A 54,209-nucleotide genomic window follows, 5' to 3' on the forward strand; every position below is an offset into this window, starting at 1 on the left:
CGCGCGGCGCAAAGCAGATCACCGCCACGATGAACAGGCCCATCCACAGCTGCCAGTGCTTGCCGGTCTCGAAGCCGCCGATGGCCGGCAGGTCCTTGAACACGTCCAGCATGATCTCGAAGGCGAAGGCGCCGACGATGGCGCCGGCAAAGTTGCCCATGCCGCCCAGGATCACCATCATGATGACGTGCGCGCTCTGGTGAAAACCCATCAGCTCGGGGTTGACGAAGCCGCTTTGCGCACCCCACAGGTAGCCCGCCAGCCCGGCCAGCGCGCCGGCCAGGGTGAAGGCCGCCAGCTTGTAGCCAAAGCTGCCGTAGCCCACGGCGCGCATGCGGTGCTCGTTGACGCGGATGCCCGCCAGCGCGCGCCCGAAGGGGCTCCACAGCAGGCGGCGCAAAAAGACGAACACCCCCAGCATGCAGACCAGGGTAAAGTAGTAGAAGACGCGCTTGTTCTCCAGGTCGAAGACGCCGGCGTCGGGCCGAAAATTGATGTACAGGCCGTCCGAGCCGCCCAGCGCCTTGTTGTCGAACACCAGGTAAAACACCATCTGCGCGAAGGCCAGCGTGACCATGATGAAGTAGATGCCGCGCGTGCGGACCACGAAAAAGCCGATCACCAGCGCCGCTGCACCCGCCAGCCCCATGGCGGCCGGCAGTGTCCACCACAGGCTGACGGGCTCGCCCGGCGGCGTGACGAAGGCCAGCGCGTAGCCGGCAATGCCGAAGTAGGCCGCGTGGCCCAGCGACACCAGGCCGGTGACGCCCTGCAGCAAATCCAGGCTCATGGCGAAGATCGCCAGGATCATCATGCGCACGACCATCTGCTGGTAGAAGTCGCTGCCGACGAAGGGAAACAGCGACAGCGCGGCCAGGCCCACGGCCAGGGCGGCCTTCAGGCCGGTGGGCAGGGCTTCGAGGGGGCTTGCGTGGGCCGTCATGACTTGAACAGGCCCTCGGGCTTCCACAGCAGCACGGCCGCCATCAACATGTACACGCCCATGCTGGAGACCTGCGGCAGCAGCACCTTGCCGAAGGTGTCCACCAGGCCCACCAGCAGGGCGGCGATGAGCGCGCCGCGCACCGAGCCGATGCCGCCGATGGTGACCACCACGAAGCACATGATCAGCACCGACGAGCCCATGTTGGGATAGACGCTGGAGACCGGCGCGGCGATCATGCCCGCCACGGTGGCCAGCGCCACGCCGATGGCGAACACCAGGGCGTGGATCAGCTTGATGTTGATGCCCAGCGACTCGGTCATGTCGCGGTTGAAGGCGCCGGCGCGAATCTTCATGCCCAGCCGGGTCTTGCCGATCAGCAGGTACAGGCCGACGGCCAGCGCCACGCAGATCGCCATCATGAACAGGCGGTACACCGGGTAGGACAGCGTGTCGGTCAGCGGCAACGAGCCGGTCAGCAGCGGCGGCACCGGCACGCCGTGCACGTCGTCGCCCCACAGCAGCGAGCGCGACTCCTCGAAGATGTAGATCAGCCCGAAGGTCAGCAGCACCTGGTCGAGGTGCTCGCGCTGGTAGAAATGGCGAAACAGCAGGCGTTCGAGCACCAGGCCGAACACCACCGACAGCCCCGTGCCCACCACGATGGCGGCGGTGAAGCTGCCCAGCTGCGCCGACAGCGCATACGCCAGATAGGCCCCCAGCATGTAGAAGCTGCCGTGCGCCAGGTTGACCACGCCCATGATGCCGAAGATCAGCGTCAGGCCCGCGGCCAGCATGAACAGCAGCAGGCCGTACTGCACGCTGTTGAGCAGCTGGATCAGGAAGTTGGCAAGGTCCACGGCGTGAAATAGAAAGGGCTTGTGCAGGGCACAAGGCCCTGAAATCAACGAGGCAAGAGGCCGCGGAGCAGGCCATGCCAGCAAACGCCGTGGAGCGGGCTTGGCCCGGCCACTGGCGTTGTCCCCCTTTCCAAGGGGGAAGGCGCGTCAGCGCCTCAGGGGGTTACGTCAGCTTGCAGCCCGCGCCCGAATCGGCCAGCGCCTTGGCGGCCACGCCGACCACCACGTTGTCGCCCTTTTCGACCTTGCGCAGGTAGATGTCCTGGATCGGGTTGTGCGCCTTGCTCATCGTCCACTTGCCGCGCGGGCTGTCGACCACGGTGGATTCGATGGCCTTGTACAGCGCCGCCTTGCTGGCCAGGTCGCCCTTGACCGCGGCGGCGCCCGCCACCAGCAACTGGCCCGAGTCGTAGCCCTGCACGGCGTAGACGTCGGGCTGCATCTTGAACTGCTGCGCGTAGGCGCTGCGGAACTGCTTGTTGCGCGGCGTGTCCAGCGAGTCGGCGTAGTGCAGGGTGCTCATCACGCCCTCGGCCGCGGCGCCGGCGGCCTCCAGCGTACCTTCGGTCAAAAAGCCCGAGCCCCACAGCGGAATCTTGTCGTGCAGGCCCGCGGCGGCGTAGTCCTTCATGAACTTGGCGGCGCCGCCGCCGGCAAAGAAGCACGCCACCGCATCGGGCTTGAGCGCGGCGATCTCGGTCAGCAGCGCCTGGAACTCGACGTTGGGGAAGGGCACGGCCAGTTCCTTGACGATGGTGCCGCCGGCCTTGGTGTAGCTTTCCTTGAAGCCCTCCAGCGCGTCGTCGCCGGCGGCGTACTTCCAGGTGATCCATACCGCCTTCTTCAGGCCGCGCTCCATCATGGGCTTGCCCAGCGCCAGCGTGGGCTGGCTGTTGGTGAAGCTGGCGCGGAACACGTTGGGCGCGCACAGCGCGCGCGTGACGGGCAGCACGCCCGCGTTGGGAATGATGTTGAGCACGCCCGATTCGCGCGCCACCTTGTGGATGCCCATCTGCACGCCTGAGTGCACGGTGCCGATCAGCACGTCCACCTTGTCGCGCTGCACCAGCTTGCTGGCGTTCTCGACGCCCTTGGACGGCTCGGACTCGTCATCGACCTTGAACCACTCGATCTCGCGCCCGCCCAGCTTGCCACCCTTTTCGGCAATCGCCATGCGCACGCCGTTTTCAATGGCCACGCCCAGCTGCGCGTAGGTGCCGGTGTAGGGCAGCATGAAGCCCACACGCACCTTGCCCGATTGCGCGCGCGCGATCTGCGGCAGCAGCAGGCTGGCGGTGCCGGCGCCCACCAGGGCAGCGCTGCGCGAAAGCACCAAACGGCGGCTGGGGCTGCGGACAGAGGGGGTGGATTGCATCGGATGTCTCCTCGGTTGATGGGGGTCAAACAGCGCCGCATTGTGGTTCATCGACCCGGGTTTGTGGCCCTTGGCTTTCCCGCAATTGCTCGGGATCGAGGGAAAAACCGGGGTGAAAACATGAATTAAAGTGCGTATTGACGCGCAGTATAGTGCGTGTGTGACACCTGCCGGCTAGGGGTTTCCCAGCAAATGCGCAGACAGGAGCGTGGGCGCAGCGCCCGGCGATCCGCCTGACCGCCGGAGGGCATGCGCCGGACTACAACGCGAACAGTGCCGCCAGTTGCTTGCGGTCGCGTCGGTCTTTCCAGTGCCAGACCTCGCGGCCTTCGAGGCCGAGCGGGCCCCACACCGCGATGGCGTGTCCAAGGCCGGCGCCCACCACGTGCAGGCGCGCGGCGCCCAGCGGCGCCTTGCGGAAGGCGCCGCCATTCAGTGCGGTGCGCAGGTTGGCCTCCAGCACCGGGCCGACTTCGACCGGTGCGCCGGGCGGCACGACGAAGATCTGGCGGTGGCTGTCGCTTTGCAGACGCTCGTTGAGTTGCGGCACCCCGCCCTCGGTGGTTTGCAGGCCGGCCTGCGACAGCCAGGCCGGCGCGGCCGCGTGGTATGCCAGCAGGGGCGCGTCGCATTGCAGGCTGGCGCCGCTGGCCAGCAGCACGCTGCCTTCGTCGATGCCGACGCAGCGGTCTTGCAGCACGGTGACGTCGAGGGCCTTCAGGCGCGCCAGCAGGCGCCGCTGCAGGGCGGCGGGGTGATCGGCCAGCAGCGGCGCGTCACCGGCCACCAGCGTGACGCGGCTGCCGTGCGGGGCGGCCAGGGCGTGCGCGGCGGCCAGGGTCAGCTCGACGCCGGGCAGGTGGTCGGCCATCACCACCACGTGCAGGGGCCGCTGCTGTGCCAGCGCCTGCAGCTGCGGCCACAGTTGCACGAAGCCTTGCAGCGGCAGGGTGAACAGCGCGTTGCGGCGCGCGCCGGGCATCTGCGCTTCGATGGCGTCGCGGTCGGGCGCGGGCTCGACGTCGATGGACAGCACGTCGTAGGGCAGGGCGTCGCCGGTGGACAGCTGCACGCGCCGCGCGGCCGGGTCCAGCGACAGCACGTGCGCCGGGACGAACTGGGCGCCGCTGGCTTCGACCAGCGCGTCCAGCGGGATGCGGATGTCGTCCAGCGTGTAATGGCCGGCCACGTAGCCCGGCACCATCGCCGCGTCGATGTAGTAGGGATGGGGCGCCACCAGGGTCACGCTCGTGTCGCCGCCGGCCTGCCGGGCCAGGCCGCGCAGCACCTGCAGATGCGCGCGCCCAGCGCCCAGCAACACCAGGTGTTTGCGGGGTGGATTCATGGCCCGAGTTTATCGACTGCGTGTCAAGCCACCATGAACGGCGCCCGGCGTTGCAAACCGTTGCAGCCGGGGGCGGTCGCCCGGCGGCTCAACCGACCAGTGCCTGGGCAAACTCGCGCGCCTTGAAGGTCTGCAAGTCTTCCAGCTTTTCGCCCACGCCGATGAAGTACACCGGCAGTGGCTTGCCGCGCGCGGCGTATTCCCGCGCGATGGCGCACAGCACGCCGCCCTTGGCCGTGCCGTCCAGCTTGGTCACGATCAGGCCCGTCAGGCCCAGCACCTCGTCGAAGGCGCGCACCTGCGCCAGCGCGTTCTGGCCGGTGTTGCCGTCGATCACCAGCAGCACCTCGTGCGGGGCGGTCACGTCGGCCTTGGTCACCACGCGGCGGATCTTGGCCAGCTCTTCCATCAGGTGCTTTTGCGTGGGCAGGCGCCCGGCGGTGTCCACCAGCACCACGTCCAGGCCGCGCGCGCGCCCGGCGCCCACGGCGTCAAAGCTGACGGCCGAGGGGTCGGCCCCTTCCTGGCTGATGATCTCCACGCGGTTGCGGTCGGCCCACACCGCCAGCTGCTCGCGCGCGGCGGCGCGAAAGGTATCGGCCGCCGCCAGCAGCACGCTGGCGCCGGCGTCGGCCAGGTGCTTGGTCAGCTTGCCGATGCTGGTGGTCTTGCCGGCGCCGTTGACGCCGGCCACCATGATGACGGTGGGGTGGTACTCGCCCACCACCAGCGTTTTTTCGAGCGGGGCGAGCAGCTCGGCGATCGCGTCCTGCAGCAGCACCTTGACCTGGGCCGGTTCAGTGGCCTTGGTCTCCTTCACGCGGCGGCGCAGGTCGGCCAGCAACTGCTCGGTGGCGGGCACGCCGGTGTCGGCCAGCAGCAGGGCGGTTTCCAGTTCTTCATACAGCGCATCGTCGATCTGCGCGCCGGTGAACACCGTGGTGATGCTGCTGCCGGTTTTCTTCAGGCCGCTTTTCAGTCGGTCGAGCCAGCCAGTGCGGGAGGGGGAGGCGATGGGTTCGGCCTGTGGTGGCGCCTGTTCGAAAAAATTGGATTTGTCGCCCGTTGAGAAAGCGCTGGCAGCTATTGTTTCAATAGTATTGTCGGGCTCTGTCGGCGCCAAGGCTGCCGGCGTGTCGGCTTGTGCCCCAGGCCGGGGTACGGCAGGCCCAAGCGGCTCGGTGGGCAAGAACCCATCGGCATCGGGCGTGGGCGTCGGCGCCGTATCGGCGGTCTTTTTGCGGCGGAGAAAGCTGAACATGGAGCCCGATTTTAGGGAACCACTGAACAATGGCCGCCGAAAGCTCGGCCATCAGAATTTGCATCCTTCGTTTCATGATGCGGCTTGCGGTTTGCGACTCGGGCTGTTTTCAAGCCTTGTTTTTGCCTTTTCGGCCTCTTTGAAGCCCCGTTTGCGCTTTCAAGGCGCACCTGTGCCTTGCAACTGCAATAGCGGCATCTTGAGCAACACCAGGTTGGCCAACGCGAACATCACGTTCAGTTGGCTCGCGTTCTTGGCCAAGCCACGATAGCGCAGCTTCTTGTGGCCAAAGAGGTTCTTGACCACGTGAAACGGATGCTCGATGCGCGCGCGAATCTGCGCCTTCACCCGCTCCAGCGCCTGCTTCAACTGCTTGGTCAAGCCCTCGGGCATGGCCTTGATCTTGTGACGGCGCTCCGCGACGTGCCAGTTGACGTCCGCTTTGATGCGTCCCTCATCTTGCGCCGCTTTGACCTCCTCGCGCTTTTCAACGCCCGTGAAGCCTGCATCGGCGTGTACATCGCTTTCCTGACCGTGCAGCAGGTGGTGAGCGTTGGCCACGTCCGACTCGTTGGCTGCGGTGACATGGATGCTGTGCACTGCACCCGAGTCAGAGTCGGCCCCGATATGCGCCTTCAACCCGAAGTGCCACTGATTGCCCTTCTTGGTCTGGTGCATCTCGGGATCGCGCTGGCCATCCTTGTTCTTGGTGGAACTCGGTGCGGCGATGATGGTGGCGTCAATCATCGTTCCCTCACGCATGAGCAGGCCTTGCTCGCTCAGGTGCTGGTTGATCTGCTCGAAGATCGCCTTGCCCAGCTCGCGCTGCTCGAGCAGGCGGCGGAACTTGAGCAGCGTGGTGGCATCGGGTGCGCTCTCGCGCGCCAAGTCGATACCCACAAACTCGCGCATGGCGCAGCTGTCGTACAGCGCATCTTCCAGCGCCTCATCGCTGAGCGCGTACCACTGCTGCACGAAGTACATGCGCAGCATGCGCTCAAGGCCGATGGGCGGGCGGCCAACGCGGCCACTGCTGGGGTAGTGCGGCTCAATGAGGGCCAGCAGGCGCTGCCAGGGCACCACCTTCTGCATCTGGCCCAAGAACTTCTCGCGGCGCGTCACGCGCTTCTTGCCTGCATACTCCAAGCTGGCAAAGCTGACTTGTTTCATGCTCCGAGTTTAGTAGCAAACGCAGCAATCGACCATCGGGGTTGGCCCGAATAAATCAGCGTTTCCTTAGGGAAGCGCACGCCGCAGGCGGCAGAATCGGGTGGACGTGGACAAATGCGCCCTCGGCAAATCCGACACCTGCGACCGGTTTCTCAACCCGGCCGTCGAGTGCGCCGGTTGGAATCTGCACTTGGCCGCGAGTCCTTGTGCGCAGGGCCGTCTGGTGATGGCCAGGGTGACCCATAAACTCTGTACCTTCGAACTGAATGAGGATTTGAGCCATGCTGCTTAGCCATATCCGTCTGAAAAACTGGCGCAATTTCCAGGTTTTGGATGTGCCGTTGCGGCATGTCACCTATGTGCTAGGGCCGAATGCGTCTGGCAAGTCGAACCTGCTGGATGCCTTGCGGTTTTTGCGTGATGTGAGCAAGAGGCAGGGCGGTGGCTTGCAAGCAGCCATCGTGGATCGGGGTGGAATTTCCAAGGTGCGGTGCCTGCATGCGCGGCGCGATCCGGAAGTGGAAATCGACATTGAGCTCAGCCGTGAGTTGGATCAGGAGGTGCCTTCATGGCGCTATGTGTTGGCCTTCAGATCTGAAGGAAAAGGCGCTCAGCGGCTGCTGGTGTCGCGCGAGCAGGTGTGGTGCGATGGTGAACTGATTCTGGATCGGCCCAATGACACCGACAAGAAAGACACACTGCTTTTGACCCAGACCTATCTGGAGCAAATTCAAACCAATCAGGGTTTTCGCGAGTTGGCTGAGTTTTTGAGCGACATCACTTACTTGCACTTGGTACCGCAATTGCTGCGGTTTGGCGAAAGGATAGGAGGCAACCGCTTGACGGATGACCCGTTTGGTCAGGGGTTCCTGGAACGGCTCGCGCAAACCACCGAAAAGACTCGAAATGCGCGGCTGAGAAAAATCGGCACTGCGTTGACCCTGGCAGTTCCGCAGTTCGCCGAGCTGCGCTTTGAAAAAGACGACATGGGTCACCCACACCTTCAGGCACGCTACCAGCATCACCGTCCGCAAGCGGGTTGGCAGTCGGAGGAGCATTTTTCCGATGGCACGCTTCGTCTGTTTGGGCTGTTGTGGATGTTGCTGGAGGGCGGAAATTCCATGCTTTTGCTGGAAGAGCCGGAGATTTCTCTCAATGACGCCATCGTTGCTCAGATCCCGCTCATCATTGAGCGGCTGCAACGCGGACAAAAATACAAGCGTCAAGTGCTTCTGACGACGCACAGCGAGGCGCTGTTGAGCAACCCCGGTATTGATGAGCGCAGCGTCGTGCTGCTGGAGACAGGCAATCAAGGCACCACAGGCAGGGTGGTCAATGCGGATGAACGGCAGGCCTTGCGTGCGGGGTTGAGCGTGGCCGAAGTGGTTCTGCCCAAAACCCGACCCACTGCGGTGACGCAATTGGGGCTATGGGAATGACGCCGATTGCCATTGCCACAGAAGATCAATTGAGCGAAGCCCTTGCCTTGCGATTGATCGCAGAACTTCCGGGGCCACATGAGGTGACGCACGTCCTGCGTAAAGGCGGTTCTGGCTATTTGCGCTCGAAGATGGACAGTTGGAGCCAGATGGCACAGCACCGTGTCATGCTGGTGCTGACGGATTTGGATAAGGTTGAATGCGCTGCGGAGCTGCGACGACAGTGGTTTGCCGCGCGGGTCGTGCCTGACCGGCTGCTCCTGCGTGTGGCCGTCCGCGAAGTCGAGTCCTGGGTGCTCGCCGATGAGTTGGCCGTACGTGCATTGGTGGGTTCCAAAGGCACTGTGCCATCCGCGCCAGATGCTTTGCCAGACCCGAAGCAAGCACTTCTGCAACTGGCGAAGAGCGCGTCCAGGAGTGTCAGGGATGACTTGACCCGGATGGCGGGTGGGCAACTGGTGCAAGGGTTGGGGTACAACGCTCGCCTTGCATTGTGGGTGAGCTCCGAATGGGATCCTCGACGTGCTGCTGAGAGATCACCGAGTTTGGCGCGTGCTCGCAAACGGCTGCGGGAGGCTGTCGGCGCGTTTGGGTAGACAGTACCCCATCTCAGTTTGTGACATCCAGCGGCTCCTTGCCCCGCGCCTCGACACGCCCCACCGACGCCGCTCGCTCAAATCCATGGCGCTGGAAGGTCGCCAGCACCGCATCCACCGTATCCGGCGCGCAAGCCACCAAAAGTCCTCCACTGGTCTGCGGGTCGGTCAAAAGGGCGCGCTCGGTGTCGGCAAAGCCGGGGGGCAACTGCACTTCGTCGCCATACGCTGCCCAGTTGCGCCCGCTGGCGCCGGTGACGATGCCGCGCGCGGCCAGTTCGCGCACGCCGGGCAGCAGGGGCACGGCGGGCCAGTCGATCTGCACCGTGACGCCGGCGCCGCGCGCCAGCTCCAGCGCATGGCCGGCCAGGGCGAAGCCGGTGACGTCGGTGATGGCGTGCACGCCGGGCAGTTGCGCCAGATCGGGGCCGGCGGTGTTCAGGCGCGTGGTGCTGGCGATCATCTGCGCGTAGCCCTCGGCGTTCAGCTCGCCCTTTTTCAGCGCGGCCGAATACACGCCCACACCCAGCGGCTTGCCCAGCACCAGCACGTCACCCACCTGGGCAGCGCTGTTTTTCTTGACGCGATCCGGGTGCACCAGGCCGAGCGCGACCAGGCCGTAGATGGGCTCGACCGAGTCGATGGTGTGCCCGCCCGCGATCGGGATGCCCGCCTGGCGGCACACGTGGGCGCCGCCTTCCAGGATCTTGCCGATGGTGGCCAGCGACAGCACGTTGATGGGCATGCCCACCAGCGCCAGCGCCATGATGGGCGTGCCGCCCATGGCGTATACGTCGGACAGCGCATTGGCGGCGGCGATGCGGCCGAAGTCGAACGGGTCATCGACGATGGGCATGAAGAAGTCGGTGGTCGCCACCAGGGCTTGCTGGTCGTTCAGGCGGTAGACGGCGGCGTCGTCGGCGGTTTCGATGCCCACCAGCAGCTCGGGCGGCAGCGGCATGGCGGTGGTGCCGCGCAGGATGCTGGAGAGCACGCCGGGCGCGATCTTGCAGCCGCAGCCGCCGCCGTGCGATAGGCTGGTGAGACGCGGCTCGGCGGGAGTGGACGGGGCAAGGGGGGCGGGGGTCGAGGTCATGGCGCGGCGACAGGGGTGGTGTTGATGAAACAGCGATTGCTATTGATAAAATAGCTATTTGCGCTTGTTGGACGTGCGCTGCGGGCACTTTTTATCAGAATTCGTCATTATGCGCCGCCGCGTGGCGGACATCGGGCACACTGGGCGGCCCGGAACATTTGCCGGCCCAACCGACTCATGCATGCCATGACTTTCCTGACGAGAACGCGCGCCGCCCTGGCCTGCGCGCTGGTGCTGGCGCTGCCGCCGGCCCATGCCGCAGCCGACGCGGCGGTGCAGCAGTACCAGCTGGACAACGGCCTGACGCTGATCGTCAAGCCCGACCGGCGCGCGCCCACCGCCGTGCAGATGCTGTGGGTGCGCGTGGGCTCGCTGGACGAGGAAAACGGCACCACCGGCGTGGCCCACATGCAGGAGCACCTGATGTTCAAGGGTACCGACACGCTGGCGCCGGGCGAGTTCTCGCGCCGCGTGGCGCAGTTGGGCGGGCGCGAGAACGCCTTCACCACGCGCGACTACACCGGCTACTACCAGCAGGTGCCCGCTGGCAAGCTGGCCGACGTGATGGCGCTGGAGGCCGACCGCTTTGCCCACAACCGCTACAGCGACGCCGAGTTCGCCAAGGAGCTGGAGGTGGTCAAGGAAGAGCGCCGCATGCGCACCGACGACAACCCCCGCGCGCGCCTGATGGAGCAGCAGATGGCGGTCACTTTCACGGCATCGCCCTACCGCCGCCCGGTGGTGGGCTGGATGGGCGACCTGATGTCGCTCACCGCGGGCGATGCGCGCGCCTTCTACAAGCGCTGGTACGTGCCCGCCAACGCCGCGGTGGTGGTGGTGGGCGACGTGGACCCGGTGGCCGTGCTGGCGCTGGCGCAGAAAACCTACGGCACCATCGCCGCGCGGCCGGTGCCCGTGCGCAAGCCGCAGCCCGAGCCGCCGCAGCCCGGCGAGCGGCGCGTGCAGGTCAAGGCCGTGGCCGAGCAGGCCGTGGTGTCCCTGGCCTTCAAGGTGCCGCGCCTGGACGGCCTGGCGTCCACGCCCGACAACGGCGACGCACTGGCCCTGACCATGCTGGCCGCCGTGCTGGACGGCTACAGCGGTGCGCGGCTGGACCGGGCCCTCACGCAAGGGCCCGATCGCGTGGCCGATTCGGCCGGTGCCGGCAACGGGCTGATCGGGCGCGGCCCGCAGCTTTTCACCCTGAGCGGCGTGCCGGCGCAGGGCAAGACCGCCGCGCAACTGGAGGCCGCCTTGCGCGCCCAGGTCGCGCGCGTGGCCGCGGAGGGCGTGAGCGAGGCCGAGCTGCACCGCGTGAAGACCCAGTGGGTGGCCAGCGAGGTGTACAAGCGCGATTCGGTGATGGGCCAGGCGCAGGAGCTGGGCAGCATGTGGGCCCAGGGTCTGCCGCCCGACGCCAGCGAGCGCCTGATCGAGCGGCTGCGCCAGGTCACGCCCGCGCAGGTGCAGGCGGTGGCCGGCAAGTATTTTGGCGACGAGCAACTGACCGTGGGCACGCTGGTGCCGCAGCCGGGGGCGGTCAAACGCGGCGACCAGGCCGCGCCCTCCGACGCGATCCGGTGAGGCCATGGCAATCATGACTATCAAATCAATAGCTGCCCGCGCTTTTCTGGCTTGCGCTGTGGCCCTTTTTGTTCTTTGGTTTGGCATGGACGCGGCGCGCGCCGCCATCCCCATCCAGCACTGGATCCAGCCCAGCGGCGCGCAGGTGTGGCTGGTCGAAAGCCCCAGCATCCCCATGCTGGACGTGCAGATCGACTTCGACGCCGGCAGCCGGCGCGACCCGGCCACGCAGGCCGGCCTGGCCGACGTGACCGCGCTGATGGCCGGCAAGGGCGTGGCCGCGTCCGGCGGCCTGCCGGCGCTGGACGAAAACCAGCTGGGCGAGGCCTGGGCCGACCTGGGTGCCAGCTTTGGCGCCAGCGCCGGCATGGACCGCATGGGCTTTGGCCTGCGCACCCTGACCGACCCGGCGCTGCTGCCGCAGGCCGTGGCACTGGCCGCGCGTGAGCTGGGCGAGCCGGCTTGGCCCGAGGCCGTGTGGCAGCGCGAGCGCCAGCGCCTGTCGGCCGCCATCGCCGAGTCGCGCACCCGCCCCGGCACGGTGGCGGCGCTGGCCTTTGCCAAGGCGGTGTATGGCGATCACCCCTATGGCTACGAGACCACGCCCGAGTCGCTGGCGCGCATCCAGATCGCCGACATGAAGGCGTTCTACGCCACACACATCCAGCCGTGCCGCGCCCGGGTCAGCCTGGTGGGCGCCGTCACCCGCGCCCAGGCCGATGCGCTGGTGGCGCAGTTGCTGGCGCGCCTGCCGCAGCCGGGCGCCTGCGCCGCGCTGCCGCCGGTGCCCGAGGTCGCGCCCCTCGCCGCCGGGCGCGAAATCCGCATCCCCATGCAGGCCGCGCAGGCGCAGGTGCTGATCGGGCAGCCCGGCTACAAGCGCGACGACCCGGCGTTTTTTGCCCTGCTGGTGGGCAACCACATCCTGGGGGGCGGCGGCTTCAGCTCGCGCCTGATGAGCGAGCTGCGCGAGCAGCGCGGCCTGACCTATGGCGTGAGCAGCAGTTTCGACCCTGGCCGGCACGCCGGCGCCTTCACCATCGGCCTGCAAACCCGCCCCGACCAGGCGGGCGAGGCCGTGCGCCTGGCGCGCCAGGTGCTGGCCGGCTTCGTGGCCGATGGGCCCAGCGCCGCCGAATTGCAGGCCGCCAAGGACAACCTGATCGGCGGCTTTGCCCTGCGCCTGGACAGCAACCGCAAGCTGCTGGGCAACGTGGCCAACATCGCCTGGAACGGCCTGCCGCTCGACTACCTGGAGCACTGGAACGAGCACGTGGCCGCCGTCACCGCGGCCGACATCCGGGCCGCCTTTCAGCGCGTGTTGCAGCCCGACCGCATGGTGACCGTGATCGTCGGCGCGACGCCCTGAACGCGCCGCCCCCGGCGACCCGCGCGGTGCGCCAGGGCCCAAGCGGGATCCGGCGAAATCCTTGATCTGATCGGGGTTGCATGCGGGCTGCACAGGAGTATGATTTTGATAATCATTCTCATTGGTTCCGCTCATGACCCTCACGCAAACCCTGATCGCCGGCCTGGTCGGCACGGCCCTGGCCACCTCGGCGCTGGCCGCCGAATACCCCATCGGCAAGCCCAAGGACATGAATGGCCTCGAAGTGGCCGCCGTCTACCTGCAGCCGATCGAGATGGACCCGCCGGGAATGATGCGCGCGGCCAAGGACTCGGACATCCACCTGGAGGCCGACATCCACGCCACGGCTGACAACAAGAACGGCCTGCCCGAAGGCGCCTGGGCGCCGTACCTGGTCATCAAGTACACGCTGCAAAAGCAGGGCGAAGCCAAGCCCCTGCAGGGCGATCTGATGCCCATGGTGGCCAACGACGGGCCGCACTACGGTGACAACGTCAAGCTGCAAGGGCCCGGCAAGTACAAGCTCACGCTGAACATCGCCCCGCCGGGCCATCACTTCGGCCGCCACGTGGACAAGGAAACCGGCGTGGCGCCGTGGTTCAAGCCCTTCGAGGTGCAATACGAGTTCGTCTATGCCGGAACGGGCAAGAAGGGCGGATATTGACATGCGCTCCGCATGGCGTTGGCTGGCCGTGCTGGCCGCATGCCTGATGCCCATGGCAGCGGCCCGCGCCGAGCTGCCCACGCACACGCTGACCTTCACCGCGGATGGCAGGTTCGACCCGCCGCGGCTGGAAGTGGAGCCGGGTCGCTTCAAGATCGTGCTGGTCAACCAGAGCACGCAGGCGGTCGAGTTCGAGAGCCTGCCGCTGCGTGCCGAGAAGGTGCTGGCGCCGGGCGTGACCTCGTTTGTCGTGCTGTCGCTGTCGCGACCGGGCGAGTACCCGTTTTTTGACGACTTTCACCCGCAGGCCAAGGGCGTGCTGGTGGTCAAGCCAAAGTAAAAGAACACGAGATCATGGGTGAAATTGCCTTCATCGTCTGGCGAGAGAGCGTCGAAGCGTTGCTCGTGGTCGGCATCCTCTACGCCTGGCTGCGCACCGAGCCCGCGGGCCGGCGCGGCCTGCCCTGGCTGTGGGCGGGGGTGGGCTGCGGCCTGCTGCTGGCGGGCGCACTGGCGTTGGCGCTGCTGGGCCTGGCGACGTGGCTGCCGGGCGACGGGCCCGAATGGTTTCAGGCCGTGATGGCGCTGGCCGCCAGCGCACTGGTGGTGCAGATGGTGGTGTGGATGCGTCGGCATGGGCGTGGCCTCAAGCGCGAGTTGCAGACGGGCGCGGCCCAGCAGGTCGAAAGCGGCCATTGGTGGGGCCTCCTGGTGCTGGTGATGGTGGCGGTGGCGCGCGAGGGCAGCGAGACCGTGGTGTTTTTGTACGGCAGCGTACTGTCCTCGCAGCAGCACGGCGGCGTGGGCGCAGCGGTGGGGGCCGGGCTGGGCGGTTTCGTGGCGGCGCTGGCCACTTTCTGGCTGCTGCAGCTGGGCGGCAAGGTCATCACCTGGCGGCGCTTCTTTCAACTGACTGAAATCCTGTTGCTGCTCCTGGCCGGCGGCCTGCTGGTGGGCGCCTGCGACCGCCTGATCGCCTTGGGCGCGCTGCCCACGCTGATGGATCCGGTGTGGGACACCAGCGCTTGGTTGGACACCGGCGCCGGCCTGGGCAAGCTGCTGGCCGACTTTGCCGGCTATCGCGCCACGCCGGCGCTGTCGCAGCTGCTGATCTGGTTGGCCTATTGGGTTGTCGTCATGTGGCTGCTGCGCCGTGCCGGGCGCACGCCGGCGCCGCGCGCCGTGGCGGGCGGGCGTCACGTCGCGGGCTGAGGCGCCGCGCAATTCTCCGAAAGCATCACCGTGGCGGTCATCGTTCATCCGGTTCCTCCCCTCGTGCGACCGGCCACCTGGCGCGGCCGGGTGGCGCGCGCGGGCGACTTCCTGCGCGACCACCAGCGCGCCGTGCGGCGCCTGCAGTGGGTCATCGTCGGGGTCTACGTCGCGCTGCTGGCCATTCCGGCCGTGCTGCCGCTGCCCGACCGCACGGCCAGCGTCTTCAACAACCTCACCATCGTCGCGCAGTTCGCCTTCTGGGGCCTGTGGTGGCCCTTCGTGCTGGTGTCGATCCCCTTGTTCGGGCGCGCCTGGTGCGGCCTGTTCTGCCCCGAGGGGGCGCTCACCGAATGGGCCAGCCGGCACGGGCGTGGCGGCGCCATTCCGCGCTGGATGCGCTGGGGCGGCTGGCCGGTGGTGGCTTTCGCCCTGACGACCGTGTATGGCCAGCTCGTCAGCGTCTATCAATACCCTTGGGCGGCGGCGGCCGTGCTGGGCGGCTCCACGCTGGCGGCCATGGCCATCGGCTGGCTGTACGGGCGCAACAAGCGCGTGTGGTGCAAGTACCTGTGCCCGGTCAACGGTGTGTTCAACCTGCTGGCGCGGCTGGCGCCCTGGCATTTCGCAGTCGACGCTGAAGCCTGGCGCACCGCGCCGCGGCGCACCGAGAGCATCAACTGCGCGCCGCTGCTGCCGCTGCGCACCATGGAGGGCGCGGCCGAATGCCACATGTGCGGGCGCTGCAGCGACTACCGCGGCGCCATCGCGCTCGAGGCGCGCTCGCCCGAGGCCGAGATCGTCGGCGTGGCCCCCGGCAACGGCTGGGAGACGGCGCTGATCGTGTTCGGCCTGATGGGCCTGGCGGTGGGCGCCTTCCTGTGGAGCGCCAGTCCCTGGTTCGTCACCCTCAAGCAGGCGATTGCGACCACGCTGGTCGACCACGACATCTACTGGCCGCTGGCGCAGAACGCGCCCTGGTTCGTGCTGACGCATTACCCCGAGGTCAACGACAGCTTCAGCTGGCTGGACGGCGCGGTGATCCTGCTGTTCATCGCCGGCGCAACGGTGGCGGTGGGCGGCGCCGTGTTTGCCGGCCTGTGGGCGGCCGACCGCGTGCTGCCGCGCACGCACGGCCTGCGCAACAGCGCCACCGGCCAGGCGCTGGGCGGGCGGCTGGCGGGCGTGCACAAGCTGGCCCAGGGCCTGATCCCGACCGCGGGCATCGGCGTGTTTTTGGGGCTGACCGCCACCACGCTCACGCTGCTGCAGCACGAGGGGGTGTCCACCGGCTGGGCCAACGCCGTGCGCTTTGCCCTGCTGGGCCTGGCGCTGGTCTGGAGCCTGCGCTTCGAGTGGCGCCTGACGGGCCTGCGCAGCGCCGCGCCGCTGCGCCGCTTGTCGGCCGTGGGCCTGATTGCGCTGGGCCTGGTGCCGTTTTGCTGGGCCTGGGAATTGTTTTTTGTCCGCTGGTAGCCGCGTGTCCGCGGCTTTTTCAATTTTTCAATCTTGAACTGACGAGGAAACCGCCCGCATGAAGGCTCCGCTGTTCTGTGCTCTTGCGCTGGCCACTGCCACGGGCGCCGCCCGGGCCGAGGAATCCAGCCTTTCGCTGTACGGCGTGATCGACGCCGGCCTGATCAACCAGCGCGTCACCGGCCCGCAAGGCGTGCGCACCTCGCACACGGGCATGGTCTCGGGTGGCTTGACCGACACGCTGTTCGGTGTGCGCGGGCACGAAGACCTGGGCGGCGGCCTGGCCGCCAAGTTCCAGTTCGAATCCATGTTCAACCTGGCCCGCGGCGAAACCTCGGATGCCGATCACTTCTTCAACAACGCGGCCTGGGTGGGCCTGGCCAGCGAGAACCTGGGCGAGATCCGGCTGGGCCGCCAGCACACCGCCGCGCAGCAGTTCGCCAGCCAGCTGGAGGCCGCGTCCTGGGTCAACATGGGCATGGGCTCCACCTTTCGCGCGTCCGACAACTACCAGGTCAAGAACGCCATCGGGTATCTGTCGCCCGCCTGGGGTGGCGTCAGCCTGGGCCTGACCTACAGCTTCGATGCGGCGGGCGATCAGATCAAGGGCCAAAGCTCGCCCGCCGTCAGCGCCGCGGTGCAGTACAGCCAGGGGCCCCTGCTGCTGGTGGCTACCTGGGATCGGACCCGCCTGACGCCGGCGCTGCGTCCCGGCGCGTCCAACCCGCAGGCCGTCCAGCTGGGGGCGTCGTACGACTTCGATGTGGCCAAGCTGTCGGCAGCCTGGAGCCGCCAGAGTCACGGCTACGCCGGGCTCAATGGCGGCGACCCCGACGACCTGGGTCTCGGCCTGGGAGCCGCCGATTTCGCCCGCGGTGGACGCCTGGACGCCTGGCTGCTGGGCGCGACCGTGCCCGTGGGCGCGCAGGGCAAGGTGCTGGCGCAATGGTCGCTGGTCCAGCCCGATTGGAACTGGGGCGACGGCAGCCGAGCGCGCAATGGTCAGGTGGCCACGCTGGGCTACGTGCACAGCCTCTCGCCGCGCACCACCCTCTACGGCATGGTGGGCCTGGCCACCCGATATTCGCTGGAGGACCAGGTGGTGCAGGGGCAGGGCACGACGCGGCGCGTCATGGTGGGCCTGAACCACACGTTCTGACGCGCGGGCCGGGCGACAATCGGCCCATGCCCAAGCCCCACGCCAACCGACTCGCCGCCCTGCCGCGCCAGGTGCGCATCATCGGCGGCCAATGGCGCCGCACGCTGCTGCCCGTGGCCGACCGGCCGGGGCTGCGCCCCACGCCCGACCGCGTGCGCGAGACGCTGTTCAACTGGCTGGGGCAGGACCTGCATGGCTGGCGCTGCATCGACGCGTTTGCCGGCACCGGCGCGCTGGGGCTGGAGGCCGCCTCGCGCGGCGCGGCCGAGGTGCTGCTGGTCGAGCAGGATGCCGGCCTGGCGCGGCAATTGCAGGACATCAAGGCGCGTTTGCGGGCCGATGCCGTGCGGGTGCAGCGCGGCGATGGCGTGTCGGTGCTGGCCGCGTGCCCGGCTGGCGGCGTCGATCTGGCGCTGCTGGATCCGCCATTCGATGCGCCGGCGCTGTTTGCCCCGGCGCTGGCCGCCGCCGCCCGGGCGGTGCGCCCGGACGGATTTGTTTACCTGGAGGCGCCCACGGCCTGGGGCGCCGCCGCGCTGGCCGATGCGGGCCTGGCGTTGCACCGCCACTTGAAGGCTGGCGCCGTGCATGCCCATCTGCTTGTGCCGCAGCGCGCGGCTTGCGCATAATCGGCCCCGACTTCAGCACCCGGCAGCACGCCGCCCGACGGAGACCCTTCCCATGAGCCGACACGTCATCGCCGTCTACCCCGGCACGTTCGACCCCATCACGCTGGGGCACGAGGACATCATCCGCCGCGCCCGCGAACTGTTCGACGAGGTCATCGTCGCGGTGGCCGTGGCCCATCACAAGAAGACGCTGTTTTCGCTCGACGAGCGCCTGGCCATGGTACAGGAGTCGGTCACCAAATGGTCGGACGTGCGCGCCGAGTCGTTTGACGGCCTGCTCAGCCACTATGTGCGCGCCAAGGGCGGCAAGGCCATGGTGCGCGGCCTGCGCGCGGTGTCGGACTTCGACTACGAGTTTCAGTTGGCCGGCATGAACAGCAAGCTGGCGCCCGAAGTCGAGAGCGTGTTTCTGACCCCCAGCGGGCGCTACCAGTTCGTCAGCAGCACCCTGGTGCGCGAGATCGCGCTGCTGGGCGGCGATGTCGCGCAGTTCACCTCGCCGCACGTTTGGCAGCGGTTGATGGAGCGCAAGCAGGCGGGCACAAAACCCTGACCCGCGCCGCGCCCATCCGGCCCGCGCGCGGCGGATGTGCAGGTCGGGCCGATAAAATCGATCCATCCGTCTGCATCCGCGCAGACCGACCCGAAAAGGTTCTGCCGCATGAGCGAGTTTTCCATCACCCGCCGCCGCCCCGAGTCGGGCACCAAGTTCGTCTCGCCCGAAGGCACGCGGGCGGTGATGGACGGCATCAAGCCCAGTGCGCTGACCGACATGCCCGACGTGGGCAAGAAACCCGACTGGCTGCGCGTGCGCCTGCCCACCGGCGCCAAGTACCAGGCCGTGATGGACATCGTGCGCTCGCACAAGCTGGCCACGGTGTGCGCCGAGTCCAAGTGCCCCAACATCGCCGAGTGCTGGGGCCGCGGCACAGCCACGCTGATGCTGATGGGTTCGGTGTGCACGCGCGCCTGCAAGTTCTGCTCGGTCAACACGGGCAACCCCCACGGCTGGCTGGACGCGGATGAGCCCGCCAACGTGGCCGACGCGGTGGCGCTGATGGGCCTGCGCTATGTGGTGCTGACCTCGGTGGACCGCGACGACCTGCCCGACCTGGGCGCGGGCCACTACGCGGCCTGCATTTCGGCGATCCATGGCCGCATGCCCGACACGGCGGTCGAGGCGCTGACACCCGACTTCCAGGGCAAGCACGACCTGGTGGCCCAGGTGCTGGACGCGGGCCTGGCGACCTACGCACAGAACCTGGAGACCGTCAGGCGCCTGACGCATCCGGTGCGCGACGCGCGCGCCGGCTACGAGACCACGCTCGACGTGCTGAAGTTCGCCAAGGGTTACGCGCCGCAGACGGTGTCCAAGACCAGCCTGATGCTGGGCCTGGGCGAGACCGACGGCGAGATCGACCAGGCGCTGGACGACATGCGCGCGGCCGACGTGGACGTGGTGACCATGGGCCAGTACATGCGCCCGACCAAGAACCATCTGCCGGTGCAGCGCTTCGTCACGCCCGACGAATTCCAGCGCTACCGCGAGCTGGCGCTGGACAAGGGCTTTCTCGAGGTGGTGTCGGGCCCCTTGGTGCGCTCCAGCTACCGCGCCGAGCGCGTGCTGGAGCACAACAACGTGGGCCTGGACGAGGCGCTCGGCGGCATCCGTGAATCGGCGGCGGCAGCGCTGCGCTGCTGAAAGCCAGCCGCGTCGCCCCGGTGCGCTGGGGCCGCTGCCCCGGGTCAGGGCTCGCCCTTGCGTCGATTGAAACTGCTGGCCGGAGCGCCCGGCTTGGCGCCCGATCCGTACACCGCCCGCGCGCGCTCCACGCCAGCTTGATGGTCCCAAGGCTTGGCTTGAACCAGCAGCGCGCGCAAGGCGTCGTCGTCCAGCGCGGCAATTTCAACCTCGGCATCGGCCAGGTTGTCGGCGTCCAGCAGGTGTTGCACCACCTCGGCGCCGTCCATGGGGCTGAGCACCAGCATCACGTTCCCGTAGGAGGCTTCGAGCAGGGCCGCTTGCCAGCGGCGGCCTTGGGGGTCGTCAAAACTTCGCATGCTATTTCCCGGTAGGTCGGGTTGAGGAACGATAACCCGACGGGTGGCTGCGCGATGAGCGCCGGGTGATGGACATGACCGTCGGGTTACGCTGCGCTAACCCGACCTACGGCGCTGCCAGCTTCGGTTATTGCTCCACGAACGCCCGCTCGACCACGAAGTCACCCGGCGTGGTGGTGTTGCCTTCCTCGAAGCCGCGTGCCTCCAGCACGGCCTTGATGGACTTGAGCATCTCGGGGCTGCCGCACAGCATCACGCGGTCCAGGCGTGGTTCGAGTTCGGGCAGGCCCAAATCGCGCGCCATGCGGCCGCTTTCGATCAGTTCGGGGATGCGGCCCTGGGTGGGAAAGTCCTGGCGCGTCACCGTGGGGTAGTAGTGCAATTGCTGGCGCACCAGTTCGCCCAAAAATTCGTGTTGGGGCAGCTCCTGGGTGATGTACTCGCGGTAGGCCAGTTCGCCCACCAGCCGGCAGCCGTGCACCAGCACGACCTGCTCGAAGCGCTCGTAGGTCGCGGGATCGCGGATGATGCTCATGAACGGCGCCAGACCGGTGCCGGTGGCCAGCAGGTACAGGCGCTTGCCGGGCAACAGGTAGTCGATCAGCAGGGTGCCGGTGGGCTTGTGGCCGACGATCACCTTGTCGCCCGGCTGGATGTGCTGCAGGCGGCTGGTGAGCGGGCCGTCGGGCACCTTGATGCTGAGGAATTCCAGGTGCTCCTCGTAATTGGGGCTGACGATGGAATACGCCCGCAGCAGCGGCTTGTCGTTCACCTTCAGGCCGATCATGGTGAAGTGGCCGTTGGAAAAGCGCAGGCTGGGGCTGCGCGTGGTGGTGAAGGAAAACAGGCGGTCGGTCCAGTGATGGACCGAGAGGACTTGTTCTTCGTTGAAAGCGGCCATGGGCTCGGCAGGGAAGCGCGTTGCGCGTCGTGGATTGCTGCGATGCAGCACATTTTGCCCGAGATGCGGGCGCGCTGAATCTCAATGCCTTGCTTCAATGGGATTGCCGTACATGGGCTTGGCGCCGAACTGCGTGCTGATGGCGTGCGCCACGCCGCAGGCCAGCATCACGGGCACCGTCAGCTGAAACTGGTTGGTCATCTCCAGCACCATCACGATGGCCATCAGCGGCGCGTGGGTGACGGCGCTGAGCATGGCCGACATGCCGATGACCGCCAGCGTGAGCGGGTTGCCCACCCAGTCCGCCGGCAGCCACAGCCCAGCCAGGTGGGCCAGCGAAAAGCCAGTCGTTGCCCCGACGAAGAGCGTGGGCGTGAACATGCCGCCGACGGCGCCCGATCCGGTGTTGAATAACGTGGCGGCGAACTTGGCCGCCAGAATCGCCAGCACCCAGGGCCACAGGATCTGGCCGTTGAGCAGGTGCGAGATGGTGCTGAAGCCGTTGCCCCAGACCTCGGGCACGAAGGCCGACAGGCTGCCGGCCAGCAGGCCGCCCAGCCCCAGGCGAAGGGGCAGGGCGTCGATGCGCTTGAAGGCGGCGCGCAGGCCATCGACCCAGGCCAGCATCAGCCAGCCCAGGCCGCCGCAGACCAGGCCCACGGCCAGCGCCATGCCCAGGTTGCTGGACTCCAGTTGCACGGCCGGCATGGCATACAGCGGCGCCGGGTCGATCAGCGTGTGGTTGACGATGCCGGCGGTGGCCGCGGCCATCAGCACCGGCGCCACCATGGGGGCCGACAGAAAGCCCAGCGCCAGCTCCAGCACGAACACCAGGCCCGCCACCGGCGCGTGATAGACCGAGCCGATGCCGCAGGCGATGCCGCAGATCAGCAGCACCTGGCGCTGCTGGGCCGACAGCGCCACCGAGCGCGCCAGGCGCGAGGCCAGCCAGGCCGAAAGCTGGATCATCGGCCCCTCGCGCCCGATCGAGGCGCCGCTGCCCACCGACAGCAGCGCCGACACGCTGCGCACCCAGGTGCTGCGGTCGTTCAGGTCCACCTCGCCGGCGCGCGCGGCCGCCAGGTAGTCGGTGAAGCGTCCGCCCTCGGTGTCGCGTGCGGCCCAGCGCTGGCCCCAGGCCAGCACCAGGCCGGCCAGCACGCCGCCCACCGTGCCGATCAGCGCGCGCTTCCAGGGCGGCAGCAGGCGTGCGGCCTCGACCAGGCTGCCGGTATGGCCGGTGCTGAGCCATTCGACGCCGCCGATGAGGGCGCGAAAACCGCTGGTGACGGCCACGGCCAGCAGGCCGGTGAGCACCGCGTACAACCACAGCACGGGTGTGGAGGCGGCGCGATCGGGGGCGTTCATGCTGGAGGTCGCCCGCGCGGATCGTGGCCTATTTGGGGGCGGCTTCGTGGTGATAACGGGTCACGCGCTCGACTTCGTTCTTGCTGCCCAGGATCACGCTCACGCGCTCGTGCAGCTGTTTTGGCTGCACGTCCAGGATGCGCTCGCGGCCGTTGGTGGCGGCGCCACCGGCCTGCTCGATCAGCCAGCTCATGGGGTTGGCCTCGTACATCAGGCGCAGCTTGCCGGGCTTGGCCGGCTCGCGCGCGTCCCAGGGGTACATGAAGACGCCGCCGCGCATCAGGATGCGGTGCACGTCGGCCACCATCGAGGCGATCCAGCGCATGTTGAAGTTCTTGCCGCGCGGGCCGTCGGCGCCGGCCAGGCACTCGTCGATGTAGCGGCGCACGGGCGGCGCCCAGTGGCGCATGTTGCTCATGTTGATGGCGAATTCCTGCGTGTCCTCGGGGATGCGCAGGCCCTCTTGCGTGAGCACGAAGCTGCCCTGCTCGCGGTCGAGCGTGAACATGTCCACGCCGTCGCCCACCGTCAGCACCAGGGTGGTCTGCGGGCCGTACACGCAGTAGCCGGCTGCGACCTGGTGGCAGCCGGCCTGCAGAAAGTCGGCCTCTTCCACGCCGCGGTCGTCCTCGGGCATTTTGAGCACGCTGAAGATGGTGCCGATGCTGACGTTGACGTCGATGTTGCTGGAGCCGTCCAGCGGGTCGAACAGCAGCAGGTATTCGCCCTTGGGGTAGCGGTTGGGCACGACGTGGATGGCCTCCATCTCCTCGCTGGCCATCGCGGCCAGGTGGCCACCCCATTCATTGGCTTCGATCAGCACCTCGTTGGCGATGATGTCCAGCTTTTTCTGCACCTCGCCCTGCACGTTTTCGCTGCCGGCGCTGCCCAGCACGCCACCCAGCGCGCCCTTGTTGACGGCGTGGCTGATGCTCTTGCAGGCGCGCGCCACCACCTCCAGCAGCAGGCGCAGTTGCGCCGGGATGTGGCCGTCCACGCGCTGCTTTTCGACCAGGTGGCGGGTGAGGGAAATGCGTGAGCTCATCGTTGTTCTCGCTTCATCGGTTCAATGACGAAATGGCTTTGCCGCTGCGCGGCCATGAGGGGGCCGTGACGAATGACCGGTCTTTCGTCATGGCCGCGTCAGCGGCCGTCATCAAAGGCCGACAGGCCGAGGTCATTCTGTCATCCGCAGTCATTCGGCCAACGCCCGCGTGACCACCTCGCGCACGTCGTTGGACAGCGAGGGCTGGGCGGCCACGCGGGCAATGGCGGCGCGCGCCGCGCTGCGGTAGGGCTCGGCCAGGCGCGCCCAGGCGTCCAGCGCGCGCGCCAGGCGGGCGGCCACTTGGGGGTTGAGCGGGTCGAGTTCGAGCACGCGCTCGGCCCAGAAGGCGTAGCCTGCGCCATCGGCGCGGTGAAAGCCCGCCGGGTTGGCGTTGCACAGGCCAAACAGCAGGCTGCGTGCGCGGTTGGGGTTCTTCAGCGTGAAGTCGGGGTGCTGCATCAGCACGCGCACGGCGGGCAGCGCGCTGCCGGCGCGGTCGGGCGCGCGCGCCTGCAGGGCAAACCACTTGTCCAGCGCCAGCGCTTCGTCCTTGAAGAGCTGGTGATAGCGCGCCAGCGCCGGCTGGGCCAGCTCGTGGCCGCTGTAGAGCAGGGCGTCCAGCGCGTGCAGGCGGTCGGTCATGTTGCCGGCGTCCTTGAAGCGCTGGTAGGTCTTGCCCGGCCACACGGCGTCACCGCTGCCGCGCGCGGCCAGGCACAGCATGTGCAGCGCCAGGCCGGCCAGCGCGCGCCGCCCGGCCGCCACGGGCTCGGGGACGTAGGCGCCGGTGTCGTGGTTTTGCTCGTACGCCCATTGCCAGTCGGCCTGCAGGGCGCGGGCGAGCTGCTCTTCCATGGCGTCGCACACGGCGTGAATGCGCTGGGGGTCGACCACGTCCACCTGCTCGGCGATGTAGTCCTCCTCGGGCAGGGTCAGGGCGAGCTCCTTGAAGGCGGCGTCCAGCTGGGGGTCGCGCAGCACGGCGCGGCAGGCGTCGATGAAGGCGGGGCTGAGCGGCGCGGCGGGGATGGCGGCGGACGTGTCCTGGATCAGCGCCAGCGCCACGTTCAGGCCCAGCTGCTGGCCGGCGTCCCAGCGGTTGAAGGGGTCACTGTCGTGCGCCAGGCGGTGCATCAGCTGCGCGTCGCTGATGGCCGCTTGCAGCTTGACCGGCGCCGAGAAGCCGCGCAGCAGCGAGGGCACGGGCTCGCTGGTAACGCCGGTGAACACCAGGGTCGTCTCGGCCTCGGTCAGCACCCAGATGTCGCCGTGCAGGAGTTCGCCGTGTTGCAGCGCCAGCGGCACGTCCTGGCCGTCGGCGCCCACCAGGCCCAGGCGCACCGGGATCACCATGGGCAGCTTGCTCGGTTGGCCGGGCGTGGGCGGGCAGCTTTGCGCCAGTTGCAGGGTGTAGGTCTGCGTGGCGGCGTCCCACTGGCCCTGGGCCTTGAGCTGGGGCGTGCCGGCCTGGCTGTACCAGAGCTTGTATTGCGCCAGGTGCCGCGCCAGCGCGCTGCCGGCGTTGGCGTCGGCCATGGCCTGGATGAAGTCGTCGCAGGTGACGGCATGGCCGTCGTGGCGCTGGAAGTACAGATCCAGCCCCTTGCGAAAACCTTCGCGGCCCAGCAGCGTCTCGACCATGCGCACCACCTCGGCACCTTTTTCGTAGATGGTCGTGGTGTAGAAATTGGTGACTTCCAGGTACTCGTCGGGGCGCACCGGGTGGGCCATGGGGCCGGCGTCCTCGGCGAACTGCACGGTGCGCAGCACGTTCACGTCGGCGATGCGCTTGACGGCGCGCGCGCTGGCGGTGCCGGCCATGTCCATGCTGAAGCTCTGGTCGCGGAAGACCGTCAGGCCTTCCTTGAGCGAAAGCTGGAACCAGTCGCGGCAGGTGACGCGGTCGCCTGTCCAGTTGTGGAAATACTCGTGGCCGATCACGCCCTCGATGCCGTCGTAGTCGGCGTCGGTGGCGGTGGAGGGCTTGGCCAGCACGTACTTGCTGTTGAAGATGTTCAGGCCCTTGTTCTCCATGGCGCCGAAATTGAAGTCGCTGGTGGCCACCACCATGAAGCGCTCCAGGTCCAGCTTGAGGCCGAAACGCCACTCGTCCCACAGCACCGAATGGACCAGCGAGTTCATCGCGTGCTCGGTCTGATCCAGATCGCCCGGACGCACATACACCTGCAAGAGGTGGTTGCTGCCGCTGCGCGTGGTGATGCGCTGCTCGCGCGCGACCAGGTTGCCGGCAACCACGGCAAAGAGGTAGCTGGGTTTGCGGTGCGGGTCGTGCCAGGTGGCAAAGTGGCGCCCGCCTTCCAGATCGCCCGAATCGGTCAGGTTGCCGTTGGACAGCAGCACGGGGTAGAGCTTCTTGTCGGCGCGCAGGGTGACGGTGTAGGTGGCCATCACGTCGGGGCGGTCCAGGAAGTAGGTGATGCGCCGAAAGCCCTCGGACTCGCACTGCGTGAAGAACGAGCCGCCGCTCATGAACAGGCCCATCAGGCGGGTGTTCTTGGCGGGGTTGCAGGTGCAAAACAGCTCCAGCTCGAAGGGCTCGGCACCTTCGGGCAGGTTCTCCAGCACCAGCGATTCGCCCTCCATGCGGAAGCTGCAACCGGCCCCGCCCACCAGCACGCGCGTGAGGTTGAGCTCGTCGCCGTCGAGCTTGAGCGCCTGCGCCGGCACGTCGGGGTTGCGGCGCACCACCAGCTTGCTGAGCACGCGCGTCTTGGTGGGGTCCAGGTCGATCGTCAGGTCGACGGTGTCGATCCAGAACGCGGGCGCCTGGTAGTCCTGGCGGCGGGTGACGGCGGTTTGTCCTTCACGCATGGTTCATCCTTTTACTTCAATATTCATAGCTGCCTGCGCTTGATTGGTGCCGGTTGCAGCCAAAAAAACTCAAAAATGCGATTCAAACGCCCTGCTTGAGCGAGGCCTCGATGAAGGCGTCCAGGTCGCCGTCCAGCACCTTTTGCGTGTTGCTGATTTCCACGCCCGTGCGCAAATCCTTGATGCGGCTGTTGTCCAGCACGTAGCTGCGGATCTGGTGGCCCCAGCCGACGTCGGTCTTGCTGTCTTCGAGCTTTTGCTGCTCTTCCATGCGCTTGCGCATCTCGTGGTCGTACAGGCGCGAGCGCAGGCGCCGCCAGGCGACGTCGCGGTTGCTGTGCTGGCTGCGGCTGTCCTGGCACTGCACCACGATGCCGGTGGGGATGTGCGTCAGGCGCACGGCCGAGTCGGTCTTGTTGATGTGCTGGCCGCCCGCGCCGCTGGCGCGATAGGTGTCGGTGCGCACGTCGGCGGGGTTGATCTCGATCTCGATCGAGTCGTCGATCTCCGGGTAGACGAACACGCTGGCAAAACTGGTGTGGCGCCCGCCCGAGGAGTCGAACGGGCTCTTGCGCACCAGGCGGTGCACGCCGGTTTCGGTGCGCAGCAGGCCGTAGGCGTAGTCGCCCTCGATCTTGATGGTGGCGCCCTTGATGCCGGCGCTGTCGCCGGGGGTTTCGTCCTCGATGGTGGTGGTGAAGTCCTTGCGCTCGGCGTACTTCAGGTACTGGCGCAGCAGCATGCCGGCCCAGTCGCAGGCCTCGGTGCCGCCGGCGCCGGCCTGGATGTCGAGAAAGCAGTTGAGCGGGTCGGCCGGCTGGTTGAACATGCGGCGAAACTCCAGCTCCTCCACCGACTTTTGCAGGCGCTGGGCGTCCTGCTCGATCGCCAGCAGGGCGCCGTCGTCGCCCTCGTCGCGGCTCATCTCGTACAGCTCGGCGCCGTCGGCCAGCTCGCGCGTCAGGTCATCGAGCACCACGACGACGCCGTCGAGCTGCTTTTTTTCCTTGCCCAGCTCCTGGGCCTTCTTGGGGTCGTTCCAGACCGCCGGGTCTTCCAGCGCGGCGTTTACCGTGCGCAGGCGTTCGGCTTTGCTGTCGTAGTCAAAGATACCCCCGGAGCTCGGCGGTGCGCGAGCGGAGGTCTTCGATCTGGGTGCCGATCTGATTGAGGTGTTCTGCGTCCATGGTGTCCTGACATTCCGAGTGAGGGCGTGACACCGCGCGTGTCACGCCAAACCGCGTATTTTCCCATGCGCCCGCCGGGGTTGTCGCAACCGCTCGTGTCGATCAGAGCGGCGCCAGAAAGGCCTCGACCTCGCGTGCCAGCAAATCCGGCTGGTCGTGGTGCAGCATGTGGCCGCAGTCGGGCAGGGTGGTGCGCCGGCACTGGGGCACGGACTGCAGGCGCTCGTGAAATTCGTCCAGCGTGAAGCGGCGCTGCCACCACACATCCATGCTGTCGTCGCTGGCCTCCACCACCAGGGTGGGGGCGGTGATGGCGGCGTACAGCGCCAGCATCTCGTCCACGCGAAACAGCTGCGCGCTGGTGATGCGGTGCGCCGCCTCGCCGCGGATGTGCCAGCGCGTGGCGCCGTCCGCGCCGGTGCGCGGCTCGGCCCATTGCTGCGCCAGCCAGTCGGCCTTGGCCTGGGGCAGGCGGCGGTTGGTCTTCATCAGGCGGGCGGCGACGCCGGCCGCGTCGTCGTAGGTTTTCAGGGCCTGCTCGCCGCGTTGCAAACCCTTGATCTCGTCCATCCACTTGGCGAAGCGGGCGGGCGCCTGCGTGGGCCGGGTGGCGGGCATGCCAAAGCCCTCCAGGTTGACCAACCGGCGGATGCGGCCGGGGCGCGCACCGGCATACATCATGGCCACGTTGCCGCCCATGCTGTGGCCGACCAGGTCCGCCGGCGTTTCGGCGCAAAAGTGGTCCAGCAGGCCGTCCAGGTCGCCCAGGTAGTCGGCGAAGCCGTAGTGGTCGCAGGCCGGGCCGGTGCTCTGGCCAAAACCGCGCCAGTCGGGGGCGATGATCAGGCGGTCCTTGAAAAAATCATGAGACAGCGCATCGACCATGAACTGGTACGAGGCGGCCACGTCCATCCAGCCGTGCACCAGCACCAGGGGCGGGCGGGATCCCGGTTGGCCCCACAGGCGCACGTGATAGCGGTACAGTCGAATCGGAACAAAAACGCTGCGCGATGGACGAAGGGCGGTATAGGCGGACATTGGCGCAAATCTTAGAGGAGTCAGCGCATGAGCAACGGTCAAGTCGGCGACCATTGGGCGGCCATGCAGGCCGGCTTTCACTGGCAGGTGCCGCGCCACTTCAACATGGCGCAGGCCTGCTGCGGGCGCTGGGCGCAGCAGCCGGATGCGGCCGAACGGGTGGCGGTGATCGAGCACCGGGTGGGCGCCAGGCCGGTGACGTACTCGTATGCCCAGTTGCAGGCGCAGGCCAATCGCCTGTCCAACGCGCTGGCGCGCCTGGGCGTGCGCACCGGCGACCGGGTGGCCATCGTCATGCCGCAGCGCTTCGAGACGGCGGTGGCCTACATGGCCGTGCTGCAACTGGGCGCCATTGCCATGCCGCTGTCGCAGCTGTTCGGCCCCGACGCGCTGGAATACCGCCTGCAGGACGCCGCCGCTTCGGTGGCGATCTGCGACGAGGGTTCCCTGGCCAACCTGCTGGCCGCGCGCACCACCTGCCTGGCGCTGCAAACCGTCATCGGCCTGGGCGCCGGCGCCGAGCGCGCCGACCACGAATGGCAGGCCCTGCTGGCCAAGTCCAGGGAGCGCTTCGACGCCGAAAACACCCTGGCCGACGATGCTGCCGTGCTGATCTACACCAGCGGCACCACCGGCCCGCCCAAGGGGGCGCTGATCCCGCAGCGCGCGCTGATCGGCAACCTGCCGGGCTTTGTGTGCAGCCACAACTGGTTCGGCTTTGACCCGGCTGCGCCTGACCGCCCCAGCCGCGCCGTGTTCTGGAGCCCCGCGGACTGGGCATGGACGGGCGGGTTGATGGATGCACTGCTGCCCTCGTTGTACTTTGGCCGGCCCATCGTGGCCTTCAACGGCCGCTTCGACCCGCGCGAGGCGTTCGAGATCCTCTCGCGCCACCGCGTCACGCACAGCTTTCTGTTCCCCACCGCGCTCAAGGCCATGATGAAGGCCGTGCCGCACCCGCGTCCGCGCTACGCCTTGCACCTGCAAGGGCTGATGAGTGCTGGCGAGGCGGTGGGCGATGCGGTGTTTGCCTATTGCCGCAAGGAGCTGGGTGTGGTGGTCAACGAGATGTTTGGTCAAACTGAAGTCAATTACATCGTTGGCAATTGCGCGATGAATATGGCCCCCACGCTCCGCACTGGCGTGTCTGCGCTGCCCCCCAAGGGGGCCCAACCCGCCTTGGGGCGGCCCGGCGGCGGGTTGACGCCCATCGACCGCCCACAGGTTGGTTGGCCCGCCAAACCAGGCAGCATGGGGCGCGGGTACCCGGGGCACCTGGTGACGGTTATCGACGAGCAGGGCGACGAGGTGCCGGTGGGCGAGCCGGGCGAGGTGGCGATCCGCCGCACCGACATCCACGGCCATCACGACCCGATCTTCTTTCTGGGCTACTGGAACAACGAGGCCGCCACGCGCGCCAAGTTCAGCGGCGACTGGTGGCGCACCGGCGACGTGGCGGTGCGCGACGCGGACGGCTACCTGTGGTATCAGGGCCGCGCCGACGACGTGTTCAAGGCCGCGGGCTACCGCATCGGCCCGGGCGAGATCGAGAACTGCCTGGTCAAGCACCCGGCGGTGCTCAACTGCGCGGTGGTGCCCAAGCCCGACGCGGCGCGCGGTGCGCTGGTCAAGGCCTATGTCGTGCTCAGTCCTGATTTTGTAGCTGCCCGCGCGCTCCAGGTGGACGCCACTGGCCAGTTTGAATTGGATTTGATCGCGACGCTGCAAGAGCACGTCAAGGGCAAGCTCGCGCCCTACGAGTACCCCAAGGAAATCGAGTTCATCGACCAGTTGCCGATGACCACGACGGGCAAGGTGCAGCGGCGCGTGCTGCGCCTGCAGGAGGAGGAGCGTGCCCGCGCGGCGGGGCAGCTGTAGCCGGCCTTTTTGGGTGGCGCCCGCGGCGACCTAAACTCGCTGCATGATGAACACGATTTCCCTGGGCGCGAGCGAGCTGCGCGTCACCCCCATCGGCCTGGGCACCATGACCTTCGGCGAGCAGGTCAGCGAGCCCGATGCCCACGCCATCCTGGACCGCGCCGTCGAGCGCGGCGTCAACCTGATCGACACGGCCGAGATGTATTCGGTGCCCCCGCGCGCCGAGACCTACGGCCGCACCGAGGCCATCATCGGCAACTGGCTGAAGGCGCGCCCCGGCATGCGCCAGCGCATCGTGCTGGCCAGCAAGGTGGCCGGCCCCTCGCGCGACGCGCCCTGGATTCGCGCCGGCAGCGGCATGACGGCGGCCGACATCGAGGCCTCGTGCAACGCCTCTTTGCGCCGCCTGCAGACCGACGTGATCGACCTCTACCAGATCCACTGGCCCGAGCGCCAGGTGCCTGCCTTTGGCCGCCTGTACTACGACCCCGCGCAAGAGCATTCGCAAACGCCCATCCTGGAGCAGTTGCAGGCCCTGGCGCGCCTGGTGCAGGCGGGCAAGGTGCGGCACATCGGCCTGTCCAACGAGACGCCCTACGGCGTGCATGAATTCGTGCGCCTGGCCGAGCAACTGGGCCTGCCGCGCGTGGTCAGCGTGCAAAACGCGTACTGCCTGATCAATCGATCGGTGGACAACGCGCTGGACGAAAGCTGCCATCGGCTGAACGTGGGCCTGCTGGCCTTTTCGCCGCTGGGCGCGGGCCTGCTCACCGGCAAGTACGACGCCAGCGGCTTCGAGGGGCCGGGCGCGCCCATCGGCCGCATGAGCCTGTACGAGCGCCAGCGCAAGATGCGCTGGGGCCGGCCCGCCGCGCTGGCCGCCGCGCGCCGCTACAACCAACTGGCGCGCGATCACGGATTGAGCCCCACGCAACTGGCGCTGGCCTTTTGCTACCGCTCCTGGCGCGTGGCCAGCACGCTGATCGGCGTGACCAGCCTGGCGCACCTGGAAGAAAACCTGGATGCGTGGAACGTGCAGCTTGCGCCCGAGTTGCTGGCGGCCGTCGACGCGATCCGCCTCGATGCACGCGACCCGGCGCAATGAGCCATGAGCAAGGCCAAGAGCACCCACGTCAGCGAAACCCCCGCCACCGCCTTCTTGCGTCAGCACGGCGTGGCTTTTTCCGAACACCCGTATGAATACGTGGAACACGGCGGCGCCACGCACAGCGCCGAGGTGCTGGGGCTGGACCCGTTCAGTGTGGTCAAGACCCTCATCATGCAAGACCAGGATGCCAAGCCCCTGATCGTGCTGATGCACGGCAACCGCAAGGTCAGCACCAAGCAATTGGCGCGGCAGATCGGCGCCAAGTCGGTCGAACCCTGCGCGCCCGAGGTGGCCAGTCGCCACAGCGGCTATCAGGTGGGCGGCACCTCGCCCTTTGGCACGCGCCGCGCCATGCCGGTGTTCATCGAGAAGAGCATTCTCGAGCTGCCGCGCATCGCCCTGAACGGCGGGCGGCGCGGCTATCTGATCGGCATCGATCCGCAGGTCTGCGTCCGCTTGCTGCGCGCCAAACCCGTCGAGTGCGCGATCGATTTGTAACATCGACGCAGCCAGCGACGATGGCAAAATGCGGCTGTCGCGCTTGCCGATGAAGCGCAGTCAGCTACAAAACGAGGAGTAACACGCTTGAATCCCTTGGGCGCCGCCCTGGCCACGCTTGCCGCTTACCTGATCGGCTCGCTCAGCTTTGCCGTCATCGTCAGCCGCGCCATGGGCCTGGCCGACCCGCGCAGCTATGGCAGCGGCAACCCGGGCGCCACCAACGTGCTGCGCTCTGGGTCAAAGGCGGCGGCCATCGTCACGCTGCTGCTGGATGCCGCCAAGGGTTGGCTGCCGGTGATGCTGGTCCGGTGGTTTGGCGCCGATTGGGGCCTGGGCGAGGGCACGCAGGCGCTGGCCGGATTGGCGGCGTTTTTGGGTCACCTGTATCCGGTGTTTTTCGGCTTCAAGGGGGGCAAGGGCGTGGCGACGGCGGTTGGCGTGCTGCTGGCGTTCGAGCCGCTGCTGGCAGGCGCCGCGCTGCTGACCTTCGCGATCATCGTGTTTTTCTTCCGCTACGTGTCGCTGGCCTCCATCGTCGCGGCGGTGTTTGCCCCTGCGTATTACTGGCTGGGCAACGGCGTGGGCTGGGCAGCCAGCGGCGCCAAGGCGCTGGCCATGATGGCCATGGCGCTGCTGTTGATCTGGCGCCACCGCGAGAACATCCGGCGCCTGCTGGCCGGAACCGAATCCAGACTGGGAGCGAAAAAACCATGAGCACCATCACCCCGATCACCCGCCTGTGCGTGGGCCACCGCCTGAGCGAGGCCTCCGTCTTCAACGGCATCGTGCACTTGGGCGGCATGGTGCCCGAAAGCGGTGCCACCGACATCAGGGGTCAGACCACCGACGTGCTGGCCCAGGTGGACGCGCACCTGGCCGCCTGCAACAGCGACAAGAGCCGCATCCTGCGCGTGCAGATCTACCTGGCCAACATTGCCGACATCGCCGCCATGAACAGCGTATGGGACGCCTGGGTGGCCCCCGGCCACGCCCCGCCGCGCGCCACCGTGCAGGCCGCGCTGGCCGACCCGGCGTGGAAGATCGAGATCGTCGTCACAGCGGCCCAGCGCTGAGGGCGCTGCTTCCTCGCTTGCCTCGTGTGAGGTTTGAATCTTCGATCGAGCCGGATCGATTGAATACCAAAGAAACGAATGGCCGCGGAGCAGGCCACGCCAGTGACCGCCGGAGCCGGGGTTTCCCCGCCTACTGGCGGTGCCCCCTCGAAGGGGGGAGGCGAAACATCGCGCAGTGAGTGGAGCCTGGGGGTGGACGTCATCAATCCCTGAAGTTGTCAAATGACAGCGGCAAGTCCGTCATCTCTTTCTTCAAGAGTGCCATCACCGCCTGCAAGTCGTCGCGCTTGGCCCCCGTCACGCGCACGGCATCGCCCTGAATGGCGGCCTGCACCTTCAGCTTGCTGTCCTTGATCAGGCGCTGGATCTTTTTGCCGTCCTCGCTGGCAATGCCGCTCTTGACCTTGACGACCTGCTTGACCTTGTCGCCGCCGATCTTCTGCACGCTGCCCTTGTCCAGAAAGCGCACGTCCACGCCGCGCTTGGTCAGCTTGTTGCGCAGAATGTCCTCGACCTGCTGCAACTGAAACTCGGCATCGCCCAGCAGGGTGATTTCCTTGTCCTTGAGTTCCACCGCCGCGCTGGTGCCCTTGAAGTCAAAGCGCGTGCCGATTTCCTTGGCGGCGTTCTCCACCGCGTTCTTCACTTCCACCATGTCGGGGTCGCAAACCGTGTCGAAAGAGGGCATGGGTCTTACCTTATCAAGCCAAACGTGAATGCGACAATTGTCCCATGTTCATCGAGCGCAACGTCTCCCTGCAGGCCCTCAACAGCTTCGGCATCGCCGCGCGCGCGGCGCATCTGGCGCGCGTGCGCAGCGAGCAGGACGTGCGCGCGGTGCTGGCCGATGCCGATCTGGCCGTGCAGGACAAATTCGTGCTGGGCGGCGGCAGCAACATCGTGCTGACGGGTGACGTCAAGGGCCTGGTGCTGAAGGTGGAAATCCCCGGCCACCGCGTGGTGCAGCAAACCGAGCGCCACACGATCGTCGAGGCCGGTGCGGGCGAGAACTGGCACGACTTCGTCACCTGGACGCTCGACCAAGGCCTGCCCGGACTGGAAAACCTGGCGTTGATCCCCGGCACCGTGGGCGCCGCCCCGGTGCAGAACGTCGGCGCCTATGGGCTGGAGCTGCAGGACCGCTTTCACGAACTGGACGCGATCGACCTGCAGACGGGCGAACCCTTCACGCTGGATGCGGCGCAGTGCGGCTTCGGGTATCGCGACTCGGTGTTCAAGCACGCCGCCGCACACGAAGGCGACTTTGGTTTGGCCGGCCGCGCGCTGATTTTGCGCGTGCGTTTTGCGTTGCCGCGGGCCTGGCAGCCGGTGCTGGGCTACCTGGACATCGAGCGGCGGATGCTGGAGGAGGGCGTGGCCCGCCCCGGCGCGCGTCAGATGTACGACTGGATCGTGGCCATTCGCCGCGCCAAGCTGCCCGACCCGGCCGTGATCGGCAACGCCGGCAGCTTCTTCAAGAACCCCACGGTCACGCCCGAGCAGTGCCAGGACATCATCGGCCGCGACCCGCACGTGGTGCACTACCCCATGCCCGACGGCAGCGTCAAGCTGGCCGCGGGCTGGCTCATCGACGCCTGTGGCTGGAAGGGCAAGCGCGTGGGCAACGCGGCGGTGTACGACAAGCAGGCGCTGGTGCTGGTCAACGGCGGCGGCGCGCAGCATCCGGCCACCGGCGGCGAGGTGATGACCCTGGCCAAGGCGATCCAGACCAGCGTGTACGAGCGCTTCGGCATCAGGCTGGAGCCGGAGCCGGTGGTGGTGTAGGCGCGCCGGGACCCCCACCCGAGCGAGTCCAGCCTACGGCTCGGGTCGAGGGGTGGTTTCGGTGGCGTTCTTGCGCCACGCCGCTGGCGGCATGTCGAATTCGCGCTTGAAGGCACGCTGAAAGGCGGCAGGCGATTCGTAGCCGACTTCATCGGCAATCGCGGCCAGGCTCTTGTGGCTGTCGGTGAGCAGGCGCGCGGCCAGGGCCATGCGCAGACGTGTCAGGTAGCGCATCGGGGACTCGTGGAGCACTTCGCTGAAGCGGGCCGCCACGGCCGATCGCGAGCTGGCGGCCGTGGCGGCGAGCTCGTCCAGCGTCCAGTGCCGTTGCGGCTCGGCGTGCATGGCCTGCATCGCCCGCCCCATCACCGGGTCGCGCACACCGGCCAGCCAGCCCGAGGCGTTGGCGGGCAATTCCCGCAGGTAGATGCGCAGGGCGCCGAGAAACAGCAACTCCGCCAGACGCCCGCGCAGGCCTTCGGCGCCGGGGCTGTCGTCGAGTGCATTGGCCACCGCGTACGGCACCAGCGTTTGCATCCGGTCGCCCAGATTCACCTGAAACACCGGTGGCAAGGAGCCGCACAAGGGCTCGAATGCGCGCCGGTCGCAGCCGAGAAAGCCGCACAGCACCTTGCTGGTGCCGCCCGGCCCGGTCTCGAACCGCAGATTCCGCGCTGCCAGCAATGGGCGGCCGTCGAGCATGGCCTCGAACGGCAGGGTGGGGCGCCCAGGCTGGTCGCCCAACTCGTGGCGGCCACCATGCGAGATGACGGCCACATGGCCGGCATGCACGGCAAACCAGTCGCACGCGGCGTGCCGGATCCAGCACTCGCCTTCGAGCACCAGATGGAAGGCAATGACGTTGCTGGTGCCGGGAGGCAGCAGGGGAGCGAACTTCGTCAGCAAGGGTTCGCCCGCCACGCCCCAGGGACCCTTGACCTCGAACTGAAAGATCAGTGCCCCGGTCAGGCGCACCAGGGTCAATACGTCGGATAGCAGGTCGCGGCTCATGGCTCGCCCTTCGTCGTGCCGAGGTGTCTCGGGCATATCTTCTGGACGATGGGGCATTGCCTTGAGCGCCGCCCCGGATGGATACTCAACTCCCACGTTCAGCTCACCAGGAGACGCATCATGACAGGAAAAGCCATCGCGCAACGGGTCCAGGAGGCCAGGAGCCGCATCGACAACCTCTCGCCCGACCAGGTGGCCGCAGAAATGGCGACAGGTGCCGTAACCCTGGTCGACGTGCGCGATGCCCCGGAACTTGCCGGTGGGGTGATTGCCGGCGCCGTCCACGCATCGCGCGGCATGCTCGAGTTCCATGCCGACCCCGCCAGCGCCTACCACAAGCCCGAACTCAAGCCTGACGCTCGGGTCATCCTGTACTGCGCTTCCGGGGGGCGCTCGGCGCTGGCTGTCGAGTCGCTGCGCGAACTGGGATACGTCAACGTCGCGCATCTCGATGGGGGCTTCAAGAGCTGGCAAGCAGCCGGCAAACCGATCAGTCAAGTGTGACTCCATCCGGCTGTACTTCGGGTGGAACCGTGCCGCCAATGACCCGCGGAGAAACACATGACCTTGTCCGAACGCTTCAACCGATCCGGCTTCAGCCGCTGGATCAACGGGAGCGGTGGGCGCGCATTTCGCTTGTGCGCCGGCATCGTCTTCCTGGCCGTCGGCATGGGTTTTCGCTCATCGCCCTGGGGCATTGCCGCGCTGGCGTGGAGCTTCTTCCCGTTGAGTGCCGGCATTTTCAATGTCTGCTGGATCAGCCTGTGGCTGGGCGGGCCTTTCAGCAGCGTCACGATTCGGCAGTCGCAGCAAGGACGGTCGTGATGGGCGGTGCCTCGCCCGATGGTCAGGCCAACCGCCGTTCCGCCGCACGGGCCGCCGGTGCCTCGCTCTTTGTCTTGTCGAGTTCCGCTCTCGGGGTCGACAGCAACCCAGGAGAAACGCAATGACCCAGTATCTGATTGAACGCGAGATCGTCGGCGCCGGCGGCATGTCCAAGCAGGCCCTTTGCGATGCTTCCAGGCACTCCAATGCGGTGCTCGCAGCGATGAGTCCCGCAATTCAATGGCTGCACAGCTATGTCGCAGGCGACAAGATCTACTGCGTCTATGGCGCTTCGAGCGAACAGCTGATTCGCGAGCATGCGGAGGAATCTGGATTCCCGGCCAACAAGATCACACCTGTCAGCGCCGTCATCGACCCCTCCACGGCGAACGGCTAAAAGGGCGTGGTTCGCTTGTCCCGGGGACGGTTGCATTGCGTTGGAAAGCCCTTTGCAACATCCGCAGCGCATCGTCGCCCACAAGGTCGGCGGTGTCGCCCGGGGCTGCGACGGACGCGATCCGGGAGGCGACGGGGAGGGTCCGTGGGCAAGGCGACGGCGACGGGGATTGGACGGGTTCGGACGGCCACATTGAGGGCGTACGCTGCCTCGGACGCTATGTCGGTGGATTCGGCATGGGCGCACGCCGCGCGCTGGCCATGCCGATGACCAGCAGGCCCAGCATGATCAGAACGATGCCGATGCGCTCCGCCGTGCTGGGGCGCTCGTGCAGCAGCGCCCAGGCCAGCAAGACCGCGCCGATGGGCACGCCCAGGCTGGACAGGCTGGCCACGGTGGTGGACAGACGATCGACGACGAACGTCCACAGCGTCCACGCCAGGCTGGTGGCCAGCACGGCGGAGTACAGCAAGCCGTAGATCATCTCGCCCGACCACACGATGCGGGGCGACGGAATCAGCCATGCGGCCAGCACCAGCAGCAGCGTGCCCAGCAGCATCTGCCAGGCGGTAAAGGCCAGCGGCGAGGGGCGATGCAACTCGAACATGCGCTTGGACAAGACGGTGCCCAATCCCCAGCAGGCGCCGCTGGTGACGGCCAGCAGTGCGCTTTGCCAACTGCCCAGTCCCTGCCAGGGCTCGATGACGAAAATCAGGCCGGCCACGGCCAGCCCGATCCCCAGCCACTGGCGTGCACTGGGCCGCTCGTGCAGCAGCCACCAGGCCAGCAGAACCGACCAGATGGGCATGGTGTAGGCCAGCACCGACACGCGCCCGGCGCCGCCGCTGGCCAGCGCCCATTGCGCCAGGCCTTGAAAGGCCGTGGTCTGGCTCACGCCCACCGCCAGGGTCAGGCCCAGCGGCGGCGGTTTGAACGACTCGCGGCGCAGCGCCATCACCCCGAACAGCAGCGCAGTGGCCAAGGCAAAGCGCAGTGCGACGAAGTCGAACGGCCCCACGTAAGGCGTGACCTGCTTCATCACCACCCAGCCGTAGGCCCAGGCGGTGATCACCACGGCCATGGCGCCTGCAGCGATGCGGGTTGATGTGGCACTGGTTTGCATGGCTTTCAGGGTCAGCGGCGTTGCGCGTGACGGTACGCCGCAATGCGCTCGCGCAGCCCCGGACGGGCGGCCGAGCGCACCAGGCGCGCCAGGTCTTCGGCGTCGCCGGCGGGCCCGCGCGCATGGCGGCCGGCCGTGATGGCGGCATGGATGTCGCGCTGGGTCGCTGGGTCCAGCCGGCTGACGCGCTCGCGCAGGCCTTCGCACTCGGCCTCCACGGCCGACGATTCAATGCGGCGCGTGGCCAGGGTGCTGGCGCAGGCGGCGTCGGCGTCGATGCTGCGGCCACCTTCAATCCAGTCGGCCGCCAGGGTGGCGCCCACCGAGGCGGCCAGGCGTGCCGTGCCCAGCACCAGGCCGAAGCCGGCGCCCGGGAAGGCAAACTGGGCGTCACCGACGATCCAGCGCTCGCTGCAGGCGGCAAACAGGTCGGCGCCCGCGCCCATGGTGCGCCCGTGGGCCAGCGCCAGCGTGGTGAAGGGGGCAGTATGCACGGCTTGCAGCAGCAGCTCCACGCGGACAAAGCGCGCCAGCAGGCTGTCGTCGGTCTCCGTGTCCAGGTTGGACAGGTCGAAGCCGGTGCAGAAATGGCGGCCGGCGCCCGAGAGCACCAGCAGGCGCAGGTGTTCGTCTTGCGCGGCGGCTTCGATGGCCTCGATCAGCGCGTTCACCAGCGCGCCCGACAGCGGATTGCCCTTGTCCGGCCGGTTCAGCTGCAGGTGCAGCACGCCGCCCTCGCGCCGGCTGATCAGCTCGGCGCCGCTCATGCCGAGGGCGTGGCCCACAGGTTGGGCGCAAGGGCGTTGGAGTAGCCCGAGACGAAGTCCTTGATCGCACCCGTTTCGGGCACGAAGATGTGGCGCGAGACGCGGCCGATGTTGCCGCCATACAGGTGGATGCTGATGGAGACTGCATCGGCCAGGGCATTGCGCACCACGTGGATGTCACCGCGCGTGGGCGAGACGATGTCCAGATCGCCCGGCTGGAGCGTGGCCTCGGCACCGTCCTGCGTCAATCGCCCGTCACCACCGCGCGTGTAGCGCTGGGCACATTCGCTGCCGCGCAGCATGCCGATGATGCCCCACACCGTGTGGTCGTGGATGGGTGTTTTCTGGCCCGGCCCCCAGACGAAGCTGACCAGCGAGAAGCGCTCCAGCGGATCGCCGTACAGCAGGTGCTGCTGGTAGTACTGCGGGTGCGAAGCAGCCATGGCGGCGGGCAGCCAGTCGTCGTGCGTGACCAGGTCCTTCATCAAGGGCGTGGCACCGTCGATCAGGCGGTCCTCGTCACCGCCCTGGGTGTCGGCCAGCCGGGTCATGGCGGCGACGAAGGTAAGCAGGCGGCTCTCGGCGTTCATGCCTGCACCTGCCTGGCCGCCTGCTCGGCTCGAATTTCCGCGGTGTGCTGGCCCAGTTCGGGCGGTGGCCGGCGAATGGGCGATCCCTGGCCGTTCAGGCGCACGGGCGATGCGAAGGTGCGGGTCTGCCGGCCATTGGGCAGCGTCAGCGGCTGCACCCAGCCCATGTGCTCGGTCTGCGGATCGGCCAGGGCGGCAGCGTAGTCGTTGATGCGCGCGTGCGGCACGCCGGCGGCGTTGAAGGCATCGATCCAGTGGGCCACGGGCTGCCGCGTGAACACGGCTTCCAGGATGTCCTTGAGCGCGGCTTGGTTGCGCGCACGGTCCGTGGGCGTCAGAAAACGCGCGTCCTCGGCCAGCTCCGGCATGTTCACGACATCGAGCACGCTGAGCCACAGTTTGTGATTGCCGGCGGCGATGGCGAAGTAGCCGTCCTGCGCGTGAAAGGCCTGGTAGGGCGCGTTGCGCGGGTGGGCCGAGCCCAGTTTGACAGGGCTCTCGCCATTGCCGAAATACTCGCTGGTCTGCAGCGCGGCAATGCCCAGCGTGCAGCCAAACATGGGGATGTCGATGTGCGCGCCACGCCCGCCGGAGCGCACCTGCACCAGCATGGTGGCGATCGAGAACGCCGCATACAGGCCCGACGCAAAGTCCACCAGCGGCACGCCACACTTTACGGGCGCGCCGTCGGGCTCACCGGTCACGCTCATCACGCCCGACGCGGCCTGAATCGTCAGGTCAAATCCGCCTTCGCCCGCGCGCGGCCCCGTTTGTCCATAGGCCGAGATCGAGCAGTACAGCAACTGCGGCTTCTCGGCCGACATGGCGGCCCAGCCCAGGCCCAGTCGATCCATGACGCCGGGGCGGTTGTTCTCGACCACCACATCCGCCTCGAGGATGAGCTGGCGCGCCAGCGCGGCATCGGCCGGGTCTTTCAGGTTGAGCACCGCCGAGCGCTTGTTGCGGTTGAGCGACGCGAAGTTTTCGCTGTAGCCATCGTTCAGCGGCGGCCATTGCCGCAGGCCGTCGCCGGTCGGCGGTTCGATCTTGACCACCTCGGCGCCCATGTCGGCGAGCAGCATGGTGGAAAACGGGCCGGATGCGGTCGAGCAGAATTCGACGACACGCACACCGGCCAGGGGTTGCATGGGTGGGGTTGAATCGGTCATGGGGTGGCGGGCCTGGCAAAGGGCGGGTGATGGAGACGGCGCATGCGCCAGAACAGCCAGCCCGCAATGCTCAGGTTCAGCAGGTTCCAGCCGATGCCGTTCAAAAAGGCTGCGCGGTAGCTGCCGGTCATGTCGAAGATCCAGCCGCTCATCCAGCCGCCCAGCGCCATGCCGAGCATGGTGGCCATGATGACGGCGCCCACGCGCGCGCCGACTTCGCGCGGGGCAAAGTGCTCGCGCACGATGATGGCGTAGGACGGCACGATGCCGCCCTGAAACAGGCCGAACAGCGCCGACACCACGTACAGCGAGGCCATGCCGTCAAACGGCAAGAACATCAGCAGCGCCAGCCCCTGCAGCACCGAGCCCAGCAGCAGCGTGCGGATGCCGCCGATGTGGTCGCAGATCCAGCCCGACACCAGGCGGCTGGCGATACCGCTGGCCAGCATCAGGGACAGCATCTGCGCGCCGCGCGCCGCGCCGTAGCCCAGGTCCGTGCAATACGCGACGATGTGCACCTGCGGCATGGCCATGGCGACGCAGCAGGCCACGCCGGCCACGCACAGCAGCCATTGGGCGTGGGCGGGCGCCAGGCCAAAGGGGCGCGCGCCCGCCACGGCGTGGCCGGTGGCGCCGGGCTCGGCCGGCTGCACCGCGGGCGGACGCTGGCGCATGCGCAGCGACAGCAGCACCATGCCCACGCCGCAGATCAGGCCCAGTGCCAGATAGGTCGGGCGCCAGCCGTGGTGCTCGATGCCCCACTGCGCCAGTGGCGGCCACAGGGCGCCGGCGATGTAGTTGCCGCTGGCGCAGATGGCCACCGCAATGCCGCGCCGCTTGTGCCACCACAGCGTGGTGTCGGCCATCAGCGGTGCGAAGGTGGCAGAGCCGCCCAGAAAGCCCAGCAGCGCATGGGCCAGCCCGAACGACCAGACGTTGCCCGCGGTGGCGGCCCACAGGTAGCCCGCCAGCACGGCGATGGCGCCCATCACCAGCACGCGCGCGATGCCGTGGCGGTCGGCCAGACGGCCGGTGAAGATGCCACCCAAGCCCAGCCCGACCATCATCAACGTGTAGGGCATGGATGCCGCGGCGCGGCTGACGCCGAACTCGGTCTGCACGGCGGGCAGCACCACCGACACCACGTACATGCCGCTGTTGCCCAGCGTGACCAGGCCCAGCGTGGTCAGCAGGCGCCAGGCGGCGGTGGGCGAATCGATGAGGCTCGGGTCGGCGGCGGCGGAAGTCATGCGTAGTGGCAGATGTAGTGATAGGCCTCGGCCACGCGGATGTCGAAGGAGGAATTGGCCGGGATGGCGAAGCGCTCGCCGGGTTTTGAGGACAGCCATTGATCGCTGCCGGCCAGCTTGTATTCGCAGCCGCCCGCCACGCATTCCATCACTTCGGCCGCGCCGGTGTTGAAGGTGAGCTGCGCGGGCAGCACCACGCCGGCGCTTTTCTGGGTGCCATCGGCCAGCGTGAAGCTGTGCGAGACGCACTTGCCGTCGAAGTACACGTTGGCTTTGGGGTTGAGGGTGACGTTGGCGAGAGAGGGGGCGCTCATGGGATCGGGGGCAAGGTGGAGTGGAAACAGCCGATGTTAGCTGCGCGGCGACAATCGGCGCATGCCCTTGCCCCGCACCCGCTTTGTCCTGATCGAAACCAGCCACGCCGGCAACGTGGGTGCGGTGGCGCGCGCCATGAAGGTGATGGGTTTCGACGATCTGGTGCTGGTGCGCCCGCGCTGGCCCGACGTGCTCGGGCGCGCCGAGGCGCGCGAGCGCGCCAGCGGCGCCACCGATGTGCTGGCGCGTGCCCGCTGCGTGGCCACGCTGGACGAGGCGCTGGAGGGCATGACCCACCTGTGCGCCACGGTGATGACCCCGCGCGACTTCGGCCCGCCCACGCGCAGCCCGCGGGCGCATTTCAAATTGCTATTGAATCAAGAGCTTCCTGCGCTTGATGGACAAGCGTCAGAGGCCGATTTTGTTCAAAAATCTGAACTTGCCGTGGCCCTGCTGTTCGGCAGCGAACGCTATGGCATGACCAACGAGGACGTGTACCGCTGCCATGTTGCGCTCAGCATCCCCACCAACCCGACCTACGGCTCGCTCAACATCGCGGCCGCCGTGCAGTTGATTGCATATGACTGGTGCCAGGCGCTGGCGGCGCACGGTGGCGGCTGGGGCGCGCAGGCGCCGGCCGGCGTGCCCGATCACGCGCCGGCCGACGCCGCGCAACTGGGCGCCATGCTGGCACACTGGCAGCAGGCGCTGGTGGCCGTGGGTTTTCTGGACCCGGCCGCGCCCAAAAAGCTCATGCCGCGGCTGCAGCAGCTCTTCAACCGCGCGCAGCCCAGTGTGGAGGAACTCCACATCCTGCGTGGCATCGCCCGCGCCATGCAGGATGCTGTGGTCGGCGGGCGCAACCGCTAGACTGTGCGCCCATCATGTTCGTGCGCATTCGCTCCTACGCCCAGGCCATTCTCGAGCGCGACCCCGCCGCGCGCAGCGTGTGGGACGTCGTGTTTTCCTATCCCGGCTTTCATGCCCTGGTGCTGCACCGCCTGGCGCACGGCCTGTGGGTGCGCGGCTGGCATTGGCTGGCGCGCTGGATCTCGCACTGGGGCCGTTTTCTGACCGGCATCGAAATTCACCCCGGCGCCACCATCGGCGAGCGCGTGTTCATCGACCATGGCATGGGCGTGGTGATCGGCGAGACCGCCGAGATTGGCGACGACTGCACCATCTATCAGGGCGTCACCCTGGGCGGCACCTCGCTGGTCAAGGGCAGCAAGCGCCACCCCACGCTGGGCCGAGGCGTGGTGGTGGGAGCGTCCAGCCAGGTGCTGGGCGGGTTCACGGTGGGTGACGGCGCCAAGATCGGCTCGTCGGCCGTGGTCACCAAGCCCGTGCCGGCGGGCGCCACGGCGGTGGGCAACCCGGCGCGCATCATCCTGGCCGACGGCGCCGCGTTGCGCGAGGCGGCGGCAGCGCGCATGGGCTTTTCAGCCTACGGCGTGACCGAGAACGACGATCCGGTGAGCCAGGCGCTGCGCGGCCTGATCGACGGCACCGCCGGGCACGAGCATCAGATCGCCCAGTTGTGGCAGGCCGTCGAGAAGCTGGCCGGCCGCATCGACCCCGGCTGTGTGCCCGACGACGCCACCAAGGGCGAGCACTTCGCCGCCGACAAGCTCAATCAGCTGGTGGGCAAATAGGGCGCCGCGCTCAGCGCCGGCCCTGGTTCTTGCCCACCTCGTTGCCGATCAGCGCGCCGGCCGCCGCACCGCCGATGGTGCCCACCGGGCCGCCGAACAGCACGTGGCCCACCGCGCCACCAGCCACGGCGCCCACGCCGGTGCCGATCTGCGCATTGGTCGGACGGCTGGCACAGCCGGCGCTGGCCAGGCCGACCACCATGGCGGCGACGAGCGCCAGGCGGCGCGGGTGAGCGAGGATGCGGGTTTTGGATTGAGTCATGGTTTGGTTTTCTCTGTACGTCACCATGCTCGCCGCTCGAAGCGAGTGGCATGTCACCAGGCGCTGCGAATTGCAACCAGAATTGAGCGAGTCTTCGCCCAAAGACGGTGGCGACATGGAGCGCACCGGACAGCCGACGCATCCATTCGTTGCGCAGCATCCCATACGTCTGGTGACGAATCGGCTGTGGACTTTGTGCCACACCGTCGCGGCGGCAGCGGTGGATGTGCCGGTGGCGCGGGGTGCTCTGGTTCGGGGCTGGCCAGAATTTTCCGTCGAATGCTACGCTTAATATAGCTGCTTGCGCTGGCAAGACGGCCGTCAGAACCCGAAAACACCCGATTTCATGGATGCGCCGGGCGGATCGCCCCCTTGGGCCGAAACGCCTTGCAAACGGCCTCGTGCGTTTCCAGGTACGGCCCGCCGATCAGGTCGATGCAGTAGGGCACGGCGGCGAAGATGCCGTGCACGCGCGGCTTGCCGTCGGCGTCCTTCAGGCCCTCCAGCGTCTCGGCAATCGCCTTGGGCTGGCCGGGCAGGTTGATGATCAGGCTGCGCCCGCGAATCACCGCCACCTGGCGGCTCAGGATGGCGGTGGGCACGAAGGCCAGGCTGATCTGGCGCATCTGCTCGCCAAAGCCGGGCATGACCTTGTCGGCCGCGGCCAGCGTGGCTTCGGGCGTGACGTCGCGCGGCGCAGGCCCCGTGCCGCCGGTGGTCAGCACCAGGGCGCAGCCGGCATCGACCAGCTCGATCAGGGTGCGGCTGATGTGCGCCTGCTCGTCGGGGATCAGGCGCGGCTCGAAGCGGATGGGGTTCTTGAGCGCCCGCGTCAACCAGTCCTGCAGGGCGGGCAGCCCTTGGTCCTGATACACGCCGCTGGAAGCGCGGTCGCTGATGGAGACGATGCCGATGGTGACGGGGTCGAAGGACATTTCGGGTTGCAAATTTGCAGTCCTCAGAGGTTGAGAGTTTTTTGGACGTGCCCGAGGAGCGCGTCAAAACGCGACCAATCGAGGCGCAAAGCGCAGACGTAGCTCGGGCTACGCCGAGCATTTGCAACGACGAGTGGGCGTGTTTTGGCGTGATCAGCGGGCATGGGCAAAAGACTCTCAAGCTCTCAGTTGGCGGGCTCGATGTCGATGTCTTGCTGCTCGAGTGCGGCGCGAATCCACTGGAAGAGTTCGCGGTAAGCCTTGGCGTGGCGGGGCGCCTGGCCGGCGGGTTCGGCGGCGGGGGCGTCCTTGCGGGCCTGGCGCACCAGGGCGCGCAGTTGCTGCAAGTCGGTGGTGGGAAATTGCTGGGCCCAGTCGGTCAGCGCGGTGTCGCCGTCCAGCAGACGCTCGCGCCAGCGCTCGGCGGTGTGCAGGAGCAGGGTCTCGGCGGCCGGGCCTTGGCGCTGGGCGTCCAGCGCGGCGCGGATGGCGGCGATCTGCGCCTCGTCCAGCTGGCGCATCAGCTTGCCGACGTATTGCGCCTGGCGCCGGCGCCCCTCGAAGTCCTTGATGCGCGCCAGCTCGGCCAGCGCGTCCAGCAGGCGGGTGGGCAGATCGAGCGGATCGCGCAGGTCGGCGCGCAGCGTGAGCAGTTGCTGGCCCAGCGCCTGCAGCTCGGCGCTTTGCGCCTTTTGCTCGGTCTTGCTGGGGTGCTCGCCGTGCAGCTCGCGCTTGAGCTGCTCGTCCAGCTCGCTGCCCTCGGCAACGAACTGGCCGCGCACGAAGTAGCCTTTGGTGGGTTTTCGGGCCATGGGTGAAGTCGGTGCAATATCGGTCAGTATGATAAGCACCACCATGCAAGACACTTCCAAGCCCCTGGCGGGCTTTTCTTATTCGCGCGGCTATTTCGAGGGTCTGGTTGACACCGCCATCGCCCACGCCAGGAAGCTGGGCGCCACCGACGCAGGGGCCGAGGCCTCGGAAGGCACGGGGCTGTCGGTGGGCGTGCGCAACGGCGCGCTGGAGACGGTGGAGCAAAGCCGCGACAAGTCGCTGGGCGTGACGGTGTACCTGGGCCAGCGGCGTGGCAACGCCAGCACCTCGGATTTCTCGCCGGCGGCCATCGAAAGCACGGTGCAGGCGGCCTATGACATTGCGCGCTTCACCGCCGAGGATTCCGCCGCTGGCCTGCCGGATGTGCAGGACATTGCCACCGAGGCGCGCGATCTGGACCTGTTTCACCCCTGGCCCATCACCAGCGAGCAGGCCGCCGCGCTGGCCCTGCGCTGCGAGGGCGCGGCGCTGGGGCTGGACCGGCGCATCACCAACAGCGAGGGCGCGGGCGTGTCGGCCCAGCAAAGCCATTTTTTCTCGGCCCACACGCACGGCTTTCGCGGCGGCTACGCCAGTTCGCGCCACAGCCTTTCGGTGGCGCCCATTGCCGGCAAGGGCGCCGACATGCAGCGCGACTACTGGTACAGCTCGATGCGCGACGCGCGCGAGCTGGCTGCGCCCGAAGCCGTGGGGCGCTACGCCGCCGAGCGCGCGCTCAGCCGGCTGAACAGCCGGCGCCTGTCCACGCGCCAGTGCCCGGTGCTGTTCGAGTCGCCGCTGGCCGCGGGCCTGCTGGGTCACTTCGTGCAGGCCGTCAGTGGCGGCGCGCTGTACCGGCGCACCACGTTCTTGCTGGACTCGCTGGGCAAACCGGTGTTTCCCGCGCACATCGACATCGCCGAAGACCCCTTCGTGCGCGGCGGCAAGGGCTCATCGCCCTTTGACGACGAGGGCGTGCGCGTGCAGGCGCGCAAGCTGGTCGATGCCGGGCGCGTGCAGGGCTATTTTTTGGGCACCTACTCGGCGCGCAAGCTGGGCATGAAGACCACGGGCAACGCCGGCGGCTCGCACAACCTGACGCTCACGTCGCGCCGCACGCAGGCGGACGACGATCTGGACGCCATGCTGCGCAAGCTGGGTACGGGCCTGTTCGTCACCGAGCTGATGGGCCACGGCGTGAACTACGTCACCGGCGACTATTCACGCGGGGCCAGCGGCTTTTGGGTGGAGAAAGGGCGCATCGCCTACCCGGTGCAGGAGATCACCATCGCCGGCAACCTGCGCGATATGTTCCAGGGCATCGAGGCGGTGGGCGCCGACACCTACAACTACGGCGCCAAGACGATCGGCTCGGTGCTGGTCAACCGGATGACCATCGCCGGCAGCTGACGATCAGGGCTGGTTGTCGGGCCCCCGCCCGCGCGGGCGCTGCGGCGGCTCGCGGCGGGACTCGCGCTCGACGTGGGCGGGCGGACGTTCCTGCTGTGGCCTGGCGCGCTCGGGGCGCGTGAATTCACGTGCCGGTGGCGGCTCGGCTCGCTGCGCGCGTTGCGGCGGCGGCTCGTGAAACTGCGGGCGCGGTGCTGGCGCGCCTTGAAGCTGCGGACGCGGCAGTGGACCTTGAAACTCCGGGCGCTGCGGTGGTGGGCGGTCGTGGGCTTGGGGGCGCGGCGCCCGATTGACCGGCGGTTGCGGCGCTGCATCCCGGGGCGGCGCCGCCCCGTGCGGCGGACGTTCGGGGCCGCGCCCGGCGTCGGGATTGCGCTGCGGACGCGGGGGCGACGGCGGCATCGCCGCCGGCGGCCGGAAATCCGGGCGCGCGCCCGGCGCCATGGGCGGCGGCGGGTTGTGCGGTGCGGCCGGCGGCTGCGGACGTGCGCCAGGCGGCGGGGGCGTGGGGCGTGGGGGCATGGGACGCAGGGGCGCGACGCCGACGGACGGCGGTGGCAGGCCTTGCGGCGGCCGCGTGCCGGGCGGAGCGAATGCCGGGCGCGGCGGCGGCGCGATCGGGCGGGCACCTTGCATCCATCCCGCAGGCAGGTGGCTTGCGTCGCCATAGCGGGGCGGGCGGCCGTGCGCGCCGGGTGCAAAACCCAGCGGTCCTTGCGGGGCCACGCTGATGGCGCCGGGACGGTGCTGGAAGTAGTAGCCGTCACCCGGCCGGCGCGGCGGCGGCGTGCGCCAGTGCCCCCAGTCGTTGACGCGCTCGCGATAGCGCGGACTGACGGCGTAGGGCGGTTGCCAGTTCTCCCAGGGCGCCAGCGGGAACCACGCCGCACCCGGCCCGGTGCCGGCCGTCACGCTCCAGCCCGGCCCCGCGCCGACAAACTGCACCAGCGCCGGCGCATAGACCGGGCGGTGCACGCGCGGCCCCGGCACCCAGGCCCAGCGCGGGCCGATCTGCGTCCAGCGGCCGTAGTGAAAGGGCGCAAAACCCCAGGGCGCGGCATCGATCCAGGTCCAGCCCCAGGGGGCGACCCAGGCCCAGCGGCCATCGCGGTACGGGGCCCAGTCCAGCGCCGTGACCGCGGGATACCAGACGGGGCCGTAGTTGGCGTCCTGCGCCCATTGGCCGTAGCTGTCCAGCGCCTGATAGCCCGGCATGTCCGGTGGCAGGTAGCCGGCCGACACGGACTGCTGCAGCAGGCGCTCGCGCGCGGCCACCCATTGGCCGAACGCGTCGCGCGGCGGCGCGGCCGCGTTGCCCAGCACGCTCAGGTCGCGTGCACCAAACGTGACTTGCTGGCCCGCGTTGATGGTCATGGCCTGGCCGGCAGCGCCGTATACCGTGATCACCCCGGCGCGCACGGTGACGCGCGTGCTGTCGCTGGCGGCGTCCGTGTCCAAGCGAACCTCCGCGGGCTGCGTGGCCACCAGTGCCAGCTGCGGCGTGTCCAGCTCGACCCGCTGGCCGGCGGGCAGATCGCGCACCCGCAACGAGGCGCTGCCCTGGGTCAGGGCCCACTGCGTGTGGATGTCGTCCAGCGCCGTGGCGTCCAGCGCGGCCGGGCCCTGCAGGCGCAGGCTCAACCAGCCGCCGTCCAGCTCCAGGCGAGCGCCGGCGTCCAGTTGCAGGCGGGTGCCGGTGGTGACGGGCCAGTTGAGCGCGGCCGGGGCCCAGACGCCCGCGTCTTCGATGCGCGCCGGGCCTTCGATGGCGCTGAGGTAGACCACCCGCGCCGGCGGATCGGCCTGGGCCCAGGCCAGCGCACCGGCGCCGAGGAGCAGGGTCAGCGCGAGAACGCGCGACAGCAGGAAGGTCAGCTTCATGGCAAGAAAAGCGCGGGTGCAGATTGAGTCCCGCGCCTGCCCATTCAACGTTTCACGGCGGACTTTGGTTTGCCGGCCAAAGGCCCGTGCAGGCAAAGTTGCGCCGCGGTGTGCTACCAGATGCAAACAAGCGCGCCAGCCGGCCCGACCGGCGCGCGCGCCTTGGCGGCTATCGCGCCAGTGCGGCCTTGACCGCGGCGCTGACCAGGCCCATGTCGGCCTTGCCGGCCAGGCGGGTCTTGACGGCGCCCATCACCTTGCCCATGTCGCCGGGGCCGCTGGCGCCCAGCTCGGCGACGATGGCGGCCACGGCAGCGGTGATTTCGCTTTCGGACAGGCGCGCCGGCAAGTAGGCCTGCAGCACGGCGATCTCGGCGGTTTCCTTGTCGGCCAGGTCTTGCCGCGCAGCCTGTGTGAAGGCGGCCACGCTGTCCTTGCGCTGCTTGATGAGCTTGTCGACGATGGCGATCACGGCCTCATCATGAAGCGTCACGCGCTCGTCCACCTCTTTTTGCTTCAGCGCCGCCTGCAGCAGGCGAATGGTGCCCAGGCGTTCGCTGTCGCGTGCGCGCATGGCGGTTTTCATGTCTTCGGTGATCTGGTCTTTCAGGCTCATCACAGGGTCCTTTCAGAAACAACAAAGGCTCGCCAAGCGTCCCGGGCGAGCCTTCAGGGGCGCCAAAAAGCGCCAGCTGCGATCAGTACAGCTTCTTGGGCAGCTGCATGCTGCGCACGCGCTTGTGGTGGCGCTTGACGGCGGCGGCCTTCTTGCGCTTGCGCTCGGCGGTGGGCTTCTCGTAGAACTCGCGGGCGCGCAGGTCGGTCAGCAGGCCCAGTTTCTCGATGGTGCGCTTGAAGCGGCGCAGGGCGACGTCAAACGGCTCGTTTTCTTTTACGCGGATGGTGGTCATTCGAAGACAGTTTTTCCAATGGTGCGGCCAGCGGGTGCAAGGGAAGATCGGGCCCTTGCGCCATGCGCCGCGGTGCGCCCCGCCTGTAACTAGTATTTTGGCCGGCAGGGCATTGCCAGCAAAGCCCAGTATTTTATTCGATTTTCTGCGGCGACGCCAAATCGTCGCTGCGCACGTGCTGGCGCACTGCGAGGGCGTCCGCGCAAGCCGCCGCGCTGGCCCAGGCCCATTGAAAGTTGTAGCCGCCCAGCCAGCCGGTCACGTCCACCACCTCGCCGATGAAATACAGGCCCGGTTGGCGCCGGGCCTCCATGGTTTGCGAGGACAGCTCGCGCGTGTCCACCCCGCCCACGGTGACCTCGGCCTTGCGGTAGCCCTCGGTGCCGCTGGGCGTGATCGACCAGTGCGAGAGGCTCGTGGCCAGATGGGCCAGCGCTTTGTCGGCGGCCTCGTTGATGGGGCGCTGCCAGCTTGTGTCGCGCAGCACCCAGGCGTCGGCCAGGCGGGCGGGCAGCCAGGCGGCGAGCTCGCGGGCGATCAGCCGGCGTGAGCCGGCCTTGGCCGCGCGCAGTTCGGCGGCCAGGTCGATGCCGGGGGCCAGGTCGATCTCGATGGGCGCGCCCGGCTGCCAGTAGCTGGAGATTTGCAGCACCGCCGGGCCCGATAGCCCGCGGTGGGTGAACAGCAGGTCTTCATGAAAGCGCGTGCGCAGGCGCCCCGTGCCGGTGGCGATCTCCACCGGCAGCGCCAGGCCGGCCAGCGCGGCCCACGGGGCCCAGTCGTCGCCGTCGAACGTGAGGCCCACCAGGCCGGGGCGGGTGTCGATGCAATGCAGGCCGAATTGCCGCGCCAGGCGCAGCCCGAAGTCGCTGGCGCCGATCTTGGGCACCGACAGACCGCCGGTGGCGATGACCAGTGCTGGGGCTTCGATGATTCCCCGGTCACTATGAATTACATAGCTGCCTGCGCCTGCTGCATGGGCGCCAGAGGCCGCTTTTTCTTTAAACTCAACCCGGCTGACCGCGCAGGGCTGCCAGCATTCGACCTGCCCGCCCCAGGCACGCGCCGCCTCGCACTCGGCCAGCAGAATGTCGATCAAGTCCTGCGCCGAGCGGTCGCAAAACAGCTGACCCTTGTGCTTTTCGTGAAAGCCGACGCCGTGGCGCGCGAGCAGCCCCATGAAGTCCTGCGGCGTGAAGCGCGCCAGCGCCGAGCGGCAGAAGTGCGGGTTGCGGCTGATGAAGTGGCGCTGGGGCGCATTTGGATCCAGCGCGCGGTTGGTGAAGTTGGCGCGCCCGCCGCCCGAGATGCGCACCTTCTCGGCCACGCGTTCGAAGTGGTCGATCAGCAGCACGCGCAGCCCCTGCTTTCCGGCGCGGGCTGCGCAAAACAGGCCCGCCGCGCCGGCGCCGATGATGATGACGTCAGGTAGCTGCATGCAGTTCAAACGGCAAAACCATGCGCCGATGATCGCATGCGGCCGTCCATGAAAAACGGCCGCCGGGGTAAGCCGGCAGCCGTTGTCGTTGCGCTGCGTGTTTCCGGCGGCGCTCGAAATCAGAAGAATCCAAAGGCCGCGGAGCAGGCCAAGCCAGCGAACGCCGTGGCCGGGGTCTCCCCGGCCACTGGCGTTGTCCCCCCTCCAAGCGAAGCGCCAGAGAGGGGGCTGAGGTCTGCGGCTCCAGACCTGCCTGCGCAGGTCTGGACAGACCGAAGGGCCGCCGCCTCTGGCGGCGAGCACCGAGCCGCGTCAGCGGCGCAGGGGGGAGATCAATACACGTCGTGCTGCGTGTTGAAGACGTTGAACTTGCCGGTCGGCGTGACCAGCTTGGCGTCCTTGATCGTCGTCTTGCAGGTGCGGGTCTTGTCATCGACCACCACGATGGCGGATTCCTTGTCCTTGGCGCTCCACACCGAGAACCAGACCTCGTCGCCCTTCTGGTTGTACTCGGGCTGCACCACGCGCTTGGCGCCGTCATCCTTCAGGCCCGCGCAGGCCGCGATGTCGATGATCTGCGGCGGCTTGGACAGGTCCTTGATGTCGAACACGGCCACGCTCTGGCTGATCTTGGCGTCGGGGTTGAGCGTGGTGTCCACCCACAGGTTGGTCGACTTGGGATGCGTCTTGATGAACAGCGATCCGCCACCCTGGCCCTTGAGCGACTGCACCACCTTCCACGCATTGGCCTTGTGGCCCTTGGGGTCGGTGCCGATGATGGCGATGCTCTCGTCACCCAGGCCCGAGGTCGCCCACACCGGGCCGAACTTGGGATGGATGAAGTTGGCGCCACGGCCCGGGTGCGGGATCTTGCCCACCGGGATCACGGCGGCCATCTTGCTTTCCTTGGTGTCCACCACGGCGATCTTGTCGGACGAGTTGGCGGCCGTCAGGAAGTAGCGGCGCGTGCTGTCGAAACCCCCGTCGTGCAGGAACTTGGCGGCGTCGAGCTGCTTGAGCTTGAGGTTGGTCAGGTCGGTGTAGTCCACCATCCAGATCTTGCCGGTTTCCTTGGCGTTGACCAGGAACTCGGGCTTTTGGTGGCTGGCCACGATGGCGGCCACGCGCGGCTCGGGGTGGTACTCGTTGTCCACCGTCATGCCGCGGGTGGCGACGATCTTCTTGGGCTTGAGCGTGTCGCCGTCCATCAGCACGAACTGGGGCGGCCAGTAGGTGCCGGCAATGGCGATCTTGTCTTCCCAGCCCTTGAACTTGGACGTCTCCACCGAGCGTGCTTCCAGGCCGACCTTCATTTCAGCCACGTTGTCGGGCTTTTCCATCCACAGGTCGATCAGGTTCAGGCGCGCGTCGCGGCCGATCACGTACAGGTAGCGCCCCGATGCCGACATGCGCGAGATGTGCACCGCGTAGCCGGTCTTGATGATGTTGATGATCTGCTTGGTGTCGCCGTCGATCAACGCAACCTCGCCCGCGTCACGCAGCGTGACCGAGAATAGGTTGTTGAGGTTGTAGTTGTTCATCTTCTTCGTCGGGCGCTTGTCGACGGGGATGTACTCCTTGCGCGACTTTTCCATGTCCTCCAGCGAGAACTCGGGCGGTGTGGGAGGGTCGTGCTGGATGTAGCGGGCCATCAGGTCGACCGTCTTCTCGTCGAACTCGCCCGAGGTCAGCCAGTTGGGCATGCCGGCGGGCGAGCCATAGCCGATGAAGACCTTGAGGTACTCCGTGCCCTTCTCGACGGTGATGTCGGGCGTCAGCGGCTTGCCGGTGGCGCCCTTGCGCAGCACGCCGTGGCAGCCGGCGCAGCGCTCGAAGTAGATCTGGCGCGCGCGGTCGAACTCCTCCTGCGTCATGGGCGGCGCCTTGGGGTTGCTCGTCTGGTGCATGGCCGAGCCCGCCGCATAGGGCGCGCTGCCGTACCGTGCTTCCGGACTCGTTGTGGAGGTCGTGGGCCCACCCGGCTTGGCCGGTTCTCCGCCGGTTTGTTGGGCCATGGCGCTCAGAGCCAGGGAGGAAAGTGCCAGGGCCACGAGGCTCGCCAGCTTGCGGGTTCTCATGAATCAACTCCTTCGGTCGCCGCCGCCCATGGTTTGAACCCTTTGAAAGGTTGCCCGCCGCGGGCTGCGGCGATGGGTTGCGGCGGGCTTTTTCTGCATTATTCCGACGCGATGCGTGCGTGAACTTGATGTAAAGCAAGCTGTCATCCGATAGGTGTTTGTACCGAGGTGTTCGACTGAATAATCGGCTATCCGAACGGCTGATTTGACCTTCGGCAATCTGTTTTTCTCGTTTTTCATGCCAGCGAATCCCGCCTCTGCCCAACGCCGCCCGGCTCCCCTGGCGCCCGCCACCCTTGCCGTTTGCGTCGCGCTGGCTTGCGCGTCCATGGGGCCCGCGCAGGCCCAGAGCGCCGGCGTGCCCGGCGCCACCGCGGCGCTGCCCGAAGTGACCGTCAGCGGACCGCGCGCGCTGCCCGAT

Annotated in this window: 56 protein-coding genes (2 of these 56 only partly in view); 26 read left to right on the forward strand and 30 right to left on the reverse strand. The window is 67.9% G+C overall.

The window, feature by feature from the left end; all coding sequences use genetic code 11:
• The 6 genes from U1F38_RS07375 to U1F38_RS07400 form a co-directional block, all read right to left on the reverse strand.
• Positions 1-943 carry the 5' portion of a branched-chain amino acid ABC transporter permease gene (locus tag U1F38_RS07375; protein ID WP_409986405.1) on the reverse strand. Its footprint begins 56 nt before the window's first position, so 943 of the gene's 999 nt are visible here — the first part of the coding sequence; it begins with the start codon at positions 941-943; the stop codon falls past the left edge of the window.
• A complete protein-coding gene (locus tag U1F38_RS07380) occupies positions 940-1,803 on the reverse strand; it encodes a branched-chain amino acid ABC transporter permease (protein WP_409986406.1) in 864 nt (287 codons plus the stop codon). The genes U1F38_RS07375 and U1F38_RS07380 overlap by 4 nt, the downstream gene beginning before the upstream one ends.
• A 163-nt stretch (positions 1,804-1,966) precedes the next feature.
• Complete coding sequence (locus tag U1F38_RS07385) at positions 1,967-3,178, reverse strand: ABC transporter substrate-binding protein (protein ID WP_409986407.1); 1,212 nt, start codon at positions 3,176-3,178, stop codon at positions 1,967-1,969.
• A 259-nt stretch (positions 3,179-3,437) separates the two neighbouring features.
• Positions 3,438-4,523: an NAD(P)/FAD-dependent oxidoreductase gene (locus tag U1F38_RS07390; protein ID WP_409986408.1), complete on the reverse strand. Its 1,086-nt coding sequence runs from the start codon at positions 4,521-4,523 to the stop codon at positions 3,438-3,440.
• A gap of 88 nt (positions 4,524-4,611) precedes the next feature.
• On the reverse strand, positions 4,612-5,784 hold the full coding sequence (ftsY, locus tag U1F38_RS07395) for a signal recognition particle-docking protein FtsY (RefSeq protein WP_409986409.1): 1,173 nt from the start codon (positions 5,782-5,784) through the stop codon (positions 4,612-4,614).
• A gap of 159 nt (positions 5,785-5,943) precedes the next feature.
• Positions 5,944-6,954: an IS5 family transposase gene (locus U1F38_RS07400; RefSeq protein WP_409985509.1), complete on the reverse strand. Its 1,011-nt coding sequence runs from the start codon at positions 6,952-6,954 to the stop codon at positions 5,944-5,946.
• A gap of 281 nt (positions 6,955-7,235) precedes the next feature.
• On the opposite strand from U1F38_RS07400, the gene U1F38_RS07405 reads away from it, so the two are divergent.
• Positions 7,236-8,393 (forward strand): AAA family ATPase, encoded by a 1,158-nt coding sequence (locus U1F38_RS07405; RefSeq protein WP_409986410.1) that lies wholly within the window; start codon positions 7,236-7,238, stop codon positions 8,391-8,393.
• Positions 8,390-8,989 carry a hypothetical protein gene (locus U1F38_RS07410; protein WP_409986411.1) on the forward strand — a complete coding sequence of 200 codons (600 nt, stop codon included), beginning with the start codon at positions 8,390-8,392 and terminating at the stop codon, positions 8,987-8,989. The genes U1F38_RS07405 and U1F38_RS07410 overlap by 4 nt, the downstream gene beginning before the upstream one ends.
• A gap of 13 nt (positions 8,990-9,002) precedes the next feature.
• On the opposite strand, the gene selD is transcribed toward U1F38_RS07410, so the two are convergent.
• Entirely contained in the window at positions 9,003-10,085 is a 1,083-nt protein-coding gene (selD, locus tag U1F38_RS07415; protein WP_409986412.1) for a selenide, water dikinase SelD, read from the reverse strand.
• Between the two features lie 186 nt (positions 10,086-10,271).
• On the opposite strand from selD, the gene U1F38_RS07420 reads away from it, so the two are divergent.
• The 10 genes from U1F38_RS07420 (at position 10,272) to lipA (ending at position 19,880) form a co-directional block, all read left to right on the forward strand.
• Complete coding sequence (locus tag U1F38_RS07420) at positions 10,272-11,669, forward strand: M16 family metallopeptidase (RefSeq protein WP_409986413.1); 1,398 nt, start codon at positions 10,272-10,274, stop codon at positions 11,667-11,669.
• A gap of 4 nt (positions 11,670-11,673) precedes the next feature.
• Positions 11,674-13,038, forward strand: a complete 1,365-nt coding sequence (locus tag U1F38_RS07425) for a M16 family metallopeptidase (RefSeq protein ID WP_409986414.1) — start codon at positions 11,674-11,676, stop codon at positions 13,036-13,038.
• A 133-nt stretch (positions 13,039-13,171) separates the two neighbouring features.
• The gene (locus U1F38_RS07430) at positions 13,172-13,702 is read left to right on the forward strand and encodes an iron transporter (protein ID WP_409986415.1); all 531 of its coding nucleotides are present in this window, start codon (positions 13,172-13,174) and stop codon (positions 13,700-13,702) included.
• 1 nt (position 13,703) lies between these two features.
• Positions 13,704-14,042, forward strand: a complete 339-nt coding sequence (locus U1F38_RS07435; RefSeq protein WP_409986416.1) for a cupredoxin domain-containing protein — start codon at positions 13,704-13,706, stop codon at positions 14,040-14,042.
• Positions 14,043-14,056: 14 nt separating this feature from the next.
• Complete coding sequence (locus tag U1F38_RS07440; protein WP_409986417.1) at positions 14,057-14,914, forward strand: FTR1 family protein; 858 nt, start codon at positions 14,057-14,059, stop codon at positions 14,912-14,914.
• 63 nt (positions 14,915-14,977) lie between these two features.
• Positions 14,978-16,390, forward strand: a complete 1,413-nt coding sequence (locus U1F38_RS07445) for a 4Fe-4S binding protein (RefSeq protein WP_409986418.1) — start codon at positions 14,978-14,980, stop codon at positions 16,388-16,390.
• A 58-nt stretch (positions 16,391-16,448) separates the two neighbouring features.
• Positions 16,449-17,549, forward strand: coding sequence for a porin (locus U1F38_RS07450; RefSeq protein WP_409986419.1), 1,101 nt, complete (start codon positions 16,449-16,451; stop codon positions 17,547-17,549).
• 26 nt (positions 17,550-17,575) lie between these two features.
• Entirely contained in the window at positions 17,576-18,178 is a 603-nt protein-coding gene (gene rsmD, locus U1F38_RS07455; protein ID WP_409986420.1) for a 16S rRNA (guanine(966)-N(2))-methyltransferase RsmD, read from the forward strand.
• Between the two features lie 52 nt (positions 18,179-18,230).
• The gene (coaD, locus tag U1F38_RS07460) at positions 18,231-18,731 is read left to right on the forward strand and encodes a pantetheine-phosphate adenylyltransferase (protein WP_409986421.1); all 501 of its coding nucleotides are present in this window, start codon (positions 18,231-18,233) and stop codon (positions 18,729-18,731) included.
• Positions 18,732-18,839: 108 nt separating this feature from the next.
• Complete coding sequence (lipA, locus tag U1F38_RS07465; RefSeq protein ID WP_409986422.1) at positions 18,840-19,880, forward strand: lipoyl synthase; 1,041 nt, start codon at positions 18,840-18,842, stop codon at positions 19,878-19,880.
• Between the two features lie 44 nt (positions 19,881-19,924).
• Here lipA and U1F38_RS07470 read toward each other — a convergent pair whose 3' ends face one another.
• The 7 genes from U1F38_RS07470 to U1F38_RS07500 all read right to left on the reverse strand — a co-directional run bounded on the left by U1F38_RS07470 (position 19,925) and on the right by U1F38_RS07500 (position 28,613).
• On the reverse strand, positions 19,925-20,239 hold the full coding sequence (locus U1F38_RS07470) for a hypothetical protein (protein WP_409986423.1): 315 nt from the start codon (positions 20,237-20,239) through the stop codon (positions 19,925-19,927).
• 127 nt (positions 20,240-20,366) lie between these two features.
• Positions 20,367-21,140, reverse strand: a complete 774-nt coding sequence (locus U1F38_RS07475; protein WP_409986424.1) for a ferredoxin--NADP reductase — start codon at positions 21,138-21,140, stop codon at positions 20,367-20,369.
• 81 nt (positions 21,141-21,221) lie between these two features.
• Complete coding sequence (locus U1F38_RS07480) at positions 21,222-22,508, reverse strand: chloride channel protein (RefSeq protein ID WP_409986425.1); 1,287 nt, start codon at positions 22,506-22,508, stop codon at positions 21,222-21,224.
• 28 nt (positions 22,509-22,536) lie between these two features.
• Positions 22,537-23,553: a class 1 fructose-bisphosphatase gene (locus U1F38_RS07485; RefSeq protein ID WP_409986426.1), complete on the reverse strand. Its 1,017-nt coding sequence runs from the start codon at positions 23,551-23,553 to the stop codon at positions 22,537-22,539.
• A gap of 150 nt (positions 23,554-23,703) precedes the next feature.
• Positions 23,704-26,388, reverse strand: a complete 2,685-nt coding sequence (gene pepN, locus U1F38_RS07490; protein ID WP_409986427.1) for an aminopeptidase N — start codon at positions 26,386-26,388, stop codon at positions 23,704-23,706.
• Positions 26,389-26,470: 82 nt separating this feature from the next.
• A protein-coding gene (prfB, locus tag U1F38_RS07495) for a peptide chain release factor 2 (RefSeq protein ID WP_409986428.1) occupies positions 26,471-27,575 on the reverse strand; the annotation gives its coding sequence in 2 pieces (ribosomal slippage) (positions 26,471-27,493 and positions 27,495-27,575; 1,104 coding nt in all).
• 102 nt (positions 27,576-27,677) lie between these two features.
• Positions 27,678-28,613, reverse strand: coding sequence for an alpha/beta fold hydrolase (locus tag U1F38_RS07500; RefSeq protein WP_409986429.1), 936 nt, complete (start codon positions 28,611-28,613; stop codon positions 27,678-27,680).
• A gap of 27 nt (positions 28,614-28,640) precedes the next feature.
• Between U1F38_RS07500 and U1F38_RS07505 the strand changes: the two genes are divergently transcribed.
• From U1F38_RS07505 to U1F38_RS07525, 5 genes are all read left to right on the forward strand, one after another.
• Positions 28,641-30,491, forward strand: a complete 1,851-nt coding sequence (locus U1F38_RS07505; protein ID WP_409986430.1) for an acyl-CoA synthetase — start codon at positions 28,641-28,643, stop codon at positions 30,489-30,491.
• A 46-nt stretch (positions 30,492-30,537) separates the two neighbouring features.
• Positions 30,538-31,596, forward strand: a complete 1,059-nt coding sequence (locus U1F38_RS07510) for an aldo/keto reductase (protein WP_409986485.1) — start codon at positions 30,538-30,540, stop codon at positions 31,594-31,596.
• A gap of 3 nt (positions 31,597-31,599) precedes the next feature.
• A complete protein-coding gene (locus U1F38_RS07515) occupies positions 31,600-32,097 on the forward strand; it encodes an aminoacyl-tRNA deacylase (protein WP_409986431.1) in 498 nt (165 codons plus the stop codon).
• An 87-nt stretch (positions 32,098-32,184) separates the two neighbouring features.
• Complete coding sequence (gene plsY / locus U1F38_RS07520) at positions 32,185-32,814, forward strand: glycerol-3-phosphate 1-O-acyltransferase PlsY (protein ID WP_409986432.1); 630 nt, start codon at positions 32,185-32,187, stop codon at positions 32,812-32,814.
• A complete protein-coding gene (locus tag U1F38_RS07525) occupies positions 32,811-33,173 on the forward strand; it encodes a RidA family protein (RefSeq protein ID WP_409986433.1) in 363 nt (120 codons plus the stop codon). Before plsY ends, U1F38_RS07525 begins: the two co-directional genes overlap by 4 nt.
• Before the next feature lie 202 nt (positions 33,174-33,375).
• Here the strand turns inward: U1F38_RS07525 and U1F38_RS07530 are convergent, their stop codons facing one another.
• Complete coding sequence (locus U1F38_RS07530; protein ID WP_409986434.1) at positions 33,376-33,861, reverse strand: YajQ family cyclic di-GMP-binding protein; 486 nt, start codon at positions 33,859-33,861, stop codon at positions 33,376-33,378.
• 44 nt (positions 33,862-33,905) lie between these two features.
• On the opposite strand from U1F38_RS07530, the gene murB reads away from it, so the two are divergent.
• Positions 33,906-34,958 carry a UDP-N-acetylmuramate dehydrogenase gene (murB, locus tag U1F38_RS07535; protein WP_409986435.1) on the forward strand — a complete coding sequence of 351 codons (1,053 nt, stop codon included), beginning with the start codon at positions 33,906-33,908 and terminating at the stop codon, positions 34,956-34,958.
• A 33-nt stretch (positions 34,959-34,991) separates the two neighbouring features.
• Here murB and U1F38_RS07540 read toward each other — a convergent pair whose 3' ends face one another.
• Entirely contained in the window at positions 34,992-35,969 is a 978-nt protein-coding gene (locus U1F38_RS07540) for a cupin domain-containing protein (protein WP_409986436.1), read from the reverse strand.
• A 120-nt stretch (positions 35,970-36,089) separates the two neighbouring features.
• On the opposite strand from U1F38_RS07540, the gene U1F38_RS07545 reads away from it, so the two are divergent.
• The 3 genes from U1F38_RS07545 (at position 36,090) to U1F38_RS07555 (ending at position 37,191) form a co-directional block, all read left to right on the forward strand.
• Positions 36,090-36,473 (forward strand): rhodanese-like domain-containing protein, encoded by a 384-nt coding sequence (locus U1F38_RS07545; protein ID WP_409986437.1) that lies wholly within the window; start codon positions 36,090-36,092, stop codon positions 36,471-36,473.
• A gap of 57 nt (positions 36,474-36,530) precedes the next feature.
• The gene (locus tag U1F38_RS07550; protein ID WP_409986438.1) at positions 36,531-36,794 is read left to right on the forward strand and encodes a hypothetical protein; all 264 of its coding nucleotides are present in this window, start codon (positions 36,531-36,533) and stop codon (positions 36,792-36,794) included.
• A gap of 121 nt (positions 36,795-36,915) precedes the next feature.
• Positions 36,916-37,191: a DUF4242 domain-containing protein gene (locus U1F38_RS07555; protein WP_409986439.1), complete on the forward strand. Its 276-nt coding sequence runs from the start codon at positions 36,916-36,918 to the stop codon at positions 37,189-37,191.
• A gap of 217 nt (positions 37,192-37,408) precedes the next feature.
• Here the strand turns inward: U1F38_RS07555 and U1F38_RS07560 are convergent, their stop codons facing one another.
• From U1F38_RS07560 to U1F38_RS07585, 6 genes are read right to left on the reverse strand one after another with little or no spacing between them, the layout of a single operon-like run.
• Positions 37,409-38,314 (reverse strand): DMT family transporter, encoded by a 906-nt coding sequence (locus tag U1F38_RS07560; protein WP_409986440.1) that lies wholly within the window; start codon positions 38,312-38,314, stop codon positions 37,409-37,411.
• Positions 38,315-38,325: 11 nt separating this feature from the next.
• Complete coding sequence (locus U1F38_RS07565; RefSeq protein WP_409986441.1) at positions 38,326-39,081, reverse strand: enoyl-CoA hydratase/isomerase family protein; 756 nt, start codon at positions 39,079-39,081, stop codon at positions 38,326-38,328.
• Positions 39,078-39,671 (reverse strand): cysteine dioxygenase, encoded by a 594-nt coding sequence (locus U1F38_RS07570; RefSeq protein WP_409986442.1) that lies wholly within the window; start codon positions 39,669-39,671, stop codon positions 39,078-39,080. The genes U1F38_RS07565 and U1F38_RS07570 overlap by 4 nt, the downstream gene beginning before the upstream one ends.
• Positions 39,668-40,840, reverse strand: coding sequence for a CaiB/BaiF CoA transferase family protein (locus U1F38_RS07575; RefSeq protein WP_409986443.1), 1,173 nt, complete (start codon positions 40,838-40,840; stop codon positions 39,668-39,670). Before U1F38_RS07575 ends, U1F38_RS07570 begins: the two co-directional genes overlap by 4 nt.
• Positions 40,837-42,090 carry an MFS transporter gene (locus tag U1F38_RS07580; protein ID WP_409986444.1) on the reverse strand — a complete coding sequence of 418 codons (1,254 nt, stop codon included), beginning with the start codon at positions 42,088-42,090 and terminating at the stop codon, positions 40,837-40,839. Before U1F38_RS07580 ends, U1F38_RS07575 begins: the two co-directional genes overlap by 4 nt.
• Positions 42,087-42,404 (reverse strand): pyrimidine/purine nucleoside phosphorylase, encoded by a 318-nt coding sequence (locus U1F38_RS07585; RefSeq protein ID WP_409986445.1) that lies wholly within the window; start codon positions 42,402-42,404, stop codon positions 42,087-42,089. The genes U1F38_RS07580 and U1F38_RS07585 overlap by 4 nt, the downstream gene beginning before the upstream one ends.
• Positions 42,405-42,465: 61 nt before the next feature.
• On the opposite strand from U1F38_RS07585, the gene U1F38_RS07590 reads away from it, so the two are divergent.
• Together U1F38_RS07590 and cysE are read left to right on the forward strand one after the other, a co-directional pair.
• Positions 42,466-43,275 carry an RNA methyltransferase gene (locus U1F38_RS07590; protein WP_409986446.1) on the forward strand — a complete coding sequence of 270 codons (810 nt, stop codon included), beginning with the start codon at positions 42,466-42,468 and terminating at the stop codon, positions 43,273-43,275.
• Positions 43,276-43,289: 14 nt separating this feature from the next.
• Complete coding sequence (gene cysE / locus U1F38_RS07595; protein ID WP_409986447.1) at positions 43,290-44,060, forward strand: serine O-acetyltransferase; 771 nt, start codon at positions 43,290-43,292, stop codon at positions 44,058-44,060.
• A gap of 10 nt (positions 44,061-44,070) precedes the next feature.
• Here cysE and U1F38_RS07600 read toward each other — a convergent pair whose 3' ends face one another.
• Complete coding sequence (locus U1F38_RS07600) at positions 44,071-44,322, reverse strand: glycine zipper 2TM domain-containing protein (RefSeq protein ID WP_409986448.1); 252 nt, start codon at positions 44,320-44,322, stop codon at positions 44,071-44,073.
• Between U1F38_RS07600 and U1F38_RS07605 the strand changes: the two genes are divergently transcribed.
• Positions 44,321-44,614: a hypothetical protein gene (locus tag U1F38_RS07605; protein ID WP_409986449.1), complete on the forward strand. Its 294-nt coding sequence runs from the start codon at positions 44,321-44,323 to the stop codon at positions 44,612-44,614. The genes U1F38_RS07600 and U1F38_RS07605 overlap by 2 nt on opposite strands.
• A gap of 52 nt (positions 44,615-44,666) precedes the next feature.
• Here the strand turns inward: U1F38_RS07605 and mog are convergent, their stop codons facing one another.
• Together mog and yjgA are read right to left on the reverse strand one after the other, a co-directional pair.
• Entirely contained in the window at positions 44,667-45,257 is a 591-nt protein-coding gene (gene mog, locus U1F38_RS07610) for a molybdopterin adenylyltransferase (protein WP_409986450.1), read from the reverse strand.
• Between the two features lie 185 nt (positions 45,258-45,442).
• Entirely contained in the window at positions 45,443-46,069 is a 627-nt protein-coding gene (gene yjgA, locus U1F38_RS07615; RefSeq protein WP_409986451.1) for a ribosome biogenesis factor YjgA, read from the reverse strand.
• Positions 46,070-46,112: 43 nt separating this feature from the next.
• Here yjgA and pmbA point away from each other — a divergent pair, with 43 nt between their 5' ends.
• The gene (gene pmbA / locus U1F38_RS07620) at positions 46,113-47,480 is read left to right on the forward strand and encodes a metalloprotease PmbA (RefSeq protein WP_409986452.1); all 1,368 of its coding nucleotides are present in this window, start codon (positions 46,113-46,115) and stop codon (positions 47,478-47,480) included.
• Between the two features lie 3 nt (positions 47,481-47,483).
• Here the strand turns inward: pmbA and U1F38_RS07625 are convergent, their stop codons facing one another.
• The 5 genes from U1F38_RS07625 to U1F38_RS07645 form a co-directional block, all read right to left on the reverse strand.
• A complete protein-coding gene (locus U1F38_RS07625) occupies positions 47,484-49,361 on the reverse strand; it encodes a DUF6600 domain-containing protein (protein ID WP_409986453.1) in 1,878 nt (625 codons plus the stop codon).
• Positions 49,362-49,530: 169 nt separating this feature from the next.
• Positions 49,531-49,977 carry a GatB/YqeY domain-containing protein gene (locus U1F38_RS07630; protein WP_409986454.1) on the reverse strand — a complete coding sequence of 149 codons (447 nt, stop codon included), beginning with the start codon at positions 49,975-49,977 and terminating at the stop codon, positions 49,531-49,533.
• 82 nt (positions 49,978-50,059) lie between these two features.
• A complete protein-coding gene (gene rpsU / locus U1F38_RS07635) occupies positions 50,060-50,272 on the reverse strand; it encodes a 30S ribosomal protein S21 (protein WP_293224018.1) in 213 nt (70 codons plus the stop codon).
• A 133-nt stretch (positions 50,273-50,405) separates the two neighbouring features.
• On the reverse strand, positions 50,406-51,710 hold the full coding sequence (locus tag U1F38_RS07640; protein ID WP_409986455.1) for an NAD(P)/FAD-dependent oxidoreductase: 1,305 nt from the start codon (positions 51,708-51,710) through the stop codon (positions 50,406-50,408).
• A gap of 332 nt (positions 51,711-52,042) precedes the next feature.
• Complete coding sequence (locus U1F38_RS07645; protein WP_409986456.1) at positions 52,043-53,788, reverse strand: cytochrome D1 domain-containing protein; 1,746 nt, start codon at positions 53,786-53,788, stop codon at positions 52,043-52,045.
• Positions 53,789-54,116: 328 nt separating this feature from the next.
• On the opposite strand from U1F38_RS07645, the gene U1F38_RS07650 reads away from it, so the two are divergent.
• Positions 54,117-54,209, forward strand: the start of a protein-coding gene (locus U1F38_RS07650) for a TonB-dependent hemoglobin/transferrin/lactoferrin family receptor (RefSeq protein ID WP_409986457.1). Its footprint extends 2,115 nt past the window's final position; only the first 93 of its 2,208 coding nucleotides appear in the window; its start codon is at positions 54,117-54,119; its stop codon lies beyond the right edge, outside the window.

The organism is Ottowia sp., from assembly GCF_046348305.1.
Taxonomy (GTDB): Bacteria; Pseudomonadota; Gammaproteobacteria; order Burkholderiales; family Burkholderiaceae_C; genus Ottowia.

What these genes read in the sequence shown, in the direction of transcription:
- U1F38_RS07385 (WP_409986407.1), bottom strand. Translation starts at nt 3,178, where the DNA reads ATGCAATCCACCCCCTCTGTCCGCAGCCCCAGCCGCCGTTTGGTGCTT.
- U1F38_RS07390 (WP_409986408.1), bottom strand. Translation starts at nt 4,523, where the DNA reads ATGAATCCACCCCGCAAACACCTGGTGTTGCTGGGCGCTGGGCGCGCG.
- ftsY (WP_409986409.1), bottom strand. Translation starts at nt 5,784, where the DNA reads ATGTTCAGCTTTCTCCGCCGCAAAAAGACCGCCGATACGGCGCCGACG.
- U1F38_RS07400 (WP_409985509.1), bottom strand. Translation starts at nt 6,954, where the DNA reads ATGAAACAAGTCAGCTTTGCCAGCTTGGAGTATGCAGGCAAGAAGCGC.
- U1F38_RS07405 (WP_409986410.1), top strand. Translation starts at nt 7,236, where the DNA reads ATGCTGCTTAGCCATATCCGTCTGAAAAACTGGCGCAATTTCCAGGTT.
- U1F38_RS07410 (WP_409986411.1), top strand. Translation starts at nt 8,390, where the DNA reads ATGACGCCGATTGCCATTGCCACAGAAGATCAATTGAGCGAAGCCCTT.
- selD (WP_409986412.1), bottom strand. Translation starts at nt 10,085, where the DNA reads ATGACCTCGACCCCCGCCCCCCTTGCCCCGTCCACTCCCGCCGAGCCG.
- U1F38_RS07420 (WP_409986413.1), top strand. Translation starts at nt 10,272, where the DNA reads ATGACTTTCCTGACGAGAACGCGCGCCGCCCTGGCCTGCGCGCTGGTG.
- U1F38_RS07425 (WP_409986414.1), top strand. Translation starts at nt 11,674, where the DNA reads ATGGCAATCATGACTATCAAATCAATAGCTGCCCGCGCTTTTCTGGCT.
- U1F38_RS07430 (WP_409986415.1), top strand. Translation starts at nt 13,172, where the DNA reads ATGACCCTCACGCAAACCCTGATCGCCGGCCTGGTCGGCACGGCCCTG.
- U1F38_RS07435 (WP_409986416.1), top strand. Translation starts at nt 13,704, where the DNA reads ATGCGCTCCGCATGGCGTTGGCTGGCCGTGCTGGCCGCATGCCTGATG.
- U1F38_RS07440 (WP_409986417.1), top strand. Translation starts at nt 14,057, where the DNA reads ATGGGTGAAATTGCCTTCATCGTCTGGCGAGAGAGCGTCGAAGCGTTG.
- U1F38_RS07450 (WP_409986419.1), top strand. Translation starts at nt 16,449, where the DNA reads ATGAAGGCTCCGCTGTTCTGTGCTCTTGCGCTGGCCACTGCCACGGGC.
- rsmD (WP_409986420.1), top strand. Translation starts at nt 17,576, where the DNA reads ATGCCCAAGCCCCACGCCAACCGACTCGCCGCCCTGCCGCGCCAGGTG.
- coaD (WP_409986421.1), top strand. Translation starts at nt 18,231, where the DNA reads ATGAGCCGACACGTCATCGCCGTCTACCCCGGCACGTTCGACCCCATC.
- lipA (WP_409986422.1), top strand. Translation starts at nt 18,840, where the DNA reads ATGAGCGAGTTTTCCATCACCCGCCGCCGCCCCGAGTCGGGCACCAAG.
- U1F38_RS07470 (WP_409986423.1), bottom strand. Translation starts at nt 20,239, where the DNA reads ATGCGAAGTTTTGACGACCCCCAAGGCCGCCGCTGGCAAGCGGCCCTG.
- U1F38_RS07475 (WP_409986424.1), bottom strand. Translation starts at nt 21,140, where the DNA reads ATGGCCGCTTTCAACGAAGAACAAGTCCTCTCGGTCCATCACTGGACC.
- U1F38_RS07480 (WP_409986425.1), bottom strand. Translation starts at nt 22,508, where the DNA reads ATGAACGCCCCCGATCGCGCCGCCTCCACACCCGTGCTGTGGTTGTAC.
- U1F38_RS07485 (WP_409986426.1), bottom strand. Translation starts at nt 23,553, where the DNA reads ATGAGCTCACGCATTTCCCTCACCCGCCACCTGGTCGAAAAGCAGCGC.
- pepN (WP_409986427.1), bottom strand. Translation starts at nt 26,388, where the DNA reads ATGCGTGAAGGACAAACCGCCGTCACCCGCCGCCAGGACTACCAGGCG.
- U1F38_RS07500 (WP_409986429.1), bottom strand. Translation starts at nt 28,613, where the DNA reads ATGTCCGCCTATACCGCCCTTCGTCCATCGCGCAGCGTTTTTGTTCCG.
- U1F38_RS07505 (WP_409986430.1), top strand. Translation starts at nt 28,641, where the DNA reads ATGAGCAACGGTCAAGTCGGCGACCATTGGGCGGCCATGCAGGCCGGC.
- U1F38_RS07510 (WP_409986485.1), top strand. Translation starts at nt 30,538, where the DNA reads ATGAACACGATTTCCCTGGGCGCGAGCGAGCTGCGCGTCACCCCCATC.
- U1F38_RS07515 (WP_409986431.1), top strand. Translation starts at nt 31,600, where the DNA reads ATGAGCAAGGCCAAGAGCACCCACGTCAGCGAAACCCCCGCCACCGCC.
- U1F38_RS07525 (WP_409986433.1), top strand. Translation starts at nt 32,811, where the DNA reads ATGAGCACCATCACCCCGATCACCCGCCTGTGCGTGGGCCACCGCCTG.
- U1F38_RS07530 (WP_409986434.1), bottom strand. Translation starts at nt 33,861, where the DNA reads ATGCCCTCTTTCGACACGGTTTGCGACCCCGACATGGTGGAAGTGAAG.
- murB (WP_409986435.1), top strand. Translation starts at nt 33,906, where the DNA reads ATGTTCATCGAGCGCAACGTCTCCCTGCAGGCCCTCAACAGCTTCGGC.
- U1F38_RS07540 (WP_409986436.1), bottom strand. Translation starts at nt 35,969, where the DNA reads ATGAGCCGCGACCTGCTATCCGACGTATTGACCCTGGTGCGCCTGACC.
- U1F38_RS07545 (WP_409986437.1), top strand. Translation starts at nt 36,090, where the DNA reads ATGACAGGAAAAGCCATCGCGCAACGGGTCCAGGAGGCCAGGAGCCGC.
- U1F38_RS07550 (WP_409986438.1), top strand. Translation starts at nt 36,531, where the DNA reads ATGACCTTGTCCGAACGCTTCAACCGATCCGGCTTCAGCCGCTGGATC.
- U1F38_RS07555 (WP_409986439.1), top strand. Translation starts at nt 36,916, where the DNA reads ATGACCCAGTATCTGATTGAACGCGAGATCGTCGGCGCCGGCGGCATG.
- U1F38_RS07560 (WP_409986440.1), bottom strand. Translation starts at nt 38,314, where the DNA reads ATGCAAACCAGTGCCACATCAACCCGCATCGCTGCAGGCGCCATGGCC.
- U1F38_RS07565 (WP_409986441.1), bottom strand. Translation starts at nt 39,081, where the DNA reads ATGAGCGGCGCCGAGCTGATCAGCCGGCGCGAGGGCGGCGTGCTGCAC.
- U1F38_RS07570 (WP_409986442.1), bottom strand. Translation starts at nt 39,671, where the DNA reads ATGAACGCCGAGAGCCGCCTGCTTACCTTCGTCGCCGCCATGACCCGG.
- U1F38_RS07575 (WP_409986443.1), bottom strand. Translation starts at nt 40,840, where the DNA reads ATGACCGATTCAACCCCACCCATGCAACCCCTGGCCGGTGTGCGTGTC.
- U1F38_RS07580 (WP_409986444.1), bottom strand. Translation starts at nt 42,090, where the DNA reads ATGACTTCCGCCGCCGCCGACCCGAGCCTCATCGATTCGCCCACCGCC.
- U1F38_RS07585 (WP_409986445.1), bottom strand. Translation starts at nt 42,404, where the DNA reads ATGAGCGCCCCCTCTCTCGCCAACGTCACCCTCAACCCCAAAGCCAAC.
- U1F38_RS07590 (WP_409986446.1), top strand. Translation starts at nt 42,466, where the DNA reads ATGCCCTTGCCCCGCACCCGCTTTGTCCTGATCGAAACCAGCCACGCC.
- cysE (WP_409986447.1), top strand. Translation starts at nt 43,290, where the DNA reads ATGTTCGTGCGCATTCGCTCCTACGCCCAGGCCATTCTCGAGCGCGAC.
- U1F38_RS07605 (WP_409986449.1), top strand. Translation starts at nt 44,321, where the DNA reads ATGGTTTGGTTTTCTCTGTACGTCACCATGCTCGCCGCTCGAAGCGAG.
- U1F38_RS07600 (WP_409986448.1), bottom strand. Translation starts at nt 44,322, where the DNA reads ATGACTCAATCCAAAACCCGCATCCTCGCTCACCCGCGCCGCCTGGCG.
- mog (WP_409986450.1), bottom strand. Translation starts at nt 45,257, where the DNA reads ATGTCCTTCGACCCCGTCACCATCGGCATCGTCTCCATCAGCGACCGC.
- yjgA (WP_409986451.1), bottom strand. Translation starts at nt 46,069, where the DNA reads ATGGCCCGAAAACCCACCAAAGGCTACTTCGTGCGCGGCCAGTTCGTT.
- pmbA (WP_409986452.1), top strand. Translation starts at nt 46,113, where the DNA reads ATGCAAGACACTTCCAAGCCCCTGGCGGGCTTTTCTTATTCGCGCGGC.
- U1F38_RS07625 (WP_409986453.1), bottom strand. Translation starts at nt 49,361, where the DNA reads ATGAAGCTGACCTTCCTGCTGTCGCGCGTTCTCGCGCTGACCCTGCTC.
- U1F38_RS07630 (WP_409986454.1), bottom strand. Translation starts at nt 49,977, where the DNA reads ATGAGCCTGAAAGACCAGATCACCGAAGACATGAAAACCGCCATGCGC.
- rpsU (WP_293224018.1), bottom strand. Translation starts at nt 50,272, where the DNA reads ATGACCACCATCCGCGTAAAAGAAAACGAGCCGTTTGACGTCGCCCTG.
- U1F38_RS07640 (WP_409986455.1), bottom strand. Translation starts at nt 51,710, where the DNA reads ATGCAGCTACCTGACGTCATCATCATCGGCGCCGGCGCGGCGGGCCTG.
- U1F38_RS07645 (WP_409986456.1), bottom strand. Translation starts at nt 53,788, where the DNA reads ATGAGAACCCGCAAGCTGGCGAGCCTCGTGGCCCTGGCACTTTCCTCC.